Annotated in this window: 42 protein-coding genes (1 of these 42 running past the window's edge); 23 read left to right on the forward strand and 19 right to left on the reverse strand. The window is 42.8% G+C overall.

Features of this window, described 5'->3' with window-relative positions; all coding sequences use genetic code 11:
• The 15 genes from F2B13_RS08170 to F2B13_RS08240 form a co-directional block, all read left to right on the forward strand.
• A protein-coding gene (locus tag F2B13_RS08170) for an ABC transporter permease (protein WP_149303968.1) crosses the window boundary here: on the forward strand, positions 1 to 81 show its 3' end. 2,301 nt of this gene lie to the left of the window's left edge; 81 of the gene's 2,382 nt are visible here — the last part of the coding sequence; its start codon lies off the left edge, out of view; it ends in the stop codon at positions 79 to 81.
• 77 nt (positions 82 to 158) lie between these two features.
• Complete coding sequence (locus F2B13_RS08175) at positions 159 to 2,558, forward strand: ABC transporter permease (RefSeq protein ID WP_149303969.1); 2,400 nt, start codon at positions 159 to 161, stop codon at positions 2,556 to 2,558.
• Between the two features lie 186 nt (positions 2,559 to 2,744).
• Positions 2,745 to 5,129 (forward strand): ABC transporter permease, encoded by a 2,385-nt coding sequence (locus F2B13_RS08180; RefSeq protein ID WP_149274591.1) that lies wholly within the window; start codon positions 2,745 to 2,747, stop codon positions 5,127 to 5,129.
• Between the two features lie 14 nt (positions 5,130 to 5,143).
• A complete protein-coding gene (locus tag F2B13_RS08185) occupies positions 5,144 to 7,561 on the forward strand; it encodes an ABC transporter permease (RefSeq protein WP_149274592.1) in 2,418 nt (805 codons plus the stop codon).
• A gap of 27 nt (positions 7,562 to 7,588) precedes the next feature.
• Positions 7,589 to 9,898 carry an ABC transporter permease gene (locus tag F2B13_RS08190; protein ID WP_149274593.1) on the forward strand — a complete coding sequence of 770 codons (2,310 nt, stop codon included), beginning with the start codon at positions 7,589 to 7,591 and terminating at the stop codon, positions 9,896 to 9,898.
• A gap of 98 nt (positions 9,899 to 9,996) precedes the next feature.
• Positions 9,997 to 12,357 (forward strand): ABC transporter permease, encoded by a 2,361-nt coding sequence (locus tag F2B13_RS08195; RefSeq protein WP_198440098.1) that lies wholly within the window; start codon positions 9,997 to 9,999, stop codon positions 12,355 to 12,357.
• Between the two features lie 112 nt (positions 12,358 to 12,469).
• Positions 12,470 to 13,132 (forward strand): ABC transporter ATP-binding protein, encoded by a 663-nt coding sequence (locus tag F2B13_RS08200; protein WP_149303971.1) that lies wholly within the window; start codon positions 12,470 to 12,472, stop codon positions 13,130 to 13,132.
• Positions 13,133 to 13,628: 496 nt separating this feature from the next.
• A complete protein-coding gene (locus F2B13_RS08205; RefSeq protein WP_149303972.1) occupies positions 13,629 to 15,590 on the forward strand; it encodes a DUF2779 domain-containing protein in 1,962 nt (653 codons plus the stop codon).
• 79 nt (positions 15,591 to 15,669) lie between these two features.
• Entirely contained in the window at positions 15,670 to 17,028 is a 1,359-nt protein-coding gene (gene dgt / locus F2B13_RS08210) for a dGTP triphosphohydrolase (protein WP_149303973.1), read from the forward strand.
• Complete coding sequence (locus tag F2B13_RS08215; protein WP_149303974.1) at positions 17,028 to 17,837, forward strand: hypothetical protein; 810 nt, start codon at positions 17,028 to 17,030, stop codon at positions 17,835 to 17,837. Before dgt ends, F2B13_RS08215 begins: the two co-directional genes overlap by 1 nt.
• A gap of 319 nt (positions 17,838 to 18,156) precedes the next feature.
• Positions 18,157 to 19,299, forward strand: a complete 1,143-nt coding sequence (locus F2B13_RS08220) for an Mrp/NBP35 family ATP-binding protein (protein WP_149274596.1) — start codon at positions 18,157 to 18,159, stop codon at positions 19,297 to 19,299.
• Positions 19,300 to 19,309: 10 nt separating this feature from the next.
• Positions 19,310 to 19,549, forward strand: coding sequence for a NifU family protein (locus F2B13_RS08225; RefSeq protein WP_149275429.1), 240 nt, complete (start codon positions 19,310 to 19,312; stop codon positions 19,547 to 19,549).
• A gap of 71 nt (positions 19,550 to 19,620) precedes the next feature.
• Positions 19,621 to 20,679 carry an NAD(P)/FAD-dependent oxidoreductase gene (locus F2B13_RS08230; RefSeq protein WP_149274597.1) on the forward strand — a complete coding sequence of 353 codons (1,059 nt, stop codon included), beginning with the start codon at positions 19,621 to 19,623 and terminating at the stop codon, positions 20,677 to 20,679.
• Between the two features lie 124 nt (positions 20,680 to 20,803).
• Positions 20,804 to 21,151, forward strand: coding sequence for a four helix bundle protein (locus tag F2B13_RS08235; protein WP_149274598.1), 348 nt, complete (start codon positions 20,804 to 20,806; stop codon positions 21,149 to 21,151).
• 42 nt (positions 21,152 to 21,193) lie between these two features.
• The gene (locus F2B13_RS08240; protein WP_149274599.1) at positions 21,194 to 21,520 is read left to right on the forward strand and encodes a 2Fe-2S iron-sulfur cluster-binding protein; all 327 of its coding nucleotides are present in this window, start codon (positions 21,194 to 21,196) and stop codon (positions 21,518 to 21,520) included.
• Between the two features lie 13 nt (positions 21,521 to 21,533).
• On the opposite strand, the gene F2B13_RS08245 is transcribed toward F2B13_RS08240, so the two are convergent.
• From F2B13_RS08245 to F2B13_RS08255, 3 genes are read right to left on the reverse strand one after another with little or no spacing between them, the layout of a single operon-like run.
• Positions 21,534 to 23,336 carry a glycoside hydrolase family 9 protein gene (locus F2B13_RS08245; RefSeq protein ID WP_149274600.1) on the reverse strand — a complete coding sequence of 601 codons (1,803 nt, stop codon included), beginning with the start codon at positions 23,334 to 23,336 and terminating at the stop codon, positions 21,534 to 21,536.
• 23 nt (positions 23,337 to 23,359) lie between these two features.
• A complete protein-coding gene (locus F2B13_RS08250) occupies positions 23,360 to 24,160 on the reverse strand; it encodes a polysaccharide deacetylase family protein (protein WP_149274601.1) in 801 nt (266 codons plus the stop codon).
• Positions 24,161 to 24,170: 10 nt separating this feature from the next.
• Entirely contained in the window at positions 24,171 to 25,907 is a 1,737-nt protein-coding gene (locus F2B13_RS08255; RefSeq protein ID WP_149274602.1) for an ABC transporter ATP-binding protein, read from the reverse strand.
• A gap of 136 nt (positions 25,908 to 26,043) precedes the next feature.
• Between F2B13_RS08255 and F2B13_RS08260 the strand changes: the two genes are divergently transcribed.
• A complete protein-coding gene (locus tag F2B13_RS08260) occupies positions 26,044 to 28,242 on the forward strand; it encodes an acylase (protein ID WP_394348965.1) in 2,199 nt (732 codons plus the stop codon).
• A 52-nt stretch (positions 28,243 to 28,294) separates the two neighbouring features.
• Here the strand turns inward: F2B13_RS08260 and F2B13_RS08265 are convergent, their stop codons facing one another.
• The 8 genes from F2B13_RS08265 to F2B13_RS08300 form a co-directional block, all read right to left on the reverse strand.
• A complete protein-coding gene (locus tag F2B13_RS08265; protein WP_149274604.1) occupies positions 28,295 to 29,335 on the reverse strand; it encodes an agmatine deiminase family protein in 1,041 nt (346 codons plus the stop codon).
• Positions 29,332 to 30,219, reverse strand: a complete 888-nt coding sequence (locus F2B13_RS08270) for a carbon-nitrogen hydrolase (RefSeq protein ID WP_149274605.1) — start codon at positions 30,217 to 30,219, stop codon at positions 29,332 to 29,334. Before F2B13_RS08270 ends, F2B13_RS08265 begins: the two co-directional genes overlap by 4 nt.
• 62 nt (positions 30,220 to 30,281) lie before the next feature.
• Entirely contained in the window at positions 30,282 to 30,935 is a 654-nt protein-coding gene (locus tag F2B13_RS08275) for a hypothetical protein (RefSeq protein WP_149274606.1), read from the reverse strand.
• A 61-nt stretch (positions 30,936 to 30,996) separates the two neighbouring features.
• Positions 30,997 to 31,740, reverse strand: coding sequence for an SGNH/GDSL hydrolase family protein (locus F2B13_RS08280; protein ID WP_149274607.1), 744 nt, complete (start codon positions 31,738 to 31,740; stop codon positions 30,997 to 30,999).
• Positions 31,741 to 31,876: 136 nt separating this feature from the next.
• Positions 31,877 to 32,941: a dipeptidase gene (locus F2B13_RS08285; RefSeq protein WP_149303975.1), complete on the reverse strand. Its 1,065-nt coding sequence runs from the start codon at positions 32,939 to 32,941 to the stop codon at positions 31,877 to 31,879.
• 1 nt (position 32,942) lies between these two features.
• The gene (locus F2B13_RS08290) at positions 32,943 to 34,055 is read right to left on the reverse strand and encodes a D-TA family PLP-dependent enzyme (protein WP_149274609.1); all 1,113 of its coding nucleotides are present in this window, start codon (positions 34,053 to 34,055) and stop codon (positions 32,943 to 32,945) included.
• Positions 34,052 to 34,525 (reverse strand): RidA family protein, encoded by a 474-nt coding sequence (locus F2B13_RS08295; RefSeq protein WP_149274610.1) that lies wholly within the window; start codon positions 34,523 to 34,525, stop codon positions 34,052 to 34,054. The genes F2B13_RS08290 and F2B13_RS08295 overlap by 4 nt, the downstream gene beginning before the upstream one ends.
• Positions 34,526 to 34,536: 11 nt before the next feature.
• Entirely contained in the window at positions 34,537 to 35,853 is a 1,317-nt protein-coding gene (locus F2B13_RS08300) for a gluconate:H+ symporter (protein WP_149274611.1), read from the reverse strand.
• Positions 35,854 to 36,067: 214 nt separating this feature from the next.
• Between F2B13_RS08300 and F2B13_RS08305 the strand changes: the two genes are divergently transcribed.
• Positions 36,068 to 37,156 carry a toll/interleukin-1 receptor domain-containing protein gene (locus F2B13_RS08305; RefSeq protein ID WP_149274612.1) on the forward strand — a complete coding sequence of 363 codons (1,089 nt, stop codon included), beginning with the start codon at positions 36,068 to 36,070 and terminating at the stop codon, positions 37,154 to 37,156.
• A gap of 105 nt (positions 37,157 to 37,261) precedes the next feature.
• On the opposite strand, the gene F2B13_RS08310 is transcribed toward F2B13_RS08305, so the two are convergent.
• A complete protein-coding gene (locus tag F2B13_RS08310) occupies positions 37,262 to 38,659 on the reverse strand; it encodes a BNR-4 repeat-containing protein (RefSeq protein ID WP_149303976.1) in 1,398 nt (465 codons plus the stop codon).
• Between the two features lie 279 nt (positions 38,660 to 38,938).
• Between F2B13_RS08310 and F2B13_RS08315 the strand changes: the two genes are divergently transcribed.
• Complete coding sequence (locus F2B13_RS08315) at positions 38,939 to 40,195, forward strand: aminotransferase class V-fold PLP-dependent enzyme (RefSeq protein ID WP_149303977.1); 1,257 nt, start codon at positions 38,939 to 38,941, stop codon at positions 40,193 to 40,195.
• A 34-nt stretch (positions 40,196 to 40,229) separates the two neighbouring features.
• On the opposite strand, the gene F2B13_RS08320 is transcribed toward F2B13_RS08315, so the two are convergent.
• Both F2B13_RS08320 and F2B13_RS08325 read right to left on the reverse strand, forming a co-directional pair.
• The gene (locus F2B13_RS08320; RefSeq protein WP_149303978.1) at positions 40,230 to 41,072 is read right to left on the reverse strand and encodes an alpha/beta hydrolase; all 843 of its coding nucleotides are present in this window, start codon (positions 41,070 to 41,072) and stop codon (positions 40,230 to 40,232) included.
• Positions 41,073 to 41,169: 97 nt separating this feature from the next.
• Entirely contained in the window at positions 41,170 to 41,520 is a 351-nt protein-coding gene (locus F2B13_RS08325; RefSeq protein WP_149274616.1) for a GIY-YIG nuclease family protein, read from the reverse strand.
• 362 nt (positions 41,521 to 41,882) lie between these two features.
• On the opposite strand from F2B13_RS08325, the gene F2B13_RS08330 reads away from it, so the two are divergent.
• The 3 genes from F2B13_RS08330 to F2B13_RS08340 all read left to right on the forward strand — a co-directional run bounded on the left by F2B13_RS08330 (position 41,883) and on the right by F2B13_RS08340 (position 45,574).
• Positions 41,883 to 43,220, forward strand: coding sequence for a Gfo/Idh/MocA family protein (locus F2B13_RS08330; RefSeq protein WP_149274617.1), 1,338 nt, complete (start codon positions 41,883 to 41,885; stop codon positions 43,218 to 43,220).
• Between the two features lie 225 nt (positions 43,221 to 43,445).
• Positions 43,446 to 44,168: an energy transducer TonB gene (locus F2B13_RS08335; protein ID WP_149274618.1), complete on the forward strand. Its 723-nt coding sequence runs from the start codon at positions 43,446 to 43,448 to the stop codon at positions 44,166 to 44,168.
• A gap of 134 nt (positions 44,169 to 44,302) precedes the next feature.
• Complete coding sequence (locus F2B13_RS08340; protein WP_198440099.1) at positions 44,303 to 45,574, forward strand: hypothetical protein; 1,272 nt, start codon at positions 44,303 to 44,305, stop codon at positions 45,572 to 45,574.
• 9 nt (positions 45,575 to 45,583) lie between these two features.
• On the opposite strand, the gene F2B13_RS08345 is transcribed toward F2B13_RS08340, so the two are convergent.
• Both F2B13_RS08345 and F2B13_RS08350 read right to left on the reverse strand, forming a co-directional pair.
• Complete coding sequence (locus F2B13_RS08345; RefSeq protein ID WP_149274620.1) at positions 45,584 to 46,630, reverse strand: helix-turn-helix domain-containing protein; 1,047 nt, start codon at positions 46,628 to 46,630, stop codon at positions 45,584 to 45,586.
• A 114-nt stretch (positions 46,631 to 46,744) separates the two neighbouring features.
• The gene (locus tag F2B13_RS08350; RefSeq protein WP_149274621.1) at positions 46,745 to 47,647 is read right to left on the reverse strand and encodes a metallophosphoesterase family protein; all 903 of its coding nucleotides are present in this window, start codon (positions 47,645 to 47,647) and stop codon (positions 46,745 to 46,747) included.
• 216 nt (positions 47,648 to 47,863) lie between these two features.
• On the opposite strand from F2B13_RS08350, the gene F2B13_RS08355 reads away from it, so the two are divergent.
• On the forward strand, positions 47,864 to 50,239 hold the full coding sequence (locus F2B13_RS08355) for a GAF domain-containing protein (protein ID WP_149303979.1): 2,376 nt from the start codon (positions 47,864 to 47,866) through the stop codon (positions 50,237 to 50,239).
• Here F2B13_RS08355 and F2B13_RS08360 read toward each other — a convergent pair.
• Entirely contained in the window at positions 50,236 to 51,438 is a 1,203-nt protein-coding gene (locus F2B13_RS08360) for a Pycsar system effector family protein (RefSeq protein ID WP_149303980.1), read from the reverse strand. The two genes, F2B13_RS08355 and F2B13_RS08360, sit on opposite strands and share 4 nt — an antisense overlap.
• A 38-nt stretch (positions 51,439 to 51,476) precedes the next feature.
• Between F2B13_RS08360 and F2B13_RS08365 the strand changes: the two genes are divergently transcribed.
• Complete coding sequence (locus F2B13_RS08365) at positions 51,477 to 55,202, forward strand: metallophosphoesterase (protein WP_232625203.1); 3,726 nt, start codon at positions 51,477 to 51,479, stop codon at positions 55,200 to 55,202.
• 42 nt (positions 55,203 to 55,244) lie between these two features.
• Here F2B13_RS08365 and F2B13_RS08370 read toward each other — a convergent pair whose 3' ends face one another.
• Together F2B13_RS08370 and F2B13_RS08375 are read right to left on the reverse strand one after the other, a co-directional pair.
• Positions 55,245 to 56,099, reverse strand: a complete 855-nt coding sequence (locus F2B13_RS08370; protein ID WP_149303981.1) for a hypothetical protein — start codon at positions 56,097 to 56,099, stop codon at positions 55,245 to 55,247.
• A 100-nt stretch (positions 56,100 to 56,199) separates the two neighbouring features.
• Complete coding sequence (locus F2B13_RS08375) at positions 56,200 to 57,570, reverse strand: vanadium-dependent haloperoxidase (RefSeq protein ID WP_149303982.1); 1,371 nt, start codon at positions 57,568 to 57,570, stop codon at positions 56,200 to 56,202.
• Positions 57,571 to 57,671: the final 101 nt, after the last annotated feature.

The following is a 57,671-nucleotide window of genomic DNA, read 5'->3' on the forward strand; positions in this document are numbered from 1 at the left end:
CTAGTAGCATTAGTAACTATAAGTGTCCAAGCGATAAAAGCGGCGAACACCAACCCGGTAAAAAGTTTGCGCACAGAGTGAAACATTTAGTAAAAATACGAGTCCTTACTGTAAAGGGCCTCTTATTTTCAAAGAAGCATTAATCAAATCGAACAATCATGATAAAGAACTATTTGAAGATCGCGTGGCGAAACTTGAAGAAGAACAAGGGCTACTCTGCTATCAATATTGGGGGGCTGGCCTTAGGGATGGCCGTTACCTTGATTATCGGGCTGTGGATGGAAGACGAGTTGACCCATAACGATTATTTCGAGAATCGAAACGAAATCGCCCAAATATACCAATCGCAGACGTTCAACGGCCAAACGGGTACCGGCCCGGCCATACCGCGACCTTTGGAAATGGCACTCCGGGAAAGCTATGCGGATAATTTCAAGCATCTGGTCATGTCGTCGTGGAACGTGTCGAGGTATTTGAAGTATAAAGAGAAAAGCCTCTCCAAGACAGGGAACTTTATGCAGCGCGAAGCTCCGGAATTGTTTGACTTAAAAATTCTAAAAGGGGAAAAAGATGGGCTACGTGAGCTGAATTCGGTAATGCTTTCCAAATCCGTGGCCGATGCCCTTTTCGGGGAAGAGGAACCTATTGGGAAAACCGTGGAAGTGAACAATCAGTATGATGTGGTCGTTAGTGCCGTCTATGAGGATATTCCTTTCAATAATTCGTTCAACGACCTAGAGTATCTAATGCCATGGGACAAGTTATTGGCCACCCAAGAGTGGATGAAAAATGCGGAGGACCAATGGGGAAACAACTCGTTTCAGATGTTCGTCCAAATTGCCGACAACACCACTATGGAACAGGTGACCGATCGCATTCTAAACGTCAAAAAAGACCTGAACGAGGATACGGCCGAATTTGACCCGCAAATATTTCTTTTTCCTATGAAAGAATGGTACCTGCGGGGCAATTTCGAAAATGGAAAGCAGGTCGGGGGCCGAATCAAATATGTGTGGCTGTTCGGTATTATCGGGGCGTTCGTGCTTATACTGGCCTGTATCAATTTCATGAATTTGAGCACGGCACGATCTGAAAAACGGGCGAAGGAGGTCGGCATACGAAAATCTATAGGGTCGCAACGAAAACAATTGATCAATCAGTTTTTGAGCGAATCTTTTTTGGTGACCCTTTTCGCTTTTATCCTTGCGCTACTTATTGTGTTAATGGCTCTGAACGGCTTTAACGACTTGGCGAAAAAGGAAATCACATTTCCTTGGGGCGAACCTGTTTTTTGGATATGGTCGCTCGTTTTTATTCTATTGACAGCGGTATTGGCAGGTAGTTATCCCGCTCTGTATTTGTCGTCTTTCCGGCCCGTTGACGTATTGAAAGGTACATTTAAGGGAGGTAAATATTCCGGCTTGCCCCGTAAAATATTGGTGGTGTTGCAATTTACCGTTTCCGTAGCTTTCATCATCGGCACTTTCATCGTCATGCAGCAGATCAACCATGCCAAGAACCGGCCCGTGGGTTATGATAAGGAAGGTTTGGTACAAATACCGACCTTTAGCCAAGACTTTGCAGGGAAATATGACTTGATGCGCAGTGAGTTTTTGAACTCCAATGCGGTCGTTGAAATGTCGGCATCAAGTAGCCCGACCACCCAAATCTGGTCGAATCGAAGTGGCTTCGATTGGGACGGGAAGCCCGAGGGGTTCCAAGAAGATCTCGCATGGACGGAAGTCACGCCGGAATATGCCAAATCATTGAACCTAAAGATTATCGAGGGCAGGGATTTTTCACGGGAATTCGCCACGGATTCCAATGCCGTGCTGATCAATGAAACTGCCAAAAAATATTTAGGTATCACCGATCCCGTGGGTAAATTTTTAAGGGACGATGATGAAGAGGATCCTGGCCCGCCACTTAAAATTATTGGCGTGGTTCAAGATATGATTACGCAATCCCCCTACCAACCGGTAAAACAAGGGGTGTATGTGTACGACAAATACGGCAATTCGAGTTTCTATAATCTACGATTGAACCCTAAGCAAAGTGCAAGCCAGAATATAGCTATTATTGAACGGGTATTTAAAGAGCATTTTCCCGATCTTCCGTTTCAATATGACTTCGTTGACGAGGAATATGGAGACAAATTTGCCGCCGAAGAACGCATAGGTACCCTATCGGGAATTTTCACCGCACTTGCCATTTTGATCAGTTGTCTTGGGCTGTTTGGCCTTACCTCTTTTGTGGCAGAGCAACGTACCAAGGAAATCGGTGTTCGAAAAGTACTTGGGGCTACTGTATTCAATGTGTGGAACATGTTGTCGAAAGACTTCTTAAAACTGGTGATTATCTCCTGTTTTATAGCGATTCCGATTTCCTATTATGTGATGAACGGTTGGTTGCAAGACTACCCCTATCATGTCATTCTCGAATGGTGGATTTTTGCCTTGGCCGCTATAGGCGCCTTGGCCATAACAATGCTAACGGTGAGTTTTCAGGCCATCAAGGCAGCCAATGCCAACCCGGTAAAAAGCTTGAGAACGGAATAACCCCCTAGCATTTCACTTTGAGGGGTATCTACGCTGTAAAAATATTGTACAGAGATTGTCAAAATATTTTACGCTTTGTGGTGTCTTTCTATATTGGTACATAATTAATATACTGATAGTCAGTTATTTGTTAGCGTGGCATGAAAATCGTTTCTGAATAACCATCCTGATACTAAAGCGACTAAAATGCTCACAAACCATCTCAAACTATCCCTCCGAAACCTATGGAAAAACAGGATGCTTTCTACACTCAATCTATTGGGACTGAGCATTGGCATCGGTAGCGTTTTGACCTTAATTTTTTCGGTGTATGCGTACTACACCGCAGATTCGAATTTAGAAGGGCAAGAGCATATATATTACTTAAAAACTACGGGCACCGATGGCCTTTCATTCGTTGATAATGTGTTTCCCTTACTAGATGAAATCGTAAAATCGTCACCCGATGTAATTGCGGGCACACATGTACATGGCTGGGGTAATATGTGGCTGAAAAAAGGCGATTTGGAGCTTCAGGAACGTACCGACTATGTAGACAATGACTTTTTTAAGGTATTCACCTTGCCCTTGAAGTATGGCGATCCTGAGACAGCCCTGAACAAAAAATATTCCATCATCTTAACCGATAGGGTAAGCCAAAAGATTTTCGGCACTAAGAACCCGGTAGGGGAGACCTTAATTGCGGATGATTCATTACACGTTACCGTGACCGGGGTTTTTGAGCCGATCAGTCCGTATTCTACGTTTCGTTTGGGGGTCATACTGCCCAATGAATTGTTGAGGGATAATCCGACTTTTATGGCAAATTCAGGTTGGTACAATAGCTTTACCCCTAGCTATTTGAGGCTACGGCCCAATACTGATATTTCCCAGTTCAATCAATTGGTGTATGGATTGGTACAGAAAAACTATCCTGATCCAAGTACTGTCGCATCTATAAAAGCGATGCCCCATGCCGATATGCGTATGGATGCCATTCCCGTAGTCAAGACAATCATCCATGGGTCAATTGCAGTAGCATGTTTTGTACTGCTTATCGTGTTGGTAAACCTACTCAACCTAAACACCTCGACCATGTTTCGGCGTATCAAGGATATTGCGGTACGCAAGATATTGGGAGGGAGCAAAAAAAGTGTCATCTTTCAGTTCTGTCTAGAGAACGGCATTTTGGTTTTTTTGTCCATCCTTATTTCCGGGGTCTTATTTCTTGCTTTTTTATTGCCCGGGATTAACGAGGCCTATGGAGCGGATTTTGGTAAGATATCCTTCAATGTGACCAAAGATTATCCTGTTGTTCTCTATGCTTTTGGTTTGGGAATACTGGTAACTTTGGTAGTAGGTATATTGCCGACCTTGCGTTTTATTTCCGTACCCGTATCGACGGGAATCAAGGGAAAGATAGAGGCCGTGAAAAGTAACTTTCTCCTTAAAAATTCATTTATCATCCTTCAATTTTCCATCGCCATTCTTTTTATCTGTGTCGCTATCATTCTTAACAGTCAGATCGACTACATGAAAGAGGCGCCCCTGGGCTTTGAAAGGGAACATATTGTGGTGGGTAAAATTGATTTGGATTATAGGGATGCGGATGCTGCCGTTTCGAACTTCGAAGCCCTATTGAACCGGTTACAGGCCGACCCGTATGTTGAGAGTATTTCGACAAGTGATGTGGTTCCCTCGGACTATCCTTTCAGATACTCGCCATTTTATGATGCCAATACCAAAAGGGATGTCCGTATGCGCCGTGCCTTCACGGATGACGGCTACCTCGAAACGTTGAAGATTCCAATAGTAACTGGTAGGGACTTTGATGAAACTATCGATAATGCAGCAGATAACCCGGTAATCATCAACCGAACTGCCATGGAGGCGCTAGGCTGGAATACCATCGAAGGAAAAAGATTGAAATATAAAGATGATCCCTCATCGGGATTCCCTGTCGTTGGCGTCATGGAAGATTTTCATTATCAGAACATGCAATACGCCGTAGAGCCTTTGGTACACTTTTATCAAGATAAGGAAAACCTGGTTGCCCATCGTTTTCTCTCTGTACGGATTATGCCGGGTCATGAAAAAAGCGTAGAAGAACTAATTGCCTCGGAATTCGAAAATATGAATTCGCGCAGAACCTACTCGCAAGAAGTATTGACCGATATGGTAGGCGCACAATACCGATTGATAGATGGCATATTAAAAACGGTCAATATCGTCGCCCTTCTGACCATTTTTATTTCCTGTTTGGGTATGTTCGGCCTCATCTCCTTTATGGCCAAAAGAAGGGTTAAGGAAATTGGAATACGCAAGGTGTTGGGGGCCGGAATATTTAAAATTATAGTGTTGCTGTCTAAAGACTATATCGTTCTTGTGGGTATCGCGGCCTTGGTCGCTTTCCCCATAGCGGGGTATGTAATGAACACATGGTTGGGCAGTTTTGCCTATAGCATCAGCATTCAATGGTGGATGTTCGCGCTCAGCGGCTTGATAGCATTTCTCATTACCGGTTTTACCCTAGGCCTTCAAGCAGTAAAATCGGCCTTGGCCAACCCGGTAAAAAGTTTGCGCACAGAATAATAGAAAAAACACCTATGTCTACCCTATTCTTAAAAATCGCCACGAGGTACCTGCTCAAAAACAAGCTGTACTCCTTTATCAACATTGTTGGCCTCGCCATAGGGATAGCCTCATTTATCTTAATAATGCTTTACGTAAACTACGAGAATAGTTATGACAAATTCGAAGGTTCTGAAAATGTACATCGGGTGTATATGGATTATCTGGAGGGCGGCGAATGGGTGCCCGGGGATGCTAACGCCTATATCGTAAGTGGCCCGGCATTAAAGCAGGAATTCCCTGAAATTCAAGATTTTGTGAGGTTAAGGCGTGTCAAAGGAGTGATACTACTTCATAACAATACTGTTTTTGATAAGAATACAGGGGCATTGGCAGACCCGTCTTATTTTAATGTTTTTGACCGTACATTGAACAAGGGTGACCTTAGCACTGCGTTGAACGAACCCTACTCCATTGTGTTGACATCGTATTTGGCACAAAAAATATTTGGGAACGAGGACCCTATGGGAAAAACAATTCAGATTGCAGCGGATGGCAATACCCCTTTTACCGTTACAGGAATTCTAGACAGCACTGGGCCAAATACCCATATCAAAAACGATTTTTTAGTCTCCTTCAAAACCTTTTATACCTGGCCTATCTTTGAACGTGATTGGGAATATACATGGAACCAAAATGAATATTTTACCTATTTAAAATTGGATGGGAATGCCGATGTCGCTTCCTTGAACGAAAAGATAATGGCGTATGAACCGGAAGGTTTAAAAAATGAAAGACATCATTTAGAACCGATTGAGGATATACATCTTAATTCGAACAAGCCCTATGAGGCCGAGGCAAATGGCAATGCAAATAGCATCCGGCTTTTAGCCATTATTGCTTTTATCACCATTCTGCTGTCTTGGATGAATTATGTCAATCTCTCTACCAGCAAATCCCTAGAACGTGCCAAGGAAATAGGTGTTCGTAAGGTCGTTGGGGCAAGAAGGCCACAATTGATCTTGCAATCCCTTATCGAATCAGGTCTCTTAAACTTTATCGCCATAGTCTTGGCCATCGGTGCGGCCTATGTTTTACTTCCTGTTTTTAATCGGTTCGTGGGGTTAGATTTAAAACTAAACAGTACCCAAATTAAGGGGCTCTTGCCGTTTTTCGTGTTCATGCTCTTAGGGGCTACCTTGTCGGCATTCTATCCGGCTTTTGTTTTGAGCAAGTACAAGTCGATAACGGTGCTAAAAGGGAAATTGCAGACTTCCACCAAAGGGCTCAATTTGAGAAGAGGATTGATTATTGGACAATTTTTGACGACGATAACCCTATTGACCGGGGCCTTTATAGCCAATAAACAAATTCGTTTTCTCCAAGATCGCCCGATTGGTGCCGATTTAAACCATTTGGTGACCCTGAACGGCCAAGTACTGAACAGGGATAGGGATTCTTTGCTCAAGCGAGATTTTAGTACGTTGATGAACGAACTTAAGAAAAGTCCTTATGTAGACAATGTGACCTTATCGCAGACATATCCCGGGGATGATTTTACAAATTTGAATTCTAGTTTTGGCATTACTTTTCCGAACGGAAAAACCGATGATAAACGCATATGGTATAACTACACCGTTCAGCCCGATTATTTTGATTTGATGGGAATGGAATTTATCGCAGGGGAAGGCTTTCCGCAAACAGCCCAAGAATGGAGCCATAACATCGTAATTAACGAAAAAATGGCAAGTTTTATAGAAGTCACCGATTTGCAGGGCATGATAGGAAAGACCATCAAATTTTGGGATCAAGATTGGACTGTGACCGGAATCGTAAAGGACTATCATCATTTCGGATTGAAAACCCCTATCGAGCCTATGATTATAACCCATAATAAAGCGATTAGCAATGTCTTGGTAAAACTCGATAAACGTACGGCCTCTTTGGCAAGCATGACGCAAGCCTTGGAACAATTAAATAAAATTTGGCATCAAGTTTTTCCGGAAAGCACATTTGGCTACACTTTTTTAGATCAAAATTTTCAGAAGCAATATGTAGAGGATAGAAAATTTGCCAAAGCTTTTCAGATTTTTACCATCCTGGCCATACTGATTGCCTCCATGGGCCTTTTCGGATTGACCTCCTATACGTGCATACAGCGTCGAAAAGAAATCGGCATACGTAAGGTCAACGGTGCAACGATCACACAAATTCTCGCACTCTTAAATAAAGATTTTGTCACATGGGTCGCCCTCGCTTTTATTGCCGCGGTACCCCTTTCGTGGTACGCCATGAACAAATGGCTCGAGGGTTTTGCCTACAAGACCGAGATGAGTTGGTGGATCTTCGGCTTGGCCGGTCTAACAGCCTTACTCATCGCCCTACTCACCGTTAGCTGGCAAAGTTTTCGGGCAGCGGTAGCCAATCCCGTTGATGCGTTGCGCGATGAATAATTAAAAAATTGATATACTGAATACCCAATGAACCTTAAGATTCCATTTCGCAATTTTAATAGATATCGGCTTACTTCGAGTATCACGGTGCTAAGTCTGGCAGTTGGGCTGGCCTGTGTTTACCTCATTTCTATTTTTTTGCTTCGAGAATACAATCCGGATAGTTTTCAGGAACATGGGGAAAGAATATATGCCCTGGAAGCTGAAAGTCCTTTTGGAAATACGGCAAAAATGCATGTGGTCAGGGAAGGTGGGGCCGAATATATAAAACAAAACTTTACTGGGGTAGCGGACTTTTGTCGGTACAAAAATTCCGGTTCACCAAGGGTAAGTGTCCGTACTAATGATTTTGACGAAACTTATAAAGTAATTTCGGCCTCCCCCAACTTCTTTGATTTTTTTACTTATCGGCTCATAGCAAAAGCATCAGACGGAATTTTGGAAGTATCCGATCAAGTGGTCATTTCTGAAAGATTAGCGGAAAAATATTTTGGAAACGAAAATCCGATCGGTAAAAGAATAACACTGACCAACAATTCGGGAAGCGAGCAACTATATGTTTCGGGGGTATTCGAAAAGCCATCGAAAACAACCGTGTTGAACTTTGATATGGTCAAGAAAATAGGAGCCGGTGATTCCTTTGCTTTTGTAATGTTGTCCGATGAGGGCAACGCATCCCGGCTAGAAGCACAGTTCAGTGAGCAAAAGAATACCATTCCGATAATTCATAATGGTAATCCCGGTGCATATAGTCTTCAAAAACTGAGGAAGGTTTATTATGACACTTCCCTTACCGCAGCAATCCACAATGTGCGCGATCGGAAAGACTTGCACATAGCTCTGATTATAGGTCTAATGATAATAAGCGTGGCCATTTTCAACTACCTGATGCTAGTTAGAAACCTCCTGGTTCAAAAGACGAAAGAAATGTCCATTCGTCGTATCAACGGTTGTTCGGATGTAGGATTGGTATTTGGTTTTATGGGCACCTTGGTATTGCCGGTTTTTTTGGCCGTGGTACTGGGGCTGTTCATTGTGCTATGGATGCTTCCTTTTTACAATGATCTGGTGAATACCGGTATTGAAATGCGCCATCTAATGGATGGGTCAAGTCTATTTTTTATACTGGGAATACCACTTTTACTATTGGGGGGTTCGGCATTGTTCGTTTGGAAAAATGTAGCCAAATCAAGGTCGTTCATAGGGATGGGAAATTTTATGGGCCCCAAACCTAAAATTCATATGCCTGCGTTCAACGTACTTCAATTGGCCATTACCTTCTTGTTGATGGTGGGGGCCACAGTGATTTTAAAACAGATGCGCTACATTTCTGACAAGGATATCGGCTTGAACAAGCAAGTTGCCGAGGTACGCATTCCAATGGCCCAAAAAGATAAGGCATCGGTTTTTAAGACTGAACTTGAAAAGCTTCCTATGGTAGATAAGGTTGCCGTGGCTATGGCCTCTCCCGTGCTAGAACATTATTTGTTACGGCTTACGTATGAAGAACAAGGGGAAGAACGTGAATATACGGCCTCGGCTTTTATGGGTGATCGGCAGTACCTCGATGTTCTGGGCATCGATGTCGTTGCCGGTAATGGCTTTTCCCCGACACCGAGTGCGAGCAGGAATACCTGTGTCATCAATAAGAGCTTGGCCGGTCTTTTCCCTGACCGTGATTTGATCGGTAAACCCCTTCCGGGAAATGAAGAGCTTACGGTGGTCGGTATCGTAAATGACTTTCATTACGACAACCTGAAGAACCGGGTAGCCCCGGGATATGTTTTTTACGGGGATAGTGGCAATTATTTAATGGTCAAACCGATTACGGGCCAGGAAAAAGAAGTGAAAATGGCCATTCAAACGCTATGGAAGAAACTGATTCCCGATTACCCATTGAACGTCGAAACGATTGGAGAGCGATTTGAGTGGATGCACAGGGACAACACCAACTACATAAAACTTATCGGGGCTTGTAGTGCCATAAGCATCTTTTTGTCGATGATGGGGCTGTTTGCGGCTGCCTTCCTCTCGGGACGAAGAAGAACGAAAGAGATCGGTATACGCAAGGTTAACGGTGCCAAGATTTCTGAAATAATAACCTTGCTCAACAAAGACCTTGTGAAATGGGCCGTTATAGCCTTTTTATTTACCATGCCTTTGGCCTGGTATATTATGAAGCGCTGGCTTGAGAATTTTGCCTATAGAACCGAGCTCAACGGGTGGCTCTTTATACTTGTCGGCGCGATTATAGTATTGATCGCCCTACTCACCGTTAGCTGGCAAAGTTGGCGTGCGGCGGTAGCCAATCCCGTTGATGCGTTGCGCGATGAGTAATCCACATCAAATATGTTCCGTACGTTGGGAAAATTGAAAAGAAAAAAGGAGTATAACAGATTCCCGGCCTTTTGGGAATGAAACGAAAACAGATAGTGATGCTTTTAAATAACATAAAAATCGCTTTTAGAAACCTCGGCAAACGAAAAGGCTTTGCATTGATCAATATCGTGGGACTTTCCCTCGGTCTTTGGTGCACCTTGTTGATTGCGCTATGGATCGCCGATGAGGTTGCAAAAGACCGTTTTCATAAAAAGGGAGATCGCATCGGCCTCGTAATGACCAATATTGAATCGGAGGAAGGGGAGATAAGCACATGGGGCCAAACAGGATACCCGGTTGCCGAAGCCTTGGAAGAGCAGATTCCAGAGGTGGAAATGGCAGTTCGCCGTTCAGGCCCCAGGGAAGCCATCCTAAGGGTGGATGAAAAATCTATGGGTGCCGATGTCGTCGGGGCAGATGCCGGTTTTTTCGATCTGTTTTCATTTCCCCTTAAAGAAGGTCAAGTTTCCAAATGCTTGAACGGCCTGAAAAATATCGTACTGTCCGAAGAATTGGAAGCCATTTATTTTCCGAACGGAAATGCGGTCGGAAAAATGGTCGAACTCATGCTCGACGAAACGTCGGAACCTTTTTTGGTGACCGGTGTTTTTAAAAAAATCCCTGGGCAATCTACCCTGCAATTCGATGCGGTCGTTCCGATCGACAATTTCTTGCCCATGAACAATAAAAGCTGGGGCAATACATGGATGAATACCTACTTGCTTCAAAAAGAGAACGCCAGTCTTGAAGCTATAGGCCGAAAGATAAAGCACCTTCCCGAAAAAGCGGGGGACGATACGTTTCGAACGTTATCAGTACAGCCTTTGGAAGACAACTACCTCTATTCGAAATTCGAGAACGGGCAAGCGGTCGGCGGTAACATCGACTATGTCATTCTTTTTGCGATTATTGCCCTTTTTACGCTGCTTATTGCCTGTTTTAATTTTATCAACCTGACCACGGCATGGGCCGTAAAACGTTCTAAGGAGGTCGGCATCAAAAAAGTATTGGGGGCGGGCCGGGGGTCTTTGTTGGGGCAGTTTTTTACCGAATCGGTCGTGCTTGTCGTACTATCGGTCGGGGTCGCCGTACTACTGGCCGTACTCACCATGCCCATGTTCAATACAATAACCGAAAAGGAGTTGTCCGTAGATTTTACCGATGGTCACCTATACGGTATTCTTGGGGGTATTGCCTTGGCGACGGTACTGCTTTCGGGACTGTATCCGGCTTTCTCACTTGCCTCTTTTAAGGGCGTGACCGCGTTGAACGAAAAGCTGAAGGGCAATAGGGGCGAAAACCTTTTGCGTAAAAGCCTGGTCGTTTTTCAGTTTTGCCTATGTATGGTGATGATTACGGGTACCTTGGTCGTTTATTTACAACTGCGATTCGTTCAGAACAAAAACTTGGGTATCGATAGGGAAAATATCATCTATATGCCCATAGATCAGGAAACTTGGCTACAGTCGCGGACCATCAAGGCCGAACTGGCCAATTATTCAGGTATTCAAGACGTAAGTTCGGCCAGCAGCAATTTTATAGATATTGGGGGTACCACTTCCGATCCCGTTTGGGAAGGAGGAAACCCTCAAGATGGCCAAAAGTGGTTTTCCATTCTAACCGTAGATTTTGAATTGACCGAAATGCTGGATATCCCGATACGGGAAGGCCGAAATTTTTCCCCGGAATTTACGACCGACACCTTGAATTATTTGGTCAATGAGGAGGCGGTCAAAGCGATGGGCCTTCAAGACCCTATCGGAAAATCACTTAGTTTTTGGGGGGATGAAGGCGGCAAGATTGTCGGGGTTACCGATAACTTTCACTTTGCTTCGTTGCACCATGCGATCGGACCCATGATCATCAGGTGCCGCCCCACGCAAACGTATCTTTTTTATGTGAAGACCGCCCCCGGAAGAACAACGGATGCCCTTGCCCATATGGAGGAGGTACACGATAAGTTCAGTGCATTGCCGTTCACCTATCATTTTTTGGACGAGGCCATAGAAAGAGGATATAAACAGGAGCAAAAAGTTCAGCAATTGGCAGGAACCTTTGCCGTTCTTGCCATCATCATATCTTGTTTGGGCCTTTTTGGGCTGGCCATGTTTACGGCGCATCAGCGCATCAGGGAAATTGCGGTGCGAAAAGTTTTGGGGGCCAATGTAGCCGGCCTTTTTCGGTTGCTATCAAAAGATTTTATGAAGTTGATCGCGATCGCCATGCTGATTTCCCTGCCGTTCGCATGGTATCTTATGAACGATTGGATTCAAGGTTTTGCCTATCGTATCGATATCGAATGGTGGATGTTTGCATTGGCCGGTTCGATATTGCTGGGTATCGCGTTGCTAACGGTAAGCTACCAGACAATAAAAGTGGCGACCACCAATCCGACCAAAAGTTTGCGCATGGAATAGGATAATGGAAAATGCCTCTATAAAAAAGGTGAAAAAGTTAAAAATGGTTTAGATTGTCGCCTATTTGGAATCAAGAACGCTTAGCACAGGAATACTATAAAAAACAAAAACAATGCTTTTACAACTAAACAACATTTTTAAATGGGTACAACAAGGAGGGCAGCGTGTCTTCCTTCTGAAAGATATCAACCTGCAGGTCGAAGAAGGCGAATTTATCTCCGTCATGGGGCCTTCGGGTTCGGGTAAATCGACCTTGCTCAACGTTATCGGCATGCTCGATGATTTTGACGAAGGCGAATACGAATTTTTGGATGAACCGGTACATCAACTCAAAGAAAAACATCGCGCAAACCTGTACAAACAGTATATCGGTTTTGTGTTTCAGGCCTACCATTTGATCGATGAACTGACGGTCTATGAGAATCTGGAAATGCCCTTGTTGTATAAAAAACATTCAGGCTCGGAAAGAAAGGCCATGGTCGCCGATATGTTGGACCGTTTCAATATTGTCGGCAAGAAAGATTTGTTCCCGACCCAGTTAAGCGGGGGCCAACAACAATTGGTAGGGGTGGCCCGCGCCCTGATTTCGAAGCCGAAACTGATACTGGCCGATGAACCCACAGGCAATCTAAACTCGGCACAAGGGGAAGAAATCATGACACTTTTTAAAGCACTGAACGATGAGGGCGTCACCATTATTCAAGTGACCCATTCCGAAAAAAATGCGGAATACGGCAAACGCATCGTCAATCTGTTGGATGGGCGTATGGTGTAGGTTTATGCCGGGCTTAAAAAGGTCATAGCATAGCAAAATGGCTTTTATAAAAAACGGGCCTTTCGTTAAAATGTGGCACTCCATCTTTGATGATGTTGGATTCAGCCACTGGCTAACCCAATAATACAAAATGTAGTATAATGTTCTGCGTTATGCAACTTTGCTTGGATAAGGCATAAAATTGCAAGGTCAGTGACCTTGCAATTTTTTTAGCGGGTTGGTGTGCGTCGTATTTGGCACTTCACTTTCTTTACATTTTTCTTTAAAAAACAAATAATTGGCAATTAATAAGCACTTTTTACACGACCCGATGTAGGAGGGGAGTGTAATGTGTGTGAAATGGTATTTTACTCAAATGACAATTCTTTACAGAAAACCGTAATTGGTTTCTTGTTAAATCCATATCTTAGAAAACACTCCAAAAATTACCTGATTCCTTATCTATTTTACTCTGGCTTGAACTTTAAGTCAATTTTCATGAAGCAATAACAATAAGATGAGGGTATTAACAAAGTCTAAATATAAACTTGGATTAGAATGTCCAAATAAACTTTATTACGCTGGTAAAAAAGTATATGCGAATTTAAAAAAGGAAGACTCCTTTTTAGAGGCTTTAGCGCAAGGTGGCTTTCAAGTAGAAGAACTAGCTCGAATGCATTATCCGAATGGCATACTGGTCGAAGGAGAACCAGGGGAATATGAAGCTGCATATAATCAAACAAAAGAATTACTTAAAAAAGAAAACGTTTCAATTTATGAAGCCGCCTTTTTAGTTGATGGACTCTTTATTAGAACTGATATTCTAGTAAAAGTGGGTAATTTGGTAAAATTGATTGAAGTAAAATCAAAATCTTTTGACCCAGAAGATGAGTTTCTATTGATTGGTAAACGAGGAGGAATTGTAAGTACATGGAAGCCATACTTATTTGATGTCGCATTTCAAAAACATGTAATGCAACTTTGTTATCCAAATTGGAGCATTGAGTCCTATTTGATGTTGGCCGATAAGAAGAAAAAAGCTAGTATTGACGGGCTAAATCAATTATTCAGAATAAATAAAACTAAAGAAAATAGAACTGGCATATCCAAGAAAGTATCTACTTTGGAAGAAACGGGAAGTTCTGTTCTTGGTTTAAAAAAAGTAACAGATGTTGTTAAAGAAATAGAGTCTGATAAAATTGAGTATACAAAAGGATTGAATTTTACAGAATCTATTTCAAAATTCAAAGAACTATATCACAACGACCAGTACGCAAATTGGCCAACAAGTTTTATGAGCTGCAAAAATTGTGAATTTAAAACCTCTATCGAAGACAAGAAGATAGGTCTAAAATCCGGTTTCGAGGAGTGTTTCAGAAAACAGCACAAATGGTCGGAAGAAGAGTTTAATAAACCAAATATTCTTGATATCTATTCTTTTAGAAGAGGTGCTAAGCTTTTTCAAGATGGAGTTCAATTTAAGTCTGAACTTTCTGGAGATCTAATAGGTTTAAAGATTGAACCAGACGAATTAACAACATCACATCGGCAGTGGCTACAAATTGAAAAAGAAGTTCAAAATGATAGCTCAATTTATGTGAACAAAGATGCTTTGATTCAAGAAATGAAATCATGGGATTTTCCACTTCATTTTATTGATTTTGAAACCAGTGCTGCAGCTTTACCGTTCAATAAAAACACTAAACCTTATGAACAAATTGCTTTTCAATTTTCTCATCATATTTATAATAATGAAGGGAACATAATACATGCTACTGAATATATCAATAGTCAAGCAGGTGAATTTCCCAATTTTGAATTTACTAGAGCATTAAAAAAAGCTCTTGAAAATGACAACGGAACCATATTTAGATATTCGAACCATGAGAACAGTATTTTGAATGCAATTTATTGTCAATTGGATGATTCGAAAGAAGCCGATAAAAGAGAATTGATGAACTTTATTAAAAGCATTTCACACTCTACTCGAAATAGCGCCTTTTCTTGGACTGGAAATAGGGATATGGTTGACCTTTGGGAAGTTGAAAAAAAGTATTACTACAACCCTATAACTAAGGGTTCAAATTCCTTGAAAGAAGTGTTACCGGCAGCACTCCAAACAAGTGAATATTTGAAGAATAAATACTCCCGACCAATCGGCGAAATAAATATTACTAGCAAGAATTTTAGTTCGGAAAAAATTTGGTTGAAAATTAAAGAAGGCCAGATTTCAAATCCATATGACCAACTTCCTCCGGTTTTTGATAACTGGAACGAAGAAGAGATTGAAAACTCTCTATCTGATATTGAAAACATTGCTAATGGAGGAGCGGCTTTAACTGCATATTCTAAATTACAATATACTGACATGACAGATTATGAGCGAAAAGAACTTGAAAAAAGTTTGCTAAAATATTGTGAATTGGACACGTTGGCTATGGTAATGCTTTATGAACATTTCGTAGAAATAACAACATGATTATATGACAAAACTAAATATTCGGATTATATGGTTAACACTAACTAAGCCAAACTAACTATAAACAAAGAATAATTATATGAAAAAATGGGAACAACTATTACAGCCTTTGACATTCAGAAATCGAACAAAGGCTAGAGAAATTGATGGAAGAGATCCTTTCGAACAAGACTACGGTCGTTTGATATCAAGTTCTCCAATTCGAAGATTGCAGGACAAAACTCAGGTATTTCCATTGGAAACAAGTGACTATATTCGAACGCGTTTAACGCACTCATTAGAAGTTTCTTACATAGGAGGTTCTATTGGAAAGAGTATTGAAAAATACCTAATAGAAAAAAAAGAATTAAATCAAGATTTTAAAGGACAATTAAGTTCTCTTTTAAGGTGCTCAGGGCTAGTACACGATTTAGGAAACCCACCTTTTGGCCACTTTGGCGAATCTGCTATCAAAGATTATTTTAAAGAATATTTCGAAAAAAGCGAGGTTAAACTCACTAAACAAGAAAAAGCAGATTTTGAAAATTTTGATGGAAACGTTCAGACTTTTAGGATTCTTAGAAAATTACACTTTTTCAAAGATGAGTATAGTTTTAATTTGACTTTCCCGACGTTAGCAAGTATCATTAAATATCCATCTAATTCATTAGAGGGTAATAAGAAAAAAGAGGCCAAAGAAATTAGAAATAAAAAATATGGCTATTACTGTTCTGAAGAATCAGATTATCAAGAAATCAGTAAGAAATTAGGATTAAATGGTAAAAGACATCCAATAGTATATCTTATGGAAGCCGCAGATGATATTGCCTATTGCGCTGCGGATATTGAAGATGGCGTAAAGCTAGGAATTTTAAATTATGAAACACTAAGAAGGATTTTTGATGAAAATTTAAAAGCGAATAGAGACTTGTTGGAAATTCTCGATAAGATGCATAAAGGCAATGACAACAAATTATCTGACAAGTTGTCCTTGACCGTTCAACAATTCAGGGTAGAAACACAGGGCAGAATGATAGAGGGTATTGTAGACTGCTTTAAAAAAAACTATGTTAAAATAATGGATGGGGGATTTCAATATGAATTAATTGACAAGTCTACTGGCAATGATATAAGAAAATCATTTGAGGCATTACAAACAGTAGTTTTTGATAATAAAAAAATAATGCAAACTGAACTCGCTGGTTGGGAAATAATCTATGGTTTGCTAGATATTTTTGTTCCAGCAACCGAATCTGAAAACTTTAAAGCTGGGGGTAATACAAAAGAAGCGAGATTATTTAAGAATATTTCATCAAGTTATAGATATATTTATAGTGAGTATAACAAGTATGATAATGAAGCTTACAATAGAATACAATTGATTGTAGACTTTATTGCCGGAATGACTGATACTTATGCTTTAAATCTTTACAGAAAACTAAAAGGTATTAGATTGTAGTGTTAGAAATAATAGAAGACAAAAATCTCTTTAAAAGACTTTTCGCAGCTAGGTTCAAAGAAGTATTGCGAAAGTATCCTGACTTTTATGAGTTCATGATGAACTTGTTAATATCAGGCACGGCATATGTTGTTGGAGGTTTTGTAAGAGATTCTATAAATAATAAACAATCAAGGGATTTAGATATGATTGTTTCACTATCTCATACGGATTTGAATAATTTATTAAAAGAATCGGACCTTACGTTTTCTATCAATAGGATGTTAGGAATAAAAATCGATTTAGGTGGATTTGAGGTAGATATATGGAGTATCGATAACAATTGGGCATTTCGTGATTCTGTGGTAAAAAGAAATGAAGACTATATTTTAGACAATATCTCGGATGGCTGTTTTTATAACTACGATGGACTTGTCGTAAATGTTCACTCAAATAATTTTAGGTCAAATCATTACAACGACTTTGTTCGGGAAAAGAAATTGAACATTATTCAAAAAAGTAAATATTATAAAGTCAAAAATCCAACAATTGAGGCAAATCTATTGCGAGCTATTTACTTAAATACTTTTTATGGAGTAGATATTGCTCCAAATTGTATGAGTTATTTGGACAAAGTAATAAGTCAGATAGGAGATAATTATGACGTTCAAGATAGATTGAACATTTACTTGAATAAATATGACAAGTATAAAAAAGTGTTATCTATTGAAGATGTTATGGACACCGTTAGGCTGATTAAGTATATTCATGCCAATAGGGAAGCCAAGAAACAGCTTAACTTTGGTTTCGGTCAATTAATGGAGGATTAGAATGTTTGAAAATGAGCTTCTGGCGTAAAAGAATTTTAGTTCATAACTAATTATTATTTTAAAACGGATTTCATGAATCTTTAATGAGTTTGCCTATCGGCTAATCTCATTTTTCGATTTGGCAAAACACGCGATTAAATAAGTGCGCCAATAAAACAATTATTTTTCTAGCGATTTGATGCGGCTACTTAAGAAGGGTCTCAAAAAAATTCATGTTAATAAATTTTTGATAATTCCACCACCCCCTATCTTTTCAAGGTCAACGCTTTACCTTCTCGCCCCTATACTGTATCTTTGTTGTTTAGAATGATTTTACATAATGAAGATAGCTAAGAAAGACGTTTTAAAGGCTTTAGAGCACATCACCGTTCCCGGTGAGGGCCAGAACATGGTCGAAAGTGGCGCGGTAAAGAACCTACAGATTTTCGGCGATGAGGTCGAAATCGATATCACCATCAACAATCCCAGCTTACAGGCCCGCAAAAAGACCGAGGTAGAGATATTAAAGATCATCCATCAAGAAGTCTATGCCAAGGCGAAGATCAAGGTCAACATAAAGGTCGATGCCCCGGCCGCCAAACCAAAAGTAAATGAAATTAAAGGGAAACCCATTCCCGGTATTCAAAACATTATTGCGGTAGCCTCGGGTAAAGGGGGCGTAGGTAAATCAACGGTAACGGCGAACCTTGCGGTAACCTTGGCCAAAATGGGCTTTAAGGTCGGTTTGTTGGATGCCGATATTTATGGCCCTTCCATGCCCATTATGTTCGATGTGGCCCAAGAAAAACCCTTGGCGGTCAATGTCGATGGAAAATCAAAAATGAAACCGGTCGAAAGCTACGGGGTCAAATTGTTGTCCATTGGCTTTTTCACGCAACCGAACCAAGCGGTGATTTGGCGGGGCCCCATGGCCTCAAAGGCTTTGAACCAAATGATTTTCGATGCCCATTGGGGCGAAATCGATTTTATGTTGGTAGACCTTCCCCCGGGAACAGGCGATATCCACCTCAGTATTATGCAATCTATGCCCATAACTGGGGCAGTGATCGTAAGTACCCCTCAGGAAGTAGCGCTGGCAGATGCACGAAAAGCGGTAGCCATGTTCCGTCAAGATTCGATTAATGTACCCGTGTTGGGCATTGCCGAGAATATGGCCTATTTTACACCCGAGGAACTTCCTAACAACAAATATTATATCTTTGGAAAAGAAGGTGCCAAACACTTGGCCGAAGATCTGGAAGTGCCATTTTTAGGGGAAATACCTTTGGTGCAAAGTATCCGTGAAGCGGGCGATGTAGGCAGGCCTGCGGCCTTGCAAACCGCGACCCCGGTCGAAGAGGCCTTCGAGGCCTTGACCAGAAATACGGTACAGGAAGTGGTGAACAGAAATAAAAACCTTCCACCGACCGAGGCGATAAAGATAACAACAATGGCCGGATGTTCCGCCGTTAAGAAGAAGTGATATGACAACAATGACAGCCGAAGAACTGCGAACGAACGTCGAGAAGGCGTTGCAAGAGATCCGCCCCTTTTTACAGAGTGACGGCGGTGATATTTCGTTGGTTTCCATCGATAACGAGAATTCCGTAAAGGTGAAATTAGAAGGGGCCTGTGTCGGTTGTACGGTGAATCAGATGACCTTGAAGAGCGGGGTAGAAATGACCATCAAAAAATATGCCCCCCAAATCGAAGAGGTCATCAACATTGCATAACAGTCTGACAATAGTCATAAATTAAAGGAAATTCTCCCCATACCTTCGCAAAGATTAAAACTCCACATTTAATGATTCAAACAGATATACTGATTATTGGCGCTGGCCCGACGGGGCTTTTTGCCGTTTTTGAGGCCGGGCTATTGCAACTGAAGTGCCATTTGATCGATGCCCTTCCCCAAGCAGGGGGGCAGTGTTCCGAAATCTACCCCAAGAAACCGATTTATGATATTCCCGGTTTCCCCGAAGTATTGGCGGGCGAGCTGGTCGACAACCTTATGGAACAGATCAAACCCTTTCAACCCGGTTTTACCTTGGGGGAACGGGCAGAGTCCATCGAAAAACTCGAAGACGGTTCGTTCATCGTTACGACCAATAAGGGTACCCAACATCAAGCGCCCATAGTAGCTATCGCCGGCGGACTCGGAAGTTTTGAGCCGAGAAAACCCCTCCTCGAAAATCTTCAAAAATACGAGGACCATGGGGTTGAATACATGGTGAAAGACCCCGAAATGTATCGTGATAAAAGGGTGGTCATCGCCGGGGGCGGTGATTCGGCCTTAGATTGGAGTATCTTCTTGGCCGACGTGGCTGCCGAGGTAACCCTGGTGCATCGGCGTAACGAATTCCGTGGGGCTTTGGATTCCGTAGAAAAGGTACAGCAACTTAAGAATCAAGGAAAAATAAACTTGGTAACCCCCGCCGAAATTGTAGGTCTTCATGGAGAAGACAAACTAGAGTCCGTACTGATACGAAAAAAGACCAATGCCGTCGAGGATTTTACCTTGGCCGTCGATCATTTTATAGCGCTTTTCGGCCTGTCACCAAAATTAGGCCCTATAGGCGACTGGGGGCTCGAAATAGAAAAGAATGCGATCAAGGTCGATACCTTCGACTATCAAACCAATGTGCCGGGTATCTATGCGATCGGTGATATCAATACCTATCCGGGAAAGCTGAAATTGATTCTTTGTGGATTTCATGAAGCCACCTTGATGTGCCAGAGTGCCTATCAACGCATCTTCCCTGATAAAAAATACGTGATGAAGTATACGACGGTAGGTGGTATCAGCGGGTTTGATGGTAGTAAGAAGGAGGCTCCGAAGGCGGTGGTGAAGGCGATTGAATAATAAGTTTTTAGGAGCTAGGAGCTAGGAGCTAGGAGCTAGGAGCTAGGAGCTAGGAGCTAGGAGCTAGGAGCCAGAGGAGCCAGGAGTTAGGAACTAGGGGCTAGGAATCAGGGAAAATTTAGAAATGGCAGTAAAAAAGTTTGAGGATTTATTGGTTTGGCAAAAATCACAAGACTTTGCTATTTCAATCTATAAAGATTTCGCCACCCTTAATGATTATGCATTTAAAGACCAAATCACTAGAGCTGTAGTCTCTATTTCCAATAACATAGCAGAGGGTTTTGACAGAAGAACAAATCCGGATTTCATAAGATTTCTATATTTTGCAGTAAGTTCAAATAGCGAAGTTAGATCTATGTTATATTTGTCTGCAAGATTAAAGTATGTTCAAGAAGAAAGGACAGTAGAATTAATTGAAAAATCAAATGAGATTTCTAGAATGCTTTTTGGTCTAATACAGTCAATGAAATAGTTCACTAATCCCTAACTCCTGACCCCCTAAACCATCTTTTTAATGGATATCAAAATAAAAATAACCGACCGTGACGGTGTAACCCACGAAGTAGAAGCGCCCACGGATATGAACATGAACCTCATGGAAGTAGTACGCGCCTACGAATTGGCCCCTGAAGGAACCATTGGGGTCTGTGGTGGAATGGCCATGTGCGCCTCTTGTCAATGCTACGTGAATTCGGATCATATGCTACCTGAAAAATCAGACGAAGAGGAGGCGATGCTGGCCGAGGCCTTTTATGTAGAGGACAACAGTCGATTGGGTTGCCAAATTCACATGACCGACGCATTGGATGGCCTAGAGGTCGAGCTGGCCCCTGAAAGCTAAGGGTACAGAAAGATCAATTTCCCAAGTTCGCCCAATAAGCGAATAGAAGTATGGAACCCGCAGTTCCATCCATGGTAGGTTCATTTGTAGAATAGTCGCCAATGTCGTCGTGATAGACCACGAAGTCGTTCTGGAAAGCTTCAAATTCGTCCGGGTGATCCAGTTTTAAACCTCTTAAGGAGTTGTATATCGTTGCATAAACGGGTCCATCGACCAATCCGCCGGGTACTTCCTTGCGCGTAATGGCCCAAGTTGCGGTATGGACGTCCAAAGGATATTCCCCATTTTCAGGCATCTTTGTGAACATTGAGGTTCCCCAGGGATTTCGGCCGAGCAACCAATCTCGTTGGGCGATCTTGAATCGGTCGTACGATGTGTCCCCGGTCATACGCTCGTATAGCACTATTTGCGTGATCAGGCTGGTCAGCAGGTTGTTGGAACACCATATAAAGGGCACTCCCACGCGATATGGGTTGGTCTCGCCTCGTTTGATATTATCCTCGATGCCACTTTTATAAAAACCGGCAAGCTTGGTCTTAAAACCTTCATCGACATGTTCGTAAAGGGCAAAATGGCCGAGGTTTACAAACGGGTAATACTGATAATGGGGTACCGAATCGTAGGGCATCCAAGTGTCTGTATTCGCTTTTAATGCGTAGCTTTTGGCATCTTCCAAGTAAGCTTTGTCCCCGGTTTCTTTAAAAAGTTCGGCAGCCCCCCATTCCATATCATCGGCCCATGTTTTTTCAGAATACCTATAAGGAGCACCGAATGAATTTCCCTGTTGAAATCCTTCATTGTCCTTGCCCATTTTGTACAACGATCTGGCCGCTTTTAAACAGGTCTCGGCAAAAATGGAATCCTTTAAACGGGCTTTCCAGATACGCGAAGCAATGGCCATGGCGGCGGCCGATCTACCGGCCAAGTTAGATACGCCGGTGGCTTCGCTCATATACTTATTGAGGCCTTGGGGCCTGCCATTGGCGAAATAGGCCGTTCTGTAAGAATTGGGGCCCCATCCATAGTCGGCATTGTCCTTGTCCGGTAATTTGAAGCCAACGCGATGGTCGCGATCATCACCCACCTGATGGATCAATTGATTTGGCGAAGCATGTAATTTGAGTATCCAGTCAAGCCCCCATTTGGCTTCGTCCAAAACGTCTGCAATACCATTGGGGCCCGGTTGGCCCAATGCGTTGGAACCGTCTTCGAAAACATCCGGATATAGTTCGTAGGCTTTCAACATATGTGCGGTGGCATAGCTTCCGGTCATCAAATATTTTAGTTGGTCACCGGCATCGTGCCAACCCCCGCTTGCCTCGACAAAGGTCGAATCGGGCATCGGACCATAGAAAGAGCGACCATCGCCCTGGTGGCATACCACGTCGAAAAAAGGATTGTAGCCACAGCGTTGCTGGCGCATAAACCCCAAAAGTTGTTCGGTCTTATGTTTATAGGCATTTTCGGAAATCTTGAATTCTTGTGACCTGTGGTCGGTTTTCTCGCCCTTAAGGTAAAAAACACCTTCTGTGGTAACCGTCGTGAAATCAATCTCGTAGTAATACTCGAACGTGCCCCAGCCTTTGGTCTTGGTGCGTTTTAGGGGAAATGAAGCGATTGTTCTTCCGTCGGTTTCGGAAACCAACAAAAAGTTTTCTTTTACCTTATCGTTAGAAAAGACAAGGGCTATTTTGGTTTCGTTGGGCAGATAACCGATTTGGTTGATTCGGATATAGAAACTGTCTTCGGCACCAAATGCGAAGATGCTTTGAAGGACAAAAAAGACGAAAAGGGGAAACGAGGAGGATAAAGGCATATTGTAGTTATATGCCTATAAATTTAGAGTTTAATACGATCGAACGCAAGGTGCTCTTTTAGACCTGTAAAAATATAGCCCCTTGATCGCAATTCATCGACAAGTGCTGAAAGGCGCAAATAGAATTTGTCCTTGCGCTCGGGATCGGTGCCGATATGAATCAACAGGAGAAAGCCGTTCAAACCGCTGCCATGACCTTCTTCATAATCGAGAATGTTGTTGTAGATGTCCTGACTTGTTTTATAGTTGGTCATCGACGGTGTGGTGTAATCGGCATTGGAAGAAGTTCCTGAGGTGAAATTTATTAGTTGCAGATGCTGCTCATACGTCCATTTTGAAATCGTGTCGCTGTACCATTCATAGGGCGGTAAAAAGAACGGGGCATCTTCTTTCGTGATACCGAACCGTTCCATCTCACTATAATTGTTTTTAAGATCGGTAACAAACTGGTTTTTGGTTATCAATAGGCTGTCACGATCTTCCCAACTACAATAGAGCAAGTGCCGATCCGAATGTGCGCCGAGATAATGTTGGTCTTTAATGAGCTTTTTTATGGATTTCGCGAAACTAGGGTTTCGGTAAAAATTACCGGTAAAAAAGAAAGCCGCCTTTATTCGCTTTTTTCTAAGTACCCTTGAAATTCGGGCAGCGCCATCGGCAAAGGAATCTCCGGTAAAAATCAGGGTCAATTTTTTTTGCGTGCTGTCACCGCGAACTATGGCCCCGTATTTTTTAGATATAGGGGCATCGAACGATGGATTTTGATGTTGGCCCCATAGTATTTGTCCGATCGACAAATAGGCCATTAGCAAATACGATCGCATAATCATAGGTTTATATCCTCGCTTGATAGGTAAATAGGTTGTAGTACCTTCCCTCTTTGGCGATAAGCTCGTCATGGGTGCCTTCTTCGGCAATTCTCCCATTTTCAATGACCAAGATTTGATCGGCTTTTCGAATGGTACTCAAACGGTGGGCGATAACAAAGGTGGTTCGGCCTTTGGTGAGGGCGGCCAGACTTTTTTGGATCAAGGCCTCGCTTTCGGTATCGAGGTTCGAAGTGGCTTCATCGAGTATCAAAATCTTGGGGTCGGCCAATACCGCTCTTGCGATGGCAATGCGCTGGCACTGCCCCCCGGATAGTTTAACGCCGCGTTCCCCGATCAGCGTGTCCAGACCGTCTTCGAACCGATCGGTAAACTCGTTCACATAGGCCGTGTTTACCGCTTGCTGTAGGCGTTCTTCGGAAGCATCAGGGCGTGGGAACATTATATTTTCCCGAATGGTACCCTCGAACAAGAAGTCGTCTTGTAATACGACCCCCAAATGCCTTCGGTAGCTGTTCAGGTTGACCTTTGAAATATCTTTTCCGTCAATCGTAATCTTTCCCGACTCTGGATTCAAAAAGGTGGCGGCCAACCCGGCAATGGTCGATTTTCCGGAACCGGAGCTTCCTACCAAAGCTACCACAGCACCTGATTTGACTTCAAAATTGATGTTGTGCAACACTTCCTTGTCCTCTTCATAAGCAAAGGATACATCGTCGAAAACGATATCTCCTTTAATATGCTCCAAAACGATGGTTCGGTTTTTCTCGTCCGATTCGGGGGTCATGTTCATGAGTTCCTCGGTACGGTCCAATCCGGCCAGTGCCTCGGTCAATTGACTGCCGATATTGCTCATTTGAACGATGGGTGCGATCATTTGGGCCAAGAGTATTGTAAACATAATAAATTCCCCTTCGGTAAGACTGCCCTGTATGATCTTATATCCTCCGTAGCCCATGACCCCGGTGGTGGCCAGGCCTATAAGAAAAGTGGCCGAACTCGTCATGGCCGCCGTAGTAACCAAACTCTTTTTGACATTCCGAAAGAGTTCGGCTACCCCTGCTTCGAACACCGAATGTTCCTGGGCTTCGGCATTGAAACCTTTGATGACCCGAACACCGCCTAGGGTTTCCGTTAAACGACCCGTCACTTCGGCATTGATTTTTCCTCGTTTCCGGAAAATGGGGCGAATAATCTTAAACGCCTTTAAGGCAATGAATCCGAAAATGGCTAGGGGTATGAGTGTAAAAAGGGTCATTCCCGTGCTAATGTTCAGTAAAATAATCAACGCTACAATCGCGGTGACGCTGCCTCCGACCAATTGCACCAATCCTGTGCCGATAAGGTTGCGTACCCCCTCAACATCCGTCATGATGCGGGATACCAAGGCTCCCGATTTTACATTGTCGAAGAAGCGTATGGGCAGCGAAAGCACCTGTTTCTGTACTTGGGCGCGAAGCTCCGATATCATAAATTGCGCCTGCACACTGAGAATATAGGTGAGTAGGAAGGAGGTCGCGGATTGGATCAAAATGGCCACAATGACAATTACGACCAAAATTTTTAGGGTTTCAAAATCCTTATTGGGTAGAATATTATCGAAAAGATATTTGGAGGCGTAGGCCGGTACGAAGCTGGCCGCCTTACTTACCGCTATCAAGAGCAAGCCAATAAAAACGAGATTTCTTCTGGGCCAAATGATGGTTTTGAAGGCGGTAAGGATACTAACTTTTTTTTCAGCCATTGTTTTTTATATATAGTCTGGTCCGTTGGAGCGAGGTTGGACATTGGCCTGCAAGTTACCTAAATAGGCCCAAACCATTTGAGCGAAAAAGTAGTATTTCAATTAGAAGTGCCTAAATTTAGGGGAATACTATGCCATGCCTATGAAAACTATATTTCTCATTCTTGTGGCCCTGTCCTGTTCCGCCCAGTCCGTTCCATCGAACGAAGTGCAACAGTGGAAGAGCCAGGCCAAAAACATAACCATTATCCGTGATGATTTTGGTATTCCACATATCTACGGCAAGACCGACGCCGATGCGGTTTTCGGACTGCTCTATGCACAGTGCGAAGACGATTTTAACCGTGTGGAGCAGAACTATATTTGGGCTACCGGAAGATTGGCCGAGGTCGAAGGGGAGGAGGCCCTGTATAGTGACCTGCGGGCCAAATTGTTTATGACCGAGGAAGAAGCCAAGCTGAATTACGAGAAAAGTCCGGAGTACCTAAAAAAACTATGTGATGCTTTTGCCGATGGTATCAATTATTATCTCTATACCCATCCGGAAGTGACCCCAAAATTATTGACGCGTTTCGAACCGTGGATGCCCATGTATTTCAGTGAAGGTTCTATCGGAGGTGATATCGAGCGCATCTCGACCGAAAAAATCAAAGCCTTTTATGAAAAGGGCTCCGTGCAGCAGGTCCATGCCCATTTGAAACAACAAGGGAAAGAAAGGCCGGAGAAAAAGGAGGCCGTTGAAGAACCCCAGGGCTCCAATGGTATTGCCATATCGGGTGCGCTGACCCGATCAGGAAACACATTGTTACTGATCAACCCTCATACCTCTTTCTATTTTCGGGGGGAAGTACATATGGTTTCGGAAGAGGGACTGAACGCCTATGGTGCCGTCACTTGGGGGCAGTTTTTTGTGTATCAAGGGTTTAACGAAAAGACGGGGTGGATGCATACGTCGACCTATACCGACGTAATGGACGAGTTCGTAGAAAAGACAGGGGTTATAGCGGGTGACAGTACCATCTATTATCAATATGGCGAAGAGCTTAGGCCTGCTATAAGCTATGATATCACACTTCACTACCAGGTTGACGGAGCACTTCGAGCGAAAACCTTTCCAGCCTTCCGAACGCATCACGGGCCCATTACCCATGAAACAAAGGGGCGATGGACGGCCTCGGCGATGATGTGGGAACCGGTTAAGGCCCTTGAACAATCCTTTATTCGAACCAAGCAGGATGGCTATTCGGGATTTCGGAAAATGATGGACATGCGAACGAATTCAAGCAACAATACGGTATATGCCGATGCCGAAGGAAATATTGCCTATTTCCATGGGAATTTTATTCCTAAACGCGACATCCGCTTCGATTACTCCAAACCGGTGGATGGAAGCGATCCACAGACCGATTGGCAAGGGCTGCATACCGTCGATGAAAATATTATGCTCTTGAACCCGGAGAACGGGTGGCTTCAAAATTGTAATTCGACGCCCTATACAGCTGCGTTGGAATTTAGCCCCAAGAAGAAGAACTATCCCTATTATATGTCGAGGGACCAAGAGAATTTTCGAGGAATCCATGCCATCGAGCTTCTGAAAGATAGGCAGGGATATACCCTTGACGGTCTAATTGAATTGGCCCATGATCCTTTTTTACCCGCGTTTGAAGTTTTGATTCCTGGGTTGATACAAGCCTATAATCGGTACGATGATAAAAATCCGAAACTTAGGGAAGCCATTGAGATACTGTCGAGATGGGATTTTAAAACCAATGAGAAGTCTGTTGCAATGACTTTGGCCCACTTTTACGGTACGGCCATGGGGCGTACTGCCCAAAGACCGGAGGGCCTGAGCGATATGGAAACTATGCAATACTTCGGGGCACATGCACAGGAAGGGATTCGGGTCTTGGAAGAAGTGTTGGATCAACTAGTTTTAGATTTCGGTACATGGAAAATACCTTGGGGCGAGGTGAACCGTTATCAACGGTTGACAGGTGCTATTCGGCAGCCTTTCGATGATGCCAAACCCAGTCTTCCCATCGGTTTTGCGTCTGGGCGTTGGGGGGCTTTGGCCGCGTATGGGGCAAGCTATTCCAACGATACCAAAAAACTTTATGGAACCCGTGGCAATAGTTTTGCGGCCGTGGTCGAGTTTGGTAGAAAGGTCAGGGCCAAAAGTATTTTGGCGGGTGGTCAAAGCGGCCATCCGAAATCTCCACATTTCGACGACCAGATTCAACGGTATCGCCAAAGGATGTGGAAAGAGGTACCGTTCTATAAAAACGATGTGTTACAAAGGGCCGAGGAAACCTATCGTCCCGGGGAAAGGGAATAATCCGATTCGGCCCGAATACCGCACGTCTTTAGGGAAATGGAATTCTATAGGTTTAGGCCGGAATCTGCTGGCTTAGGCAGTGTAGGGTGCCGAATCCCCAGATGATATCGATACAGCTAATGCCAATAACTCTTCTATTCGGAAAACAGTCCCCAATGATATTAAGGGCATTCCGATCGTTCTCGTCGTTAAAGGTCGGCACGAGCACGCAGTGGTTCAGTATGAGAAAATTGGCATAACTGGCGGGCAACTGTAAACCATCGAAGATAATATTCTTGGGCATCGGAAGTTCGACTACTTTTAGTGGGTTCCCGTCTTCGAGTTGGGCCTCTTTTAACCGTCGGAGATTCTCTTGCAGCGGTTGGTAGTTCGCCTCTTCGGGGTCTGATTCCACTACGGTCGTTACCGTGTCGGGGTTGACAAACCTGCACAAGTCGTCAATATGACCGTGGGTATCATCGCCCAAAATTCCATCTTTCAGCCAGATGGTATTGGTAATCCCTAAATATTCCTTGAAAACGGACTCATAATCGGCCTTTGTAAATCCGGGGTTTCTGACTTGTGTTTTCGGGTCTAACAGACATTCCTCGGAGGTGATCAGGGTACCTTTGCCGTTCACTTCAAGGGCCCCGCCTTCCAAAACTACTTTTTTGCCGTTTAGAGTGGCTTGGGTCACGGGTATGTTGAATTCCTTGGCTATTCTAGCAGGCACCTGTTTATCCAATTGCCAGTTCGAGTATTTGGCCCAGCCGTTGAAATTAAAGTTCAAGGCCTCGCGCTTCGTTCCGTTTTTTACGATGATGGGCCCCGAATCGCGCATCCAGCTGCGATTTGTTTTCTGTAGAATAAAGTGTACGTTCTTGTTATCGACCGATGCTATTTCCAGCATTCCCAGTACTTTCTCTTTTAAGGAAGAATCTTTGACGACCAAAAAAACCTTTTCAAAGCTCGCTATCTTTTTGATGAATTCTATAAAGGCCCACTGTATGGCTCCATATTTTCCTGGCCAATCGTTACCGTTATGGGGAAAGCAGAGCAGTATGCCTTCTTGCTTTTCCCACTCTGCCGGAAACCTTCTGTTCGCCATGGTTATTCGATAAATCGTTTGGTCAGGTCGTGAAAGGCATCGATTCTTCGATCCCGGAAAAAAGGCCAGTTTTGACGTACATTCTCTTGAAGCGCCAGGTCGACTTCGGCTATAAGTAGCTCTTCCTTATCGGCGGAGGCCATGGCCAAAATTTCCCCTTGGGGTCCACAAATAAAAGATTGCCCCCAGAATTCGATGCCGTCGGTATTGGGAAGGTATTTCTCAAGTCCGATTCGGTTTGCCGCCGCTACATAGATGCCGTTAGCGACCGCATGACCTTTCATAACGTTCATCCATGCACCATATTGATTTTGGCCGTATTGTTCCTTTTCGAAGGGATGCCATCCGATGGCGGTGGGGTAGAATAAAACATCGGCTCCTTTCATAGCCGTTAGTCTTGCGGCCTCAGGATACCATTGATCCCAACAGATCAAGGTGCCGATGTTCCCTTTTTTTGTCTCCACCGACTGAAAGCCAAGATCTCCAGGGGTGAAATAAAATTTTTCGTAGAAGTGGGGGTCATCGGGAATGTGCATCTTACGATACAGTCCGGCCCTCGAACCGTCACTATCTATGATGTAGGCACTATTGTGATAGATGCCCGGCATACGTTTCTCGAAGAAGGGAACGATAATGGCTACGTTCAAGGCTTTGGCGACTTCGCTAAACGCGGTAAAGGAAATATCACCGAGGGGTTCAGCCAATGAAAAATTACCAACATCTTCACTTTGACAAAAGTAATGACTGCTGTACAATTCGGGCAGGCATACCACCTCAACACCTGAATTTGCGGCTTTTTCGACCCAATGAAGACATTTTTTTCGATTTTCCTCCGGACTATTATCCAGATTTAGCTGTACAACTCCAATTGTGTAGTTCTTTTTTGCCATGTACCCCTATTTGTTAGTGTAAAATCGCGGGGCAAAGATACCAAATTATGTATTGTTTCGGGCTAGTCTTTAGTGATAATCAAGGTCGCCTTAGAACCTGTGGAAAGAAGCCATTTATTGGAATAAATCAGTTTGCCCTGATCGTCGTAGACATCAATTTGAGCAGTATTGGGCGGGGAAGAGCCCACGTTAAGGGCTTCGAATTCAAGTCTATTGAATCCGCGCTCCAAATCTATGTTAATGCCTTTGTAGGCTCCTGTGAGCAATATATTCGCATCTGCAACCCTATCGTTGGCATATATTTTTACCCGATCACCATCGACAAATTCATGGTCACGGCACACAATACCGACAAATTTTCCATTGCTCTTCACATCACCGAGATACATATCCCCGAAAAATTCCTTAGAGCCTTCCTTTGGTTTTCTTGGACCGACTTTAGGGTCGATTTTCATTCCGGTGCCCGCTTGTACGAGCTCCCGGTCGGGCAACATTTTTATAGGATTTCTTTTGGTCAGGTCAATATTGACTTCAGGGTCTTCAGACACGACGGAGGGTATTTTAAGAGAAGTACCCTGTTGTGGCTTTTCAGTATCATCTATCTTGTTGGCCGCCTCGATTTCAAGAGGTTTTTGGGTAGGAATATCGGTTTGTGCCCTCCCTATTATGGAAACGAGTAGAAAGGGGAGCATTATGAGTAGATAGTTCCTTACCATTTCAACGTGAAATTTCGAGTTAAAGATAGCAAATACCCTGCCATGCAGGCCTAAGGCATTGTTAAAACGTAAAGTTTCGATAAATCGTATCCGCAATCAGTTCATGTCCTTTATGATTCGGGTGGATAGGATCGGTATCATAACACTCGACCTGGTTTTTTAGCAGCGGGCTGTGTATATCGATTTCGACCTTTGAAAAAGGATGTTGCATTTCAAGGATGATACGTCTGAATTCTTGCAAGACTTCCTCCTCGTATTTCGGATACGGATTTTTATAGCCGTAGTCCTTGTTGGGATCCAGATGTGATAAAGGAGCCGCCTCCAAGGCTAAGGGAGGAGGTGTCAAAAGAATAGTATTGATGTTGCGCTGCCTCATTTTTTCAAGAAAGGAATACACTCCGATTTTAAAACTATTAAATAGCTTTTCCGAAGGAAGGCCGTAAATACCGTCATTGATACCATAGCAAAAAAAAGCGATATCAAGGGCGGTCTTGTCGAGCAGCCCGTCGAGGCGCTCAAAAAGATAGGGCCGTGGTCCTGGATGGTCCGTTTCGGTCAATCCTGTGACGGTTTCACTGCTTTGGCCGTAATTCAATAGCTTCAAATTCAATTCAGGATGTTCTTTACCTAATCGGGCCTGCAAAATCTCGACATACCCCTTGCCCCCTGCATACGTAATACTGTCCCCAAAAAAGCCGATAACCTGATTTTTAGTGAGTTGAATCTTATCACTTCCTAGGCAGCTTGCCATGGTACTCGCAATTACAGTAAGTGCCGAGCGATGTATAAATTGCCTTCTATTCATTCTTGAAGATGATTATGACGGAGTCTGAGGGCATAGATATTTCATTTTTGGTTTAAATCCAATAAAAATTGCCTTTTAGCCCCACTTTCTCCTTGAAATACATTCGGTGAATTCATCGACTACAGCGTGAATACCGTTATTTCCATGTGCGCTTTAGAAATGCTATAAAATTCCCGTGCATGATATTCACGATATCCATTTCGCTATACCCTCTTTTTTTCAGGAGTTCGGGTATTTTTTGAAGATCGGCAATAGTGTCGATATCCATTGGGGATTGTTCGGTACCGAAACCCCCATCGAGATCGGTACCGATACCTACATGGTTCGAATTTCCCGTAAGCTGACAGATATGGTCGATATTATCGATAATCTGCTCTAGGGAGCAGTTCATGCTTTTGGGAGTGGATTGGCCGCGAACCCAATTGGGTACCATCATCCAGGCATCTAAAACCACCCCGATTACGGCCTCTCTCTGAATTAATTCGTTCAGTTGTTCATCTGAAAATTGACGGTGGTGGTTCACTAGGGCCCTGCAATTGTTGTGACTTGCCCAAATAGGTCCTTCATAGACGGCCATGGTTTCCCAAAAGCTCTGATCGCATAAATGCGTAGCATCGAGGATCAGGTTCAGTTTTTCTATTTCCTTAAGCAATTCTTTCCCCTTGACCCCAATTCCCCCTGAGGCGTTGGTTCCAAAGGCATAGGTGCCAGGGCCATAATGTGCAGGGCCTATGGCCCTGAGCCCCTCTTCGTATGATCGGTGCAGATGGTCGAGGGTAATAATCGAATCGGCACCCTCAAGGCTCAAAATGTATCCTATGGCTTTTTTTCCGTCAGTGTTTTTCCAATATTCTAAATGGGTGTCTAAAGTGTCTACGTCAGTAATCTGAACAAGTTCCCCGATTTCTTCCATGGCACGGTACCACGACAGTTGTGCTTGGGTCTGGGCCCACGCTTGATGGGGGGAATGCCATCCCGGAAGGGGATTGCCTTTTTTTACATATCTCGCGATTTGAGTGGCCATACAAATACCGATATTGCCCGTTCGCATAGCATCGAAAGAGACCGTATTTTTTCCCCGGTCGGGCTTGTCGGTCATTCCGGCCTCGCTTCGACGAATATCGGCCACTGACCATGTCAGGTCTCGGTTCCATTCCATGGCGTTCATGGCTAAATCTAAATGGGCGTCGAATATGAACATGTTAAATGGTTATTTTAGGATTGCGTGCGGCGACCTTCCAAGAATCAACGACTTTGCCTTTCGAGATGACGTGAAGACTTTCATATTTGGCCACGGTAGGGCAAATATGTACGGGGATGGCGTAGCATACGTCACCAACGTTGTAGTCCTTTGCATTTTCACAGGTTACCACCAAATGTTCTTCGCTTTGCCCGGTCTGGGTAAATGTTTCATTATCCATAAAAACCACCCTTGGAAAAGGCATTTCAGAGGCGAGATGCTTATGCCCTAAATCGAGGCATAGAAGGTTAGGAGCGGGCTTACTGATGATTCGCGTTATCAGTACGGCAGCGGGCAGAAAATCCATTTCAGGAAAAAGTTTTCCGTAACCTGCATCCCACAGCAGAGTGGTTCCTGGACTCGCCTCTACACCTTCACGTTTACCATGAAAAGGAAAGGTAGGCGAACCACCTGCCACGATTCCTTTGACTTTGATACCATTGGCCTCAATGCTATGTTTAAGGTCGTTTACCAAGCTGAAGGCTTCATTGCAGTATTTTTCCCTTTCTTGATAGTCCGTGTGGCGTAAATGCCCGTCGTATACATGAAGCCCCATGGGTTCGACATGTGGATGGGCTTCCATGGCAATGAAGAGTTCAAGGGCTTCTTCATCGGGAAAGATCCCTGTTCGGTTCATGCCGTTATTGATGTCTACCCAGAGTGAAATGGAAATAGCTTTTGCCTGGGCCTTTTCCGCCATCAAAGCCAGACTGGTCTTGTTGTCGACAAGAGCGGAAAATGTAACGTCGGGGTATGCCCTTATCAATTCAAAAAATCGTTCTATGTTGGCTCCGACGGGCTGCATGGCATAAAGTACATCACGTGCCTGGCACCTCGCCAACAGTTCGGCTTCGGCAATGGTGGCGCATTTGAATTTCTCAATGCCCTCATCTTGTTGCATCGCTATAATCTCAGCGGTTTTGTGGGTTTTTATGTGGGGCCGAAGGTATTCGGTTCCACCGGCTATGGCTATCATCGTTCGAATGTTGTGTAATATTCTATCACGATCTACCAAAAGACCAGGAGAAACCAACTTTCCGACGTTCTCTACTTCGTACCAACTATCGGTCTTCATAGCGTTTGATGCAGTTCGAACATAGCCTCTATTTCGACTGAAATACCGCCAGGTAATATCATACCAACGGCACTTCGAACCCCTACGCCATTATCTGGGCCGAAAACTTCCGACATCAGTTCACTAAAACCGTTGATGACTAAGGGTTGTTGGCCAAAATCGGGGGTCGAATTGACCATGCCCAAGGTCTTAACAATACGTTTAATATGGTCGAGACTGCCATAATGGGCCTGAATGGTGGCCAACATCGTCAGACCGACCTGTCGCGCTCCCATTTTGGCCTCTTCAAGGCTGATGTCGTCGCCTGCGCGGCCGAGCATCAATGTGCCATCGGGTTTCATCGGCCCCTGTCCCGAAACATAGAGAAAGTTGTCTATGACCAATACGGGTTTATACAATCCTGCCGGTGCCGGTGCCGGAGGCAATTCAAGATTGAGGGTTTTAATTTTTTCTGAAGGTAACATGCTCATACTATTGAAATTTAAATGAAAGTGTTTAAAATTAGTACCCCGATCAGGCCCATGATGCCTACCGTGGTCTCCATAACCGTCCAAGTGCGCAAAGTGTCTTTTATGGAAAGGTTGAAATATTCTTTAAAAAGCCAAAACCCTCCATCGTTTACATGAGATAGCATAAGGCTTCCTGAACCAATGGCCAAGACCATCAATTCGGCACTGGTGCCGCTAGTGGTCATCAAGGGCGCTACAATTCCGGCAGCCGTAAGGCCAGCTACCGTTGCCGACCCAACACTAACACGAATGGCCGTGGCAATGAGCCAGGCCAATACCAAAGGAGATATCGTCGAACCTTCAAGCATATCGCCAATATAATCGCTCACCCCACTATCAACCAGTACCTGCTTTAGCGCACCTGCACCTGCAATAATCAATAGCACCATGGTTATACCCGAAATGGCATCGGCCATCGATTTCATTAGATCATCCATTTTCTTTCCCCGAGCCAAGCCAAGGGTGTATATGGCGACAAGAACGGAAATGAGCATGGCCATGACCGGATCGCCTAAAATCTGGGCCGCCTTTCTAAATAAATTTCCTTCAGAAGTCAAGAGGTTCGTAATAGAGGCGAGGCCAATCAAAAAAACGGGAAGCAAGGCCGTAATAATACTAGTAGCGGTGGAGGGCATCTCCTCGTCTGTCAATATTTTTGGGTTAAGAAACTCTTTAAGGGGAGCGGCTTTCACATTTTTGATCGTCCGAGTAAAAAAAGGGCCGGCCACTACAATGGCCGGAATGGCAACAATAATACCGTACAATAGGGTTTTTCCAATATCGGCACCGAACATAATGGCAATACCCGTGGGAGCCGGATGCGGCGGAAGGTATCCATGGGTCACCGATAGGGAAGCAAGCATGGGAAGGCCTACATAAATTAGCGGGAGACCCGTTGAGGCGGCAACCGTAAATACCAATGGAATCAATATGACAAAGCCAACAGAATAGAACATAGGTATTCCGACGATAAATCCGGTCAATACTACGGCCCACTGAATGTTCTTCTTGCCGAATTTTTCAACGAGTTGGATGGTGATGCGTTGTGCGGCCCCACTATCCGCTACCAATTTGCCAAGCATGGCACCCAGTCCCAGGATAAGCACGAGTTGCCCCAACGTTGTTCCAATACCTGTTTGAATCGATTGAATAACTTTCAAAAAATCCATGCCCTCGACGACGCCGACCAACAGCGATACGACGATGAACGAGATAAATGCGTTCAACTTGAATCGGGCAATCAGGACAAAAAGAAGAATGATTCCGGCAATAACTATGACAAGGGGCATAGGAGGTTTTTAAAAGCTGGTCGTTAAATATACGATTCTAAAAAGAAACTTGAGGCGGGTCTATTTTTGGGTAATTAATTTTAAAAACAGTAAGGTCGCGTCCTATTAGGGAGTCTGCCGAGACGACAACGGCTCGTCAAGATAAGGATGGAGCGTCATTTTTGAAATTTTCTAATTATCTTAGAAATCGATTTTCTAAAACCAACCCCTTACTATGCACCTCTTCTTTAGTTATTCAAGACAGCAGGAAGCCGAAATTAAAGACCTTGTCGATTTTTTAAGTATCTATCATAATTGTTGGTTTGATTCGAACATAGGGGCTGGAAATGAATGGTGGAAAGAAATTTTATCACAGATTAGAAACTGTGATGTGTTTGTTTTTTTACTTTCCAAGGATTCCAATATATCGAAAGCTTGTAAGGCCGAGCTTGGTTATGCCGAAGCCTTGAACAAACATATGGTCATTCTTCAGGTGGAGGAGATAAATATGAGCTTTATCCTTCCCGTGTTAAAGGATAATAATATTACGCCCTATCTGCCTTCCGATCAGGGTAGAAAAAATTCCTTGTTAAGGAATCTAAAACAGATAGAGGACAGCAAGATATACGTACGGGAGAATACGGATTACGATGCAATTCCCGAACCAAAGATTCCTATGTCAGAAATCAGCATGATTCATACCGAAGTGAAATCGGATAGAAAATTGTCTATAGAGGAACAACGTAAGATCTTATTTCAGATAGAACGACTGGTAGAAAAAAAGACGGAAAAATTTGACAATATTCAAGCCATACTCAAGGAGTTTTTGAACCGGGACGATATTAACTACCAAATAGGCAAAAAAATAGATGCCTTGATTTCGACTGCGGAACCGAATTCGAAGGAAAATTTGAATATGCCTGATACCAACTATGATTCCGGAGCCATGAACGATGTGCTATCCATGGTCGAGATTGCAGTAGGAGATAAATCCATCAGGCAGCGGCTGCAAGATGAAATACACAATCCAAACTTTATTTTCGGCAAGTGGAAAAGAGTATTGTCCGTTCAAAATAATCAGAGCCTACCTATTAATGTGGAAGAGTATCTCATTTTCAACAACAATTATTCATTTCAATTGATACAGAACGGTATGCAGATTACATATGGGGGGTTCTCGTACAATGCAGAGTTTCTGACGATTAATTTTATTAATGGGATGATAGATACCCGTTCTTTTCGCTGTTTTAAACAAGAGTTGTTTATTGTTCAATATATGAACTACCTACCTTTCAATGTAGACTGTTATCAGCGGATGGGTTGAACCAAGTAGGGGGTGAACCGATGCATGAGTAAGGGGATAGTAAGAGGGTGATATAATAATGGCCTATCTTGACATGACCTTAAACGGTTTGGTCCGAAAATATTGTCAATATACTTTTATGGGTTTTTCCCATGCCTCGGTCATGTAATAGGGGAGTTGGTAGACATTACCTGTAAAATCCCCAAAATAGAGCCGGGACATACTTAATTCTTTAGGATTCCCATCGGCCCAATAAAATGAAAAAGGTGCTTTGTAATGTAAGGGTCGACGTATGTAGGAATGGTTCAAGGTGCTATTTTTTGTGATTTCTTTTTCTTTTTTCCAAGTGAATCCGGCATCCAAAGATGACCAAATGACTATCTCACCTCCTACGCCATAAGGTTGAGGGCCGTTTTCGGTAGGGCCGACAATTTTCCAAGTATCGTTTTCGATAAATATACTTCCCATATCGTAATTATGGTCGGAAGTACAAACTATTTTAGTGATCCATTGAGTCCCTGTCCAGAAAGTAACACGCCACTCGTACGGTCCATTTTCTGGGCCTGGTTCGTGACCTCCACTGGTGATATATAGACATACGGGGTTTCCGAATCTGTCGAAGGTCATATCTTTTAAATAGACATTCTTTTTTTGATCGTGGTAGTCTATAACCCGAGCGTTGCCCTGAATCGCTGAAAGGGGTAAATCGGTTCTTTGTTTCCCTGCCGAGGTCCAATATTCACCAAAATTTCGGGTCTCGACGTAATAGAGATCGCTTCTTGTGTCCACATCTCCATTGGTATGACGGTTAAAGAAGGTACCAAGAATTTCACCTTGGCGATACGAACTACTGACTTGATAATGACCGCTTTTATTGTCTTTTCCTGAGGGTATTCCTGCCAATTTTTGAGTAGCCGACCAATGTTTTTTATCCGTGCTCGTGGTGAAATAGAGTTCACGAACCCCCGTATATTTTGTAAAAAAAAGAAAGAAACCTGTGTCCGTATTCCAAATTTGTGGGTAGGTGAATTCAAATTCCTCAACGATATTGAATTGGGCTATCGAATAGGGTTTTTCACTCTTTAATACGATGCCGGGGCGTTTTCTGCCTCTTCCACTGACAAAAATCCAGATAAATCCCTCTTGGTCTATACTCAGGGTAGGGTTGTCATGGGGGTCATCGACATTTTCTTTGTCATAAACGATAGTAGGTTTAGAAACTTTTTCAGTCGTATGATCGTAAACGCCGATCATGCACAACAGGTGTCGCTCATTTTCTTGGGTGGTGCCTCCATAGACAAAAAATGTTTGGTCGACTTCGGGTGCGTAAATGGCCAAGGGGATATGCTTGGCCGTATACGTGCCGAGGGCCCCTGAATATTTGTCCCCATAGGGATATTTTTGATTCAGTTCGAACCAAATGGCTTTATAGCCATCGGCTTTTTGATTGCGAAGATTGGCTTCTTGCGCACTAAGAGGTCCGGTGACTACAATGCAAACCCATAGAATTATCAGCTTCTTCATAGGAGATATACAAGAGGTACAATTTAAGAACAAGAAATTAATATTACGTTTCAAATCAGTAGCGTTTCGATATGGATTATTTCTGCATGAATAACTTATTCTTTTTCACATGTGGTTTTAGTAAACCTAGAATAGTGCATTTATGAATTTGAAGCGTTTCGCCAATAAAGATTACATTATTCGACCTAAAAGCTTCATTTTTAAAGGATTTCGAAATAAATGCAAGTTTAGGTCCTAGTTTGAAATATCATTTTTAACTTGTTGTACAAACCGATTGTTATGGAAAAACGACAATTCTTAAAACGCATGGGGCAAGCTTCGCTGGCATTCCCGCTTCTCTCCTTTGGCCTAGATAAAAATTATGTAGCCCCGAGCAGTGCATATCCAGTAGGCGACGATGAAGAATTCTGGAAAAGAATTAGACAAGACTATCTGCTAAAACCTGATTATATCAATCTTGAAAACGGGTATTATAATTTTATTCCTCAGCCTGTCCTGCATAAGTATCAGCGCCATATCGAAACCATTAATTATGAGGCAAGCCATTATATGCGCACGGTACAATGGGATAACAAGGCGCGTGTAGCGCATCGTCTAGCGGCTTTGGTCAATGCCGAACCCGATACTACGGTTATTACAAGAAACGCTACCGAATCCTTGGATTTGGTAATATGTGGTTTTACATGGAAGAAAGGGGATGAAGCCCTTTTTGCGGAACAGGATTATGGGGCCATGCGTCAACAGTTCGAAATGGTTTCAAAGCGTTACGGCACTAAGAATAAAATCGTTTCTATTCCCAATCACCCTGAAAGTGATGAAGAAATAGTAGCTATATACGAATCTAACATTACCGACAAGACCAAATTGATAATGGTCAGCCAAATGATCAACATCACGGGCCAGATATTACCGGTCCGAAAAATATGTGACATGGCCCATGCGCATGGTGTCGATGTGTTGGTCGATGGGGCCCATTGTGTAGGGCATATCGATTGTGATATAAAAGAAATGGATTGCGATTATTACGGATCGAGTCTACATAAATGGTTGAGTGCCCCTCTAGGTGCCGGCCTGTTGGTAGTCAAGAAGGATAAAATATCCAAAATTTGGCCGCTACTAGCCGACTACGAGCGAGAGCCCAACGATATTGGCAGGTTGAACCATATAGGTACTCATCCTGTAGCCACCGATTTGGCCATCGGTGATGCTATTGATTATCTTGATATCATGGGCCTTGATAGAAAAGAGAACCGAATGAGGTATTTACAGCGCTATTGGAGCGATCAATTACGGGACGTTCCAAATATTGTAGTAAATACTCCATCTGATGAACAAAGGAGCTGTGGTATTGCCAATATTGGCATATCGACGATGAAGCCCAAGCAGGTAGAAAAGACGCTACTTGAAGAGTACGGCATATATACCGTAGGTGTCGACTATGCCAATGTGCAGGGTTGTCGCATCACGCCAAATGTATACACCACGACCAAAGAACTTGATGTTTTCATAGCCGCTATGAAAAAGCTAGCCTCATGATGGCTGATGGTTCGAATGGATTCAGGCCTATTCTTTAATTGGTAAAAAGAACCGTTTTCTGCGTTAGGTAGTCTAATGATTGTAAAAACCAATCTGTTTCTTTAACTGTTTCTTGAAACATTGCCGTATTGTTATAGTTAAAAAAACCATGACCTTGTTTTTCATATAATCTCAAGTTACAGCGGCTTCCTACCTTTTCCATGACCATTTTATAGTACTGTGCGGTAACTACCGGAATAAGTTTATCTTCTGTACCCAAAAATAGGATCGTAGGGGGGGCTCCTTTTTTAATGTTGTGTAGCGGAGAAAAGGCTTTATAACGTTCACCGATCCTTTCATAGCCATAACCGCCAGGCCCGTTATCTATGACAGGGTTAAAGAGTACCAAGGCTTGCGGAACGCTGCTGACGCCCAGATTTTCATCGGCGTTGTCATACCCTTCGATGAGGGCTGTCGCTGCAGCAAGATGGCCGCCAGCCGAACCCCCTGAAGCAATGATTTTTTGCGGATCGATACCTAATTCAACTGCATTTTTACGAATGTAGCGAATTGCCGATTTAGCATCTTCGAGGGAATCAAAGGGTGTGGTGCCATGCTGGTTCTCTATTCTGTAATCGGCAAGAAAACAAACTATGCCACGCTGTGAAAAGTATTTGGCATGTTCTACAAATTGGGATCTATTCCCTCCTTTCCAACCACCCCCAAAAAAGAATATCATGGCCGGATACTTTTTGGCAAGCTCCATTTTCAGCGGGTTATAAATTTCTAAAAAGAGGCTCGTGGTATCCGCCTTTTTATACATCACTTGTTCTTGGGCCCAACAAAAATTGATCAAGAAGAAAAAGAGCAAAATATTTAGTAATTTCTTTTTATACATAATTTATATTTCCTCTATATTATTTTTCTGCATTAAGGGCCAAGTACTTTTAGGCCTGACCACAAGTTAGGGTTTTAGAACTAACCCGAAGGCCCAATTAATTGAACCAAACCGCATAACGTTGTCTTCGCAACGAAAGAGCAAGTTTTTTTTCCATCGTGATCGCTTCATCCCGATTCGATAGGGGAGCGATATGATTATATAGGGATGGTCTTAAATAAAGACCATATTTCTCTACAATATTCGAAGATAGTTTGTGTCCATTCTTGTTACGATATCCCGTTTTATGCTGTTCAAACCGTTCACGAGGGGTCTTACTGGTCATGCCAACATATAGGCATTGTAGTACTCCATTAAATTGTGGATTAGCGGCCCTAAACTTTTGGTTTTCGCTAAAGACGCGTTTTGAAAGTTCAACAACATATATGCGGTACTGGTTTTTTGGCATAGATAAGGGAGTGTTCGTAGGTTTAAGGTGTAGGGCACTCTTGGTTTCTAAGTTGAACCTAAAGATAGTGATGTATTATTTAAAATTTATTAGCGAAGTAAAAAGAATGCCAATTTTAAAACGCAAGGCACCGGATTGTGTTCTTTATTGCAAAAAGGCCGCTGTGTTGATAAATTCAAAAAATATTGACGCATCTATTTAGGAACTGAAAAAAATACATTAACTTTCCCTGTCTAAGTGGTTGCAAGGACCGCCATTGAGATAGTATTTAGGCCGTCCTCAGGTGTCTGCTTTGAAAACGATAATAATGATTAAAAAAACAAATCCGTAACATACTATAAATAAATCAAAAATTGAGAAAAATGAGTTCAACAAGAAGGTCTTTCATCAAAAAAACTGCCGTTGCAGGCTCTGGGGTCATTGCTGCTCCGAGCATAGTTTCGGCCAGTGTCTTTGGGGCAAATGACCGAATTAATGCCGCTGTATTGGGGATTAATGGACGTGGAAAGAGTCATATTGAGGGTTTTATGGCCCAAAAAAATGTTCAGATCACGACCCTTTGTGATCCCGATATGAACCTATTAAAAAAACGGCAACAATCTTTTAAGGAAACCTACAATAAGGACGTTTCGTTGGAGCAAGACCTACGAAGGGTAATGGACGACAAAGATATTGATGTTATTAGTATCGCGTCCCCTAACCACTGGCATGCCTTATCGGTTATATGGGCCTGTCAGGCAGGAAAGGATGTATATGTTGAAAAGCCGGGCTCACATAATATTTGGGAGGGTCGAAAAATGGTAGAGGCGGCCAACAAATATGATCGAATAGTACAGCATGGAGTGCAATTGAGAAGCTCTCCTGCGGTGAACGAAGCGATTCAGCTGCTGAGAGATGGATACATAGGTCGTGTCTATATGGCTCGCGGTCTTGTCTTTCGTTGGAGACCGAGCATAGGCGATCAAGGTACCTCTCCTGTTCCGGAGGGTATTGACTATGATTTATGGACTGGGCCCGCGCATAAACGTCCGTTCACCAAGAATCTTGTGCATTACAATTGGCATTGGCACTGGGATTATGGAAATGGTGATGTGGGCAATCAAGGTATTCATGAGACCGATCTTTGTATGTGGGGCTTAGATGTGGGCCTCCCTTCAAAAATCACTTCGATGGGAGGCAAATTCCTTTGGGACGATGCCAAAGAGGTACCCGAGGTTCTTACATCGGTATATAAATATCCTGAGGAAAATAAAATTATACAGTTCGAGGTGCGACCATGGTGTACAAATACCGAAAGTGATGTTACGGTAGGAAACATTTTTTATGGGGATAAAGGTATTCTTGTTGTAGATGGTTATGATACCTACAAAACGTATCTTGGGCAAGATAGAACACCTGGCCAGTCGGGTACCGATGGTGGTGACTCAGGTACTGGAATGGATCGGGGTGCCGGTGGTACCGTAGGCCATTTCACCAATTTTATAGAAGCCGTCCGTAAACATGATAAGAGTATTTTGAACGGTCCGGTCGAAACGGCCCACCTTTCTTCAGGTCTGGCCCACTTGGGTAATATCGCCTATCGTTTGGATCGTGTTTTGGATTTTGACCCAAAAACGGAAACTTTCGTAAATGATGCCGAAGCCGATAAAATGCTTAAGCGTGATTATCGCGAAGGGTTTGAGGTTCCTGAAAGTGTATAGCACGTTTTCTTGGTAATTGCTTAGGTCAATAGATATTTCAGACCCCCTTGCCCAATGAGGCAAGGGGGTCTTTTTTTGTACCCTATTTTTTCCTAAGAACCAAAACTATGGTTACTCCTTTCAATTAGGAAACATCTTTAATGGTGATTGGTGGCGCAAACCTGATAAATGTCATGATTTTTTTGATTTACTTACCTTAATTTCAGACTGTTAAACACCTGAATTATGGAAATCAAGAAGAACCCTAAAGCAGATTTAAATCGAGACAGTGGCCTTTACTTTGTAATCGGCCTGACCATTGTGCTTTTTCTTACATGGAGGGCACTGGAATACAAAACGTACTATAATGACGAGATTGCCTACGAGGTGATGAACGTATCCGACGACCTAAAAGAAGATGTGCCCATCACGGAGAACATCAAAACCCCTCCACCCCCTCCGCCCCCCTCCGCCCCTGAGATTATAGAGATTGTTGAAGATACCGAAGAGGTAGAGGAAACCATTATCGAGAGTACTGAAATGAGTCAGGAAACCGTGGTCGAAGCCCCCATAGAAGTTGACGAAGTCAAAGTCGATGAGATTGAGGAAGAAATATCCGTGCCTTTTTCGGTTATAGAAAATGTTCCTGTTTTTCCCGGTTGTGAAGATTGGGCCTCGAACGACGAAAAGAGAGCTTGCTTTCAAAAGAAAATGCAGGAACATGTGGCCAAGGAATTCGAATATCCCGATACAGCCTTGGAATTGGGTATACAGGGCAGGGTTTTCGTACAGTTCGTAATCGATTCCAAAGGATATATAACTAGCATACGTACCCGCGGGCCCGACCAAAGTCTTGAGCAAGAGGCATCGCGTATAATCGCCGCCCTACCGAAAATGACACCAGGCTTGCAGCGGGGACAAGCCGTGAAAGTGCCCTACAGCATACCGATAAACTTTAGATTGAATTAAAGTTCTGATCGCTTCTAGAAATAGCGAGGCTGACCGATAAGATAGATTTGCATTTTGCAAGTCACTGACGCATTGGGTTAGTGAACTTTTATTTCGAGGTAAAGCAAGTGACTTTTGTAGACTATTTTTACTAAATGAAAAAAGTGATAATAGGTGCGTTCATACTGCTTTTAGCTTTTATCGTTCTTACATACATATCCGTTTCTTCGTCGGACAAGACTTTCGGTACCTGCGAGATTTTAAATTATGACGAAATTGGCTCTCTTGATTTCAGGGCACATGACAGCGTTCTCGTTGCAGCGAGTACACTATATCAAAGTAATGGTCTCAAAGAAATCATGCAGGGCGAGCAATATCGTAAAGTCTGGGCAACGCCTGTCAAGGTCCCTATCGTCTTTTTAGATACGCTGATGGGAGGTATGACCGTCATCGAGAAAGGTGGTGGAAAACAGACCCATTCCTTGAAGTTAAGAGCGGCAGATGGGCGTATATACTCCCTTAGAAGCATCAACAAAGACCCCGAAGCCTTGATTCCTGAATTTGCAAAGGTTTTGGGTCTCGAAAATATTGTTGTCGACGGTATCTCGGCCCAGCACCCTTATGCTGCGGTAGTAGTAGCCAAGTTATCTGCTAAAGCTGGCATTCTGAGTACTGAGCCATCCATCGTGTTTGTTCCAAGACAGTCTATTTTGGGAGGGTTCAATGATACTTATGGAAACAGGTTGTTTCTTTTGGAGCACGAAACCGAAGGAGGTACGAATTGGACACCTTTTACAAATGTGAGCGAAATAGTAGATACCGATGACCTTCAGGAGTTACGAAAAAAGTATGGAAACAAAGTCACCATCGATGAGATTGCCCTCGTTAAGGCGAGGCTTTTCGATATTTTGATCGGTGATTGGGACCGTCACGCGAAACAATGGGGTTGGGTGTTGCGCAAGGATGGAGGACATTTTAAAGCAGTGCCTTTACCAGGAGACCGTGATAATGCCTTTTTCAATATCGACGGACTCATACCCACCTTGCTTGCCAATAAAAATGTGCTTCCAGGGCTACAATCCTTTGAAAAGGAAATAAATTATTTGCCCGGTCTCGTCATGCCGTTCGATGTCTATTTTCTAAAGAAAACACCTTCAAAAATATTTGCGGACGCCGCTAGAGACCTACAATCTGTACTCACCGATGATGCAATCGAGGAAGCTTTCTCAGTTTGGCCCGAGGAAATTTATCGATTGAACGGCGATAAGATTAAAAATACCGTCAAATATAGAAGGGACAATTTGGTCGCATATGCCAAAGAATTTTACAACGAGCTTGAAAAAAGAGACTTTCTTACCGAGCCTTTAAAGGGGTCGGAAGATAAATCTTCAGATGAGGTCACTAGAGCTTGCTTTGAATGCGATTAGGCCAGTCACTTATTTATCCAACTTTCTTTTTTTATTTAACGAATCGAGAAAATGTCTGCGATATTCGGAAGGGGAAGTACCATATTCTTCCCTGAAGATTTTGGAGAGATAGCTTTTACTTGATAGGCCTACCATATGTACGATCTCAGAAATGCTGTAATCGGTATTGAGCACCATATCCTTAATCAGATTGAGGCGTACCCGTTGAATAAACTGGTTTACCGTAAGGCCGTAAAGGTTTTGAAATCCTTCCTGTAATTTATTAGCGTTAATACCAACTTTGTATGCAATTTGATCGATATTGTCCAATGATTCAATCTCTTCATTGATAAGTTGAACGGCTTTTCCGATTTGGGTAACCTCTGATCTGCGTAAAATGGTACGCTTATCTACATCGGCCAAATCATCTTCAAAAAGCAAAATTTGTTTGGTGAGCATTTGGTAGGCCTTTCCTTCAAGAAATAGTTTTCTTAAAAAGTCTTCTCCTTCGAACGATTGCATTTCCCTGAATAGATCGGCCAGTTCAAGACTGTAAAAACCGTCGTGGTAAAATGTTTTTTCCGCATGTACGTCATTGAACAAATTTTGTAGGTTGTCATTCATGGTCACCAAATCGCATTTGATCTTTTCTTGAAATACACTACGCGTAATTTCAAGGCTATTGACCACGGTATGTTCGCTGGCACTGAAATGAAGGATATGACCATTGAAAAAATTACTGGCGACAATGGCCTCTTGATATTGGGTTATTTTATGAATTTCGTCCTCATCTTCGAACCTATGTTCGAGCAGGCCTTCCAAACAATATAGAAACTTTAATGGGTGGACCTCGTTCACCGTAAATTGAAACTCCACATTAGTTTTGAAAAGGCAATCGTATTGTACGATGCCCATACCGCCATCGAAATCTATTCCACGTATATTTCCCTTGCCCAAATGTTTAGGAATATCAATATAGTATTCCCCGCAACTTTCTGTAAAATCCGTGCCAAACGCCTTGGATATATCACCAAAAATTTCGGCAATAGGTAGCGAATTGACTTCAATGGATAACATGGATCTTGTTTTTTATGAATATAATGTAAATGTGGCAGTAAGTACTAAGAAATTGGTGGAATTGACCCAATAGTAGCACAGAATATTCTAAATGTGTTAATGGAACGATGACATCTATTTTTCCTTCATGTTATAATCAATAAGGCGTTGAGGGCCTTCAAGAAGCACTCTAATAACCCTTAGAATACCATCTTCCGTTGTTGCGATTTCCCATTTGATCAAGGATATTTTACCGTTTTCGATTTCAATACCCGTAATGCTCCTTGGATGCACACAGCTACCATCGTTAAAGAAAGGAATGTCGCCGGGTTCAGGAAAGCGAGGCCTATGGGTATGGCCGACGACAGTGACCAAAAGGTGGTTTTTGAGAATCCATTTTTTTATTCTTCGCTCTACCCTCACTAATTCCTTGTAGTTTTTAGCGGGACTCGTAGGGTCGGCAATACCCCATACCTGTAAAGGTTTCCAGAGCACCCTGACCAAGAAGCGGCTCCATCGCCAAAAGGTATAGTTCCACCAGTCGGCCTGGTGCCCGTGGGTCAGGAAAACTTCTTGTTGCGTATGCTTGTGTTTTAGAATGATGGCCTCGTGATAAGCAATACCCTCGAGCAACTCTTTCGATTTTCCATCAATAGGTTCAAAATAACTGCTAAGGTGTTCTTTGACATACTCAGGGTTTTTGTAGACCATGTCGTGGTTGCCCCAAATCATATGAAGTTTACCTTCTAAGTGAAATTTCCGTAATAGGCCATATATGTTTTTATGGGCATCAAAAATAGATTTGAAGTGGATGTTCTCCCACAGTTCGTCGCCATCACCGATTTCACAATAGCTGAATCCTTCCCGATAGTAAAAATTCAGCGCATGGAAATAAATGTTTCTATTGTTGGCAAAATCATCGGCAAAACTATTGTCCCCTCTATGACAATCGCTGAATAATATAAACTTAGAATTATCGTCGAACAATATCGTTTTGGCATTTTTATAGGCACGGGTTAACCGATGGTTGGTAGACATTTTCTTTGCTAAGGGTTAATACACTAAGTTACTGATATTCTCCAATGCAGTTCGTGTAGTCGCTGGTTTTTGAAATAAAAAAGGGGTTAGCCCTCTATCAAACGCATGGCTTTCTACAGCCTTTTACCCTTTGGATTTTTGTGTTAGGGTGATTTAACAATATTCTGTCTTTTGTTTTGTAACTTTAAGTTGGTTTTATCGACCAAGTAAGTAGGTATGGACAAAAACAAGGATATAGAGCTTCCCCTGGTACAGCTCATTAGTTTCAATAAGCTGCTCGAGCGTTACGAGGCCATGGCCCATAGTAACGATACGGGTCAGGCAGATAAGGCGAAAAGGATATTGGAGGCTCAAGCGCCTTATCCTGAATTGCGGGAAGGTTTTGCAGATACCTCACTTTTGGAGAAGCACAAAACGGTCATACATACCATATTGCAGGATGTATTTCCCGAGGTATTGACCAAGAATGAAATAAAGACAGCTTCCTTGCCCTATAATGATGTAATTTTCAATTCGTCGGAGCGTTTTAAAAGAATACTGGAAAACGCGGGAGGGGAAGAGTTTATTCCTGAAAAGCGTGAACTTCCACCAGATGAAATGTATGTAATGGCCTCCACCGTTATACTGAACTTTTATTATGGTTTTCATCTCGACTTTAGACGCCCATTCTTTTATGATATCCCGGATAGCAATGGGGTAATGCGGCATTACCGCATTTTGTACAATGCCGACTTTATAGAAATTCTACCCACAGAGGCATCCAAAGAGTTGACACAAGAAGATGTAGACGAGCTTCTAGATAATTTTGATGATATCGAGCTCTGGAAAGAAAAAATACCTCCGAATAGTTTTATCTCAAAAGGCTTTGTGATTTCAAATATGTTTGACGTAACGGCAGAGCATTCGATATCAGAAATCAAATCAAGTCTGATTTCGAACGACAAACGAGGTGATGGTAGTTTTATCGATGAACTGCAGGATACTTTTAGGTCTTTTTTCAAAGTGCCTGATATTGAAGCCGGTTTTGTGGTCTACGATGCAAACCAAGACCATTTTGAACGTGTGTATGGTAAGGGTGTCAAAAGTTTTATTCTTAGTGAAAAGAATGTTGAGGATTGTAAAAGGGTTTTGTGTGAAGATTCTTATCAAAAAATATTATGTAAGAGTGAGTATTTCTCTATAGCCGATGTCGACAGAAATTATAGGCGCTCGGGAGGTATGGCACCTTACAAAAGCCTTAGGAAGAAGGGCTTTAAGAGTGCTATTTTTGCGCCAATTGCCGATAATGGAAAGGTACTCGGGGTTTTAGAGTTGGCATCGAAAAAGGTGAATGCCCTAAACAGCGTTAATGCCATCAAATTGGTAGATGTAATGCCGTTCATAGTAAGCGCCGTACTTCGCTCAATGGCCGAAGAGGAAAACCTGATCGACGCCGTTATTCAACATGAATGCACCTCGGTTCATGAATCGGTCTACTGGCGTTTTCAGGAAGAGGCAAAGCGATTTATCAAGGAAAGTGTGGACGGACAACAGCCTACCTTTAAAGAAATTATTTTTAAAGATGTACATCCGCTGTATGGTCAGGTCGATATTAAAGACTCTTCTTCTGCCCGGAACTTGGCTATTCAACGTGATTTGATGATAGAACTCTCAACCATCAAGGAAGTGTTGCAAGTAGCGTTCAAACAAAACGGATTGCCCATCTATGAAGAGTTGATTTTTAGGGTCGATAACCATACCGACAGTATAAAAGAAAATCTGCATACGAACAGTGAACAGGCAATTTTTACTTTTGTAAGGGACGAAGTGAACCCCGTTTTTGGTCATTTGAAAAAAACGGATCCTGAATTGGCACAAATGATTTCGGCCTATGAGGCATCTATAGATATGGGTACCGATTCCTATTATGACCATAGAAGAAACTATGATGAAAGTGTACTGCGTATCAATCAAGAATTGGCGGTGTTGATCGATAAGAAGCAGGAAGAGGCCCAAGATATGTTTCCCCATTATTTTGAGCGATATAAAACGGACGGTGTCGAACATAACATCTATGTAGGTGATTCGATTGTCGATAAGCTCGAATTTAACCCCATATACCTCAGCAATCTGCGATTATGGCAGTTACAGGTAATGTGCGAAATGGAGAATGCCCATTACAAGTTAAAGCCAAAGCTGCCGGTGCCTTTAGATGTGGCTTCCCTGATTTTGGTCTACAATACGTCATTGTCCATCCGGTTTCGAATGGATGAAAAGCGCTTCGATGTCGATGGAACATACAATGCCAGATACGAGGTCATAAAAAAACGTATCGATAAATCGTATATAAAGGGATCTGACGAACGTCTTACCCAGCCTGGTAAAATGGTCATAGTCTATTCACAAAAGAAAGATGAGTTGGAATACCTACGTTACATTAAGTTTTTACGATCGAAAGGCTATTTCACCGGAAAAATTGAAATTGTGGAGCTAGAAGGGCTTCAAGGAGTTTCTGGGCTCAAAGCGATACGGGCCGATATATTTTATAAAACCGAGCAGTCAGCAGAACGCACATTCTCCTATGACGATCTGATGGAAGAGCTGAAAGCTTAAGTAGGTAACTCTATAATTCTTTCGGGACCGTAAAATTTTAAGGCAACGAAAAAGGCTATTGTAGATAAGATTATTCCTATCATGAAAATTGTATAGGTCCACCTTAATAATTTATATTTTTTATTTAGGACGACGCCCAAAAAATAGAGGTCTTTAGATAAGGTATTATATACATAAGTTTGGTCTTTGATAAGCTCCTGCATCGCCCATTCGTAATCATTGAGCTTCATTTTGTGAAAATTTCCAAAAAAAAGGAGATTGACTTTTTTCTTTTCAACATCTTCCTTGCTGAATTCCCCTTCGGTAATATTCGGCCGTGTAGCTAACACCGACATCACCATGGAGGCAATACTGAACAATACAAAGATTCCTGTAGGATAGATAAGATAGTCATTGGTAGGATTATCGAGCTTGGGTATTAGATTGGTCAAAAGAAGCGAAATGATGATGGCGTTTACCGATAATAAGATATTGGCTTTGGTGTCGGCTATATCACTAAGTTTCAGGTGGTTTCGCATAGAAACCCGGTACATGGTTTGTATGCCCCTTTCCGGACTTTTGTCTTTTAAACGAACCTTAAGTTCTTCTTTTCTTCTGGTCTTCTTCTGCTTTTTAAGATTTTTGACCAGTTTTTTAAGGTTCTTGTCCTTGCCTTTTTGCCAATTTTGCTTGGCAAAATCTGTATAAAAACGATGTTCGGTCTGAAACATTTTGATGTTGGCCTGTCTCCACTCTTTTTGCGAGAAATTTTTGATGCCCAGTAACGAAAGTTCTTGGCGTAGCATTTCGGAAGTGTCCGCATAACTTGTTTGGCTCAAATGTGAAGAATCTGCATCCCGAATTATTTCCTCTTTGAGGCTTTTAGGGGTATACCCACGTTGCGTGGCCAAAATAAGATTGCAGACCTTGTTTATCATCTCGGGTTTAACATTCTGTGATTCTAGAAATTCGGTTGCGATTTCACAGCTTGTCTCCTCATGATCCTCGGTTCCTCTGGTATATCCCGTGTCGTGTAACCAGGCCGCAACAGTTATAGCATCATTTTCATTATCTTTCAAGTTATAATGGTCCAGTAATTCTTTGCTACTTTTGACGACTCTTTGAGTATGCCTAAGATTATGGTATAAATAGTCATCATCTAGTTTGTTCACGAGCAAATTAGTGGCAAAGTCTTCGGTTTTCGATACTAAATCGGACATACATATTGATTTTGCTTCCAAAATACAAAATATCGAGAATGATTAGTATTGCATTGCACAAACATTTTGCACTTATCGGTGCGGTCCTTCTATTCATGGGATGCGCTACCTACAAGCCAAAGTATTTGACGAAAGAGAAAGCGGTTGATGTCGCCACTGAAAAAGAAGTAGTGCACACCTTTTATCTGATAGGGGACGCGGGGCTGTCTCCGATGAACGAAATGAACGAGGCCCTGAAAATTTTTAAAAAACGATTGGACGGGGCTAGTGAAAATAGCACTGCCATTTTTCTAGGGGATAATATCTACCCTGCTGGATTGCCTGATCCTAAAGATTCTACAGTGGCCTACTTACAGGCAAAAAATGATTTGGACGCCCAATTAAAAACCCTTGAGAACTTCAAGGGCAAACCCCTATTCATACCCGGCAATCATGATTGGTATACTGAGGGACTTGTCGGTTTGGAACGTGAACAAAAGTATATTCAGAAAAGCTTGGATAGCGATGAGGTATTCTTTCCTGAGGATGGATGCCCCATGGAAGTCATCGAAATCAACGACGAGGTCGTAGTCATAGCGATAGACACGGAGTGGTATTTGACCAATTGGGACAAACGCCCTGACATCAATGATAAATGCGATATTAAAAGCCGGGATCGGTTTTGGCTCGAGGTCGAAGATAAAATAAAGGACTTTAGGCAACGAACTACCATCATCGCGATGCATCACCCGATGTTCAGCTATGGCTCCCACGGCGGTCAATATACATTCAAACAACATCTCTATCCGAAAAGTGGTCTCGGTCCATTGCCGCTGTTCGGTACTTTTATTAATGTACTTCGAAAAACCGCTGGGGCATCTATCGAAGATATGCAGAATAAGCGTTACGTCGATCTTAAAAAAAGGCTCTTGACTTTGGCGCAATATTCAGAGAAAGTAATTCTCTCTTCGGGCCATGAGCATACCTTACAGTATATCGTGGAAGAGAGTACACCTCAAATTGTGAGTGGTTCGGGTGCGAAAAAAGGCGCCACGCGCCTGCTTAATGGAAGTCAATTTTCAACAGGACAGAGAGGGTATGCCACTCTTGAAGTGTATAAAGATGGATCTTCTCGAGTTCGCTTTTATGGGGTAGATGATGCCGAAAAGGAACAGTTCCTATTTACATCACAGGTTTTAGGACCAGATCGTGAAATTAATGAAGAAAAATATCCAGAAACTTTCCCCACTACCGTAGAGGCTTCCGTGTATACGGAAGAAGAAATTGAACGATCAGGATTTTTCAAGTTTTTATGGGGTGACCGCTATCGGACCTATTATGGAACGAAAGTAGCTGCGCCAACGGTTAACCTGGACACCATTTTTGGTGGCCTTAAGCCGGTACATAAAGGGGGAGGCCATCAATCTAAATCATTGAGGTTACGACATAAGAGTGGAAAGGAATATGTGATGCGAGCCCTAAAAAAAGACGCAGAACTATACCTGCAAGCCATGGCCTTTCAAGATCAATATGTGATGGGTGACTTTGAGGATACCTATACCCAAAAATTTTTACTTGATTTTTACACAGGTTCCCATCCTTACGGTCCGTTCACCACAGGGGTTCTATCGGATGCAGTAGGGCTATATCACACCAATCCAACTTTGTACTATATTCCCAAGCAACCGGCCTTAGAAGATTTTAACGAAACGTTCGGTAATGAACTCTATATGATAGAAGAGCATGCTGGCGATGGTCATGGAGACCTCGAAAGCTTTGGGTTTAGTAATGAACTAAAGAGTACCGATAGCATGCTCGAAGACCTAAGGGACGACGAGAAATATGATGTCGATGCCGAGCTTTATCTCAGGGCACGGCTTTTTGATATGGCACTGGGCGACTGGGACCGTCACGTCGACCAATGGCGGTGGGCAGAATTTAAGGATAAAAAATCGGATAAAGTGCTCTACAAACCAGTGCCCAGAGATCGAGATATGGTCTATTCAAAACATGGCGATGGTGTTTTAATGAATCTTGTTACCCGTATTGTGCCCGCCTTGCGATTGATGGAGGGTTTCCGGAAAGAAATAAGGAATGTTGAAGGCTTTAACTCCTCTCCCAAGACCTATGTTCTTGATATGGCCCTTTTAACCGAAACCACGATGGAGGATTGGAAGAAACAAGCGAGGTTCATTCGCAAAAATCTCACCGAAGAAGTTATTGACGAGGCCTTCAAGAATTTTCCGAAAGAAGTAGGAGAGCGTAGTTCGGCCGAAATTAAGCCGATTCTTTTGGCGCGAATTGCCGATATGGAGAAGACCGCAGAAGCGTATTATAAGGTATTGAACGAATATGCTGTGATAACGGGTACCGATAAAGATGATTGGTTCGAAATAAATGTGTTAAATGAAAGAGAGACCGAGGTGAAGGTTTTTCGAATAATCGGGGGAGAAAAAAAGAAACTTTTTTTTCATAAAAAATTCGATGCGAATTTCACCAAAGAAATATGGATTTACGGTCTTGACGACGATGACCGTTTTGTGTCGACGGGTTCTGGCCGGAGTGCGATAAAAACTAGACTGATAGGAGGGCAGAACAATGACATATATGAATTAAAGGCGTCAGGGAATTTTACTATTTATGACTATAAATCAAAAAATAATACACTTCTTGAAACCGGTAAGGCCAAGGTGAAATTGACGAATGATTACCAAGCAAATACTTATCTGCCCCTTAACCTGCGCAATTCAAATAATCTTACCGTTCCGACAATCGGTTTCAACCCCGATGACGGTGTCAAAATTGGTGTCAGTAATACCTATACCTACAACGGCTTTAGGCAAAACCCGTTTACGCAACAGCATATAATATCGGGTTCCTTTTATTTTGCAACCAGCGGATTTGAGCTTAATTATAATGGAGAATTTGCCCATCTTTTCGAAAATTGGAATTTTGAGATTGCTGCCCGATTCACCAGTCCAAATTTTAGTATCAACTTTTTTGACTTTGGCAATGAGACCGAAAATTTAGACGATGATTTGGGGCTTGATTACAATCGGGTTAGACTGAGAAATTTAAAGGTAAAACCCGCGGTGGTCTGGAGGGGGCAATTAGGAGCCAAGTTCAAAACAGGTATTTCATTGGAGTCGATCGAGGTCGAAGAAACAAACGATAGGTTTATCAATGAGTACTATCAAGAAAATAACGAGGAGACCGAGGCCAATTTTTTGGGCATTGATGGGGAATATACCTATTCAAATGCCGATAATGCTGCATTCCCTACTTTGGGCATGGCCACCTCTCTTTTAGTAGGTTTTAAAAACAACCTCGATTCCGGAGCGAATTTTGGTTACATAGTACCGAGTTTGTCATTTGACTACAAGTTGATACCTAGTGGAAGATTGGTACTGGCCACTAAATGGAAGGCCCATTTCAATCTCGGCGATGGCTATGAGTTTTATCAGGCTGCGAGTATAGGGGGTACCGATGGTTTAAGGGGGTTTAGAAACCAACGTTTCACCGGGAAGAAATCTTATTATCAAAATACAGACATTAGATATAGCCTCCGAAAGTTTACTACGCAATTACTGCCATTGACCATGGGGCTGTATGGAGGCTTTGATTATGGTAAGGTTTGGGTGCCCGATGTAGATTCTGATATTTGGCATACCTCATATGGTGGAGGCTTCTTTATCAATGGAGCCGATATTGTGACCGGAAGATTAGCACTTTTTCATAGCGAGGACGGCTTCCGGCTTTCTTTCGGCTTAGGATTCGGCTTTTAAATGGCGAATTTAATTAGGGATATCTTTGTTGAACGTGCTGATTTACTGAAATTGATACGAATAGAGATTGCCTCCGCCCGAACTATTCTCCTCGTCGGACAACAAAAGGGTTTTATCGTCAACAAAACATACGGACTCTAGTTGGGTTCGTACTCCTAAGTCAATTTCTTCAATAGTAGGCTTTGAAAAATTATCGAAATCAAAGTGAGTCAAAATCCACAATTTACCTGATCCCAAGAGTACAATGGAAAGACCGTCTGATGAGATATCCGCCGAGGTAACCTGACAGGTTTCCCAATCGGTACAGGTACGTATTTTACCCAAGCTTTCGGCCTTATAGGAGCCCTTTTTGTCGGGAACCCTATAAATCAACGACTCTCCCGTAAAAGGAGATGCCCTATTCTTAGTAAATATGTATAGATAACCGTCATAGTGAAAAAAGGCTTCAGCGTCGAACATGCGCTGATTTTTTTTGGGTGGAAAATCTTTTTGCTCGGGATAGTAAAAGGTGATTTTTTCGGCATCGATTTTATCACCGGGCTCAGATTCGGGGTTGGGCAACTTATAGATGGTCAAGTCTTTTCTTCGGTTCCCATTGTTTCCAAAATCTCCGATATACAAATTGCCCATTTTGTCTGTTGCCAAATCTTCCCAATCACGATTTTTGACATTCTTTACGTCGAGTTCCTTTCTAATGTTTCCTTGAAAGTCGACCTTATAAATATTGTCACTGTTGCCACTATCTTCCACGAACCAGGCAGAACGTTCTCTAAAGGTGGCTATGCCCGAATTTTCCTTAAGGGATTTGGGCAATTTGGTCACGTACTTCAACTGACCGTGGTTGGCACAACTGAACAACAGGAAGGGAATCAAAAAAGATAAGGATAGTGTTTTCAAATTTAGGCGTTAAATCAGTGCTATTTGCGGATGAGGCCGTCGATTACTGGATGAAAAATCTATTTTTTTCGTGAAATAAAGATCTAGGAAAAATGACCGATCAATTAATATTTTGACGATTTTCCGCCACGCGTTGATCGGCCTCCATTTTTAGGTTGTCGACAATAAACCGACCCAGTTCACGACCCTGTTTTAGACCCACTTCGATGGCCATACGATAGTGGATTCCCCCATACATACGACTTATAGCGGCCTCGGCCGCGGCCTCGTTGAACGAATCAAAACTGCGAACTGGAAGGCCATACGCCAGCTCTGTATCATCGTCAAAAGCAAAATCATCCCCAAAAATGCTTGTCAAAGCGATTGAGGCGGCACCCGATACCACCGAATGCCCACTTGTATACTCAGGAAATGGAGGGGTTTGCAAGACAGGCTTCCACGCATCATCAATGTGCTGATTGATCAGTGTTTCGGGGCGTATTAGATTACTTCTGTATTTCTCGTCCCAACAACTTATGAAGCCGTCCGCAATGGCCATAGATGTCTTCGTATAAGCATAGAGCGTTTTGTCAAAATCACTGTTGGTTTTTCTTGATGCGATTTTTGTGATACCGATCCAATGTGCCCCAGGAGTAATTTTTTTAGTAGCGAACATAAGATGGCCGCGCGTCACTGAAACGTAAGGATTACAATCCCAAAATTGGGCAATCTTTATTTCATCGGAATCGTCTCCTGTCTCTTCGATTTTTTTTCCGATATCGTAAACTTCCTTCAATTCCCTATAAAAATCGGAACCCTCTTCCATAGAGAAGGGAACTGGGGGAGTGGGCTTGAACTGCTGTGCCGAATCGATTACGAAAGGCCTTATCTTGTTCCAATGGGGCTCAATGCCGTCCATGTAGGCCGGAGGGGTAGGTTGCCAACGGGTGGGGTCATCGACATTGACCGTGAATTTAGGCATGGTGCGCGTTTGAGGATAATTGTCCTTGTTCATCCAGACACCGATATGATCGGCAACTTTTAAGCCGTACGTTTTCGAGTTTTCAAAGATCGTAGGATTTTTATGCTCCCATACTGCATATAGGCTATCGCGCAATGCTTCCATTCTATCTTCGGAAAAAATCAAGCGTTTGCTCAGCTCCATATGGGCTACCAGTGCTGATAGATCATAATTAATGGCCGTGATGGAGTCTGGTTTCGGAATCGGGGTGAGATCCGTCACTTGACCGACCAAAGAGAGGTAGTCATCATTATTGGCCGCTACAATTTCATAAGCTGCGATATTGGGGTACGCAAAAATTCGGCTCGCCACGGGAGGTGAAAAAATATCGTGAATCATTATTTCCGTGACTTTGTCAACGGACGCATGCAAATCTTCCGCGGAAATTACAATCGGTTCCTCTTTTTTGATTTCGTTGCTACAGGAAATGTAAAGGACCGCAAAGGTGAATAATACTGTAATCTTCTTCATTGTTTTTCTTTCATTTCATTCATTATACTACTCGGTAATAAGACATGCAAGATAAAATTAGGGGAAGTGCTGATCGGCCAACAAATCCCTCTGTTCATCTT

This window comes from Pareuzebyella sediminis, from assembly GCF_008367235.1.
In the GTDB taxonomy this organism is placed as follows: Bacteria; Bacteroidota; Bacteroidia; order Flavobacteriales; family Flavobacteriaceae; genus Pareuzebyella; species Pareuzebyella sediminis.

Excerpts from the sequence above, each read along its gene's own strand:
- F2B13_RS08200 (WP_149303971.1), top strand. The coding sequence starts at position 12,470 with ATGCTTTTACAACTAAACAACATTTTTAAATGGGTACAACAAGGAGGG.
- F2B13_RS08180 (WP_149274591.1), top strand. The coding sequence starts at position 2,745 with ATGCTCACAAACCATCTCAAACTATCCCTCCGAAACCTATGGAAAAAC.
- F2B13_RS08220 (WP_149274596.1), top strand. The coding sequence starts at position 18,157 with ATGAAGATAGCTAAGAAAGACGTTTTAAAGGCTTTAGAGCACATCACC.
- F2B13_RS08260 (WP_394348965.1), top strand. The coding sequence starts at position 26,044 with ATGCCTATGAAAACTATATTTCTCATTCTTGTGGCCCTGTCCTGTTCC.
- F2B13_RS08205 (WP_149303972.1), top strand. The coding sequence starts at position 13,629 with ATGAGGGTATTAACAAAGTCTAAATATAAACTTGGATTAGAATGTCCA.
- F2B13_RS08185 (WP_149274592.1), top strand. The coding sequence starts at position 5,144 with ATGTCTACCCTATTCTTAAAAATCGCCACGAGGTACCTGCTCAAAAAC.
- F2B13_RS08235 (WP_149274598.1), top strand. The coding sequence starts at position 20,804 with ATGGCAGTAAAAAAGTTTGAGGATTTATTGGTTTGGCAAAAATCACAA.
- F2B13_RS08190 (WP_149274593.1), top strand. The coding sequence starts at position 7,589 with ATGAACCTTAAGATTCCATTTCGCAATTTTAATAGATATCGGCTTACT.
- F2B13_RS08175 (WP_149303969.1), top strand. The coding sequence starts at position 159 with ATGATAAAGAACTATTTGAAGATCGCGTGGCGAAACTTGAAGAAGAAC.
- F2B13_RS08295 (WP_149274610.1), bottom strand. The coding sequence starts at position 34,525 with ATGAGCATGTTACCTTCAGAAAAAATTAAAACCCTCAATCTTGAATTG.
- F2B13_RS08300 (WP_149274611.1), bottom strand. The coding sequence starts at position 35,853 with ATGCCCCTTGTCATAGTTATTGCCGGAATCATTCTTCTTTTTGTCCTG.
- F2B13_RS08320 (WP_149303978.1), bottom strand. The coding sequence starts at position 41,072 with ATGTATAAAAAGAAATTACTAAATATTTTGCTCTTTTTCTTCTTGATC.
- F2B13_RS08350 (WP_149274621.1), bottom strand. The coding sequence starts at position 47,647 with ATGTCTACCAACCATCGGTTAACCCGTGCCTATAAAAATGCCAAAACG.
- F2B13_RS08240 (WP_149274599.1), top strand. The coding sequence starts at position 21,194 with ATGGATATCAAAATAAAAATAACCGACCGTGACGGTGTAACCCACGAA.
- F2B13_RS08305 (WP_149274612.1), top strand. The coding sequence starts at position 36,068 with ATGCACCTCTTCTTTAGTTATTCAAGACAGCAGGAAGCCGAAATTAAA.
- F2B13_RS08275 (WP_149274606.1), bottom strand. The coding sequence starts at position 30,935 with ATGGTAAGGAACTATCTACTCATAATGCTCCCCTTTCTACTCGTTTCC.
- F2B13_RS08195 (WP_198440098.1), top strand. The coding sequence starts at position 9,997 with ATGCTTTTAAATAACATAAAAATCGCTTTTAGAAACCTCGGCAAACGA.
- F2B13_RS08365 (WP_232625203.1), top strand. The coding sequence starts at position 51,477 with ATGATTAGTATTGCATTGCACAAACATTTTGCACTTATCGGTGCGGTC.
- F2B13_RS08360 (WP_149303980.1), bottom strand. The coding sequence starts at position 51,438 with ATGTCCGATTTAGTATCGAAAACCGAAGACTTTGCCACTAATTTGCTC.
- F2B13_RS08310 (WP_149303976.1), bottom strand. The coding sequence starts at position 38,659 with ATGAAGAAGCTGATAATTCTATGGGTTTGCATTGTAGTCACCGGACCT.
- F2B13_RS08340 (WP_198440099.1), top strand. The coding sequence starts at position 44,303 with ATGAAAAAAGTGATAATAGGTGCGTTCATACTGCTTTTAGCTTTTATC.
- F2B13_RS08280 (WP_149274607.1), bottom strand. The coding sequence starts at position 31,740 with ATGAATAGAAGGCAATTTATACATCGCTCGGCACTTACTGTAATTGCG.
- F2B13_RS08290 (WP_149274609.1), bottom strand. The coding sequence starts at position 34,055 with ATGAAGACCGATAGTTGGTACGAAGTAGAGAACGTCGGAAAGTTGGTT.
- dgt (WP_149303973.1), top strand. The coding sequence starts at position 15,670 with ATGAAAAAATGGGAACAACTATTACAGCCTTTGACATTCAGAAATCGA.
- F2B13_RS08375 (WP_149303982.1), bottom strand. The coding sequence starts at position 57,570 with ATGAAGAAGATTACAGTATTATTCACCTTTGCGGTCCTTTACATTTCC.
- F2B13_RS08285 (WP_149303975.1), bottom strand. The coding sequence starts at position 32,941 with ATGTTCATATTCGACGCCCATTTAGATTTAGCCATGAACGCCATGGAA.
- F2B13_RS08345 (WP_149274620.1), bottom strand. The coding sequence starts at position 46,630 with ATGTTATCCATTGAAGTCAATTCGCTACCTATTGCCGAAATTTTTGGT.
- F2B13_RS08250 (WP_149274601.1), bottom strand. The coding sequence starts at position 24,160 with ATGCGATCGTATTTGCTAATGGCCTATTTGTCGATCGGACAAATACTA.
- F2B13_RS08230 (WP_149274597.1), top strand. The coding sequence starts at position 19,621 with ATGATTCAAACAGATATACTGATTATTGGCGCTGGCCCGACGGGGCTT.
- F2B13_RS08225 (WP_149275429.1), top strand. The coding sequence starts at position 19,310 with ATGACAGCCGAAGAACTGCGAACGAACGTCGAGAAGGCGTTGCAAGAG.
- F2B13_RS08355 (WP_149303979.1), top strand. The coding sequence starts at position 47,864 with ATGGACAAAAACAAGGATATAGAGCTTCCCCTGGTACAGCTCATTAGT.
- F2B13_RS08255 (WP_149274602.1), bottom strand. The coding sequence starts at position 25,907 with ATGGCTGAAAAAAAAGTTAGTATCCTTACCGCCTTCAAAACCATCATT.
- F2B13_RS08330 (WP_149274617.1), top strand. The coding sequence starts at position 41,883 with ATGAGTTCAACAAGAAGGTCTTTCATCAAAAAAACTGCCGTTGCAGGC.
- F2B13_RS08270 (WP_149274605.1), bottom strand. The coding sequence starts at position 30,219 with ATGGCAAAAAAGAACTACACAATTGGAGTTGTACAGCTAAATCTGGAT.
- F2B13_RS08325 (WP_149274616.1), bottom strand. The coding sequence starts at position 41,520 with ATGCCAAAAAACCAGTACCGCATATATGTTGTTGAACTTTCAAAACGC.
- F2B13_RS08245 (WP_149274600.1), bottom strand. The coding sequence starts at position 23,336 with ATGCCTTTATCCTCCTCGTTTCCCCTTTTCGTCTTTTTTGTCCTTCAA.
- F2B13_RS08315 (WP_149303977.1), top strand. The coding sequence starts at position 38,939 with ATGGAAAAACGACAATTCTTAAAACGCATGGGGCAAGCTTCGCTGGCA.
- F2B13_RS08335 (WP_149274618.1), top strand. The coding sequence starts at position 43,446 with ATGGAAATCAAGAAGAACCCTAAAGCAGATTTAAATCGAGACAGTGGC.